The organism is Streptomyces sp. AC602_WCS936 (genome assembly GCF_019049125.1).
Taxonomy (GTDB): Bacteria; Actinomycetota; Actinomycetes; order Streptomycetales; family Streptomycetaceae; genus Streptomyces.
In genome coordinates this window covers 1-57,671 of the sequence record NZ_JAGMUF010000008.1, presented here as the reverse complement: position 1 = coordinate 57,671, position 57,671 = coordinate 1, and the positions used below count along the sequence as shown (strand labels likewise).

Annotated in this window: 43 protein-coding genes (1 of these 43 running past the window's edge); 28 read left to right on the top strand and 15 right to left on the bottom strand. The window is 71.1% G+C overall.

What is annotated here, in order from left to right:
* The 4 genes from KUM03_RS02950 to KUM03_RS02935 form a co-directional block, all read left to right on the top strand.
* A protein-coding gene (locus KUM03_RS02950) for a serine/threonine-protein kinase (protein ID WP_374225250.1) crosses the window boundary here: on the top strand, positions 1-478 show its 3' portion. It extends 626 nt beyond the left edge of the window; only the last 478 of its 1,104 coding nucleotides appear in the window; its start codon lies beyond the left edge, outside the window; it ends in the stop codon at positions 476-478.
* On the top strand, positions 475-2,196 hold the full coding sequence (locus tag KUM03_RS02945; RefSeq protein WP_217245431.1) for a serine/threonine-protein kinase: 1,722 nt from the start codon (positions 475-477) through the stop codon (positions 2,194-2,196). Before KUM03_RS02950 ends, KUM03_RS02945 begins: the two co-directional genes overlap by 4 nt.
* A gap of 149 nt (positions 2,197-2,345) precedes the next feature.
* Positions 2,346-3,959, top strand: a complete 1,614-nt coding sequence (locus tag KUM03_RS02940) for a succinic semialdehyde dehydrogenase (RefSeq protein WP_217245430.1) — start codon at positions 2,346-2,348, stop codon at positions 3,957-3,959.
* Positions 3,960-4,008: 49 nt separating this feature from the next.
* Positions 4,009-5,826 (top strand): GMC family oxidoreductase N-terminal domain-containing protein, encoded by a 1,818-nt coding sequence (locus KUM03_RS02935; protein ID WP_217245429.1) that lies wholly within the window; start codon positions 4,009-4,011, stop codon positions 5,824-5,826.
* A 77-nt stretch (positions 5,827-5,903) separates the two neighbouring features.
* Here KUM03_RS02935 and KUM03_RS02930 read toward each other — a convergent pair whose 3' ends face one another.
* Positions 5,904-7,145 (bottom strand): hypothetical protein, encoded by a 1,242-nt coding sequence (locus tag KUM03_RS02930; protein WP_217245428.1) that lies wholly within the window; start codon positions 7,143-7,145, stop codon positions 5,904-5,906.
* Positions 7,146-7,765: 620 nt separating this feature from the next.
* Entirely contained in the window at positions 7,766-8,053 is a 288-nt protein-coding gene (locus tag KUM03_RS02925) for a chorismate mutase (protein WP_217245427.1), read from the bottom strand.
* Positions 8,054-8,441: 388 nt separating this feature from the next.
* On the opposite strand from KUM03_RS02925, the gene guaA reads away from it, so the two are divergent.
* The gene (gene guaA / locus KUM03_RS02920; RefSeq protein ID WP_217245426.1) at positions 8,442-10,022 is read left to right on the top strand and encodes a glutamine-hydrolyzing GMP synthase; all 1,581 of its coding nucleotides are present in this window, start codon (positions 8,442-8,444) and stop codon (positions 10,020-10,022) included.
* An 11-nt stretch (positions 10,023-10,033) separates the two neighbouring features.
* Here the strand turns inward: guaA and KUM03_RS02915 are convergent, their stop codons facing one another.
* Positions 10,034-10,540: a pyridoxamine 5'-phosphate oxidase family protein gene (locus KUM03_RS02915; RefSeq protein WP_217245425.1), complete on the bottom strand. Its 507-nt coding sequence runs from the start codon at positions 10,538-10,540 to the stop codon at positions 10,034-10,036.
* A gap of 429 nt (positions 10,541-10,969) precedes the next feature.
* On the opposite strand from KUM03_RS02915, the gene KUM03_RS02910 reads away from it, so the two are divergent.
* Entirely contained in the window at positions 10,970-12,265 is a 1,296-nt protein-coding gene (locus tag KUM03_RS02910) for a hypothetical protein (RefSeq protein ID WP_217245424.1), read from the top strand.
* A gap of 74 nt (positions 12,266-12,339) precedes the next feature.
* Here the strand turns inward: KUM03_RS02910 and KUM03_RS02905 are convergent, their stop codons facing one another.
* The 3 genes from KUM03_RS02905 to KUM03_RS02895 form a co-directional block, all read right to left on the bottom strand.
* On the bottom strand, positions 12,340-12,870 hold the full coding sequence (locus KUM03_RS02905; protein ID WP_217245423.1) for a DoxX family protein: 531 nt from the start codon (positions 12,868-12,870) through the stop codon (positions 12,340-12,342).
* Between the two features lie 187 nt (positions 12,871-13,057).
* On the bottom strand, positions 13,058-13,300 hold the full coding sequence (locus KUM03_RS02900; RefSeq protein WP_217245422.1) for a hypothetical protein: 243 nt from the start codon (positions 13,298-13,300) through the stop codon (positions 13,058-13,060).
* Complete coding sequence (locus KUM03_RS02895; protein ID WP_217245421.1) at positions 13,287-14,699, bottom strand: PspC domain-containing protein; 1,413 nt, start codon at positions 14,697-14,699, stop codon at positions 13,287-13,289. Before KUM03_RS02895 ends, KUM03_RS02900 begins: the two co-directional genes overlap by 14 nt.
* A gap of 180 nt (positions 14,700-14,879) precedes the next feature.
* Here KUM03_RS02895 and KUM03_RS02890 point away from each other — a divergent pair, with 180 nt between their 5' ends.
* The 6 genes from KUM03_RS02890 (at position 14,880) to KUM03_RS02865 (ending at position 23,055) form a co-directional block, all read left to right on the top strand.
* Positions 14,880-16,172 (top strand): ATP-binding protein, encoded by a 1,293-nt coding sequence (locus KUM03_RS02890; RefSeq protein WP_217245420.1) that lies wholly within the window; start codon positions 14,880-14,882, stop codon positions 16,170-16,172.
* Complete coding sequence (locus tag KUM03_RS02885) at positions 16,169-16,915, top strand: response regulator transcription factor (protein WP_217245419.1); 747 nt, start codon at positions 16,169-16,171, stop codon at positions 16,913-16,915. Before KUM03_RS02890 ends, KUM03_RS02885 begins: the two co-directional genes overlap by 4 nt.
* A gap of 61 nt (positions 16,916-16,976) precedes the next feature.
* Positions 16,977-18,236, top strand: a complete 1,260-nt coding sequence (locus KUM03_RS02880) for an ATP/GTP-binding protein (RefSeq protein WP_217245418.1) — start codon at positions 16,977-16,979, stop codon at positions 18,234-18,236.
* A complete protein-coding gene (locus KUM03_RS02875) occupies positions 18,236-18,949 on the top strand; it encodes an RloB family protein (RefSeq protein ID WP_217245417.1) in 714 nt (237 codons plus the stop codon). The genes KUM03_RS02880 and KUM03_RS02875 overlap by 1 nt, the downstream gene beginning before the upstream one ends.
* Positions 18,950-19,091: 142 nt before the next feature.
* Positions 19,092-21,851, top strand: a complete 2,760-nt coding sequence (locus KUM03_RS38825) for a class I SAM-dependent DNA methyltransferase (protein WP_217245416.1) — start codon at positions 19,092-19,094, stop codon at positions 21,849-21,851.
* Positions 21,844-23,055 carry a restriction endonuclease subunit S gene (locus KUM03_RS02865; RefSeq protein WP_217245415.1) on the top strand — a complete coding sequence of 404 codons (1,212 nt, stop codon included), beginning with the start codon at positions 21,844-21,846 and terminating at the stop codon, positions 23,053-23,055. Before KUM03_RS38825 ends, KUM03_RS02865 begins: the two co-directional genes overlap by 8 nt.
* Here the strand turns inward: KUM03_RS02865 and KUM03_RS02860 are convergent.
* Positions 22,961-23,500 (bottom strand): ATP-binding protein, encoded by a 540-nt coding sequence (locus tag KUM03_RS02860; RefSeq protein WP_217245414.1) that lies wholly within the window; start codon positions 23,498-23,500, stop codon positions 22,961-22,963. The genes KUM03_RS02865 and KUM03_RS02860 overlap by 95 nt on opposite strands.
* Before the next feature lie 130 nt (positions 23,501-23,630).
* Here KUM03_RS02860 and KUM03_RS02855 point away from each other — a divergent pair, with 130 nt between their 5' ends.
* The 5 genes from KUM03_RS02855 to KUM03_RS02835 all read left to right on the top strand — a co-directional run bounded on the left by KUM03_RS02855 (position 23,631) and on the right by KUM03_RS02835 (position 30,473).
* Positions 23,631-24,449: a helix-turn-helix transcriptional regulator gene (locus KUM03_RS02855; RefSeq protein ID WP_217245413.1), complete on the top strand. Its 819-nt coding sequence runs from the start codon at positions 23,631-23,633 to the stop codon at positions 24,447-24,449.
* On the top strand, positions 24,446-24,694 hold the full coding sequence (locus KUM03_RS02850) for a DUF397 domain-containing protein (RefSeq protein WP_217245412.1): 249 nt from the start codon (positions 24,446-24,448) through the stop codon (positions 24,692-24,694). Before KUM03_RS02855 ends, KUM03_RS02850 begins: the two co-directional genes overlap by 4 nt.
* A 293-nt stretch (positions 24,695-24,987) precedes the next feature.
* The gene (locus KUM03_RS38820) at positions 24,988-25,926 is read left to right on the top strand and encodes a MarR family transcriptional regulator (protein WP_217245411.1); all 939 of its coding nucleotides are present in this window, start codon (positions 24,988-24,990) and stop codon (positions 25,924-25,926) included.
* Positions 25,927-26,016: 90 nt separating this feature from the next.
* Positions 26,017-29,682, top strand: a complete 3,666-nt coding sequence (locus tag KUM03_RS02840; protein ID WP_217245410.1) for a type I restriction endonuclease subunit R — start codon at positions 26,017-26,019, stop codon at positions 29,680-29,682.
* 92 nt (positions 29,683-29,774) lie between these two features.
* Positions 29,775-30,473 (top strand): SprT family zinc-dependent metalloprotease, encoded by a 699-nt coding sequence (locus tag KUM03_RS02835; protein ID WP_308406239.1) that lies wholly within the window; start codon positions 29,775-29,777, stop codon positions 30,471-30,473.
* A gap of 15 nt (positions 30,474-30,488) precedes the next feature.
* On the opposite strand, the gene KUM03_RS02830 is transcribed toward KUM03_RS02835, so the two are convergent.
* Entirely contained in the window at positions 30,489-31,544 is a 1,056-nt protein-coding gene (locus KUM03_RS02830) for a C40 family peptidase (RefSeq protein ID WP_217245409.1), read from the bottom strand.
* A gap of 318 nt (positions 31,545-31,862) precedes the next feature.
* Here KUM03_RS02830 and KUM03_RS02825 point away from each other — a divergent pair, with 318 nt between their 5' ends.
* Positions 31,863-32,216, top strand: a complete 354-nt coding sequence (locus tag KUM03_RS02825; RefSeq protein WP_217245408.1) for a hypothetical protein — start codon at positions 31,863-31,865, stop codon at positions 32,214-32,216.
* Here KUM03_RS02825 and KUM03_RS02820 read toward each other — a convergent pair.
* Together KUM03_RS02820 and KUM03_RS02815 are read right to left on the bottom strand one after the other, a co-directional pair.
* A complete protein-coding gene (locus KUM03_RS02820) occupies positions 32,194-33,225 on the bottom strand; it encodes a tellurite resistance/C4-dicarboxylate transporter family protein (protein WP_217245407.1) in 1,032 nt (343 codons plus the stop codon). The two genes, KUM03_RS02825 and KUM03_RS02820, sit on opposite strands and share 23 nt — an antisense overlap.
* A 27-nt stretch (positions 33,226-33,252) precedes the next feature.
* Positions 33,253-34,458: a C40 family peptidase gene (locus KUM03_RS02815; protein WP_217245406.1), complete on the bottom strand. Its 1,206-nt coding sequence runs from the start codon at positions 34,456-34,458 to the stop codon at positions 33,253-33,255.
* Positions 34,459-34,908: 450 nt separating this feature from the next.
* On the opposite strand from KUM03_RS02815, the gene pcrA reads away from it, so the two are divergent.
* Positions 34,909-37,422, top strand: a complete 2,514-nt coding sequence (pcrA, locus tag KUM03_RS02810) for a DNA helicase PcrA (protein ID WP_217245405.1) — start codon at positions 34,909-34,911, stop codon at positions 37,420-37,422.
* A 75-nt stretch (positions 37,423-37,497) separates the two neighbouring features.
* Here pcrA and KUM03_RS02805 read toward each other — a convergent pair whose 3' ends face one another.
* Both KUM03_RS02805 and KUM03_RS02800 read right to left on the bottom strand, forming a co-directional pair.
* The gene (locus KUM03_RS02805; RefSeq protein ID WP_217245404.1) at positions 37,498-39,087 is read right to left on the bottom strand and encodes a peptidoglycan DD-metalloendopeptidase family protein; all 1,590 of its coding nucleotides are present in this window, start codon (positions 39,085-39,087) and stop codon (positions 37,498-37,500) included.
* Positions 39,088-39,315: 228 nt separating this feature from the next.
* Entirely contained in the window at positions 39,316-40,272 is a 957-nt protein-coding gene (locus KUM03_RS02800) for a triacylglycerol lipase (RefSeq protein ID WP_217245403.1), read from the bottom strand.
* A 432-nt stretch (positions 40,273-40,704) separates the two neighbouring features.
* On the opposite strand from KUM03_RS02800, the gene KUM03_RS02795 reads away from it, so the two are divergent.
* Positions 40,705-41,121: a cobalamin B12-binding domain-containing protein gene (locus KUM03_RS02795; RefSeq protein WP_073724926.1), complete on the top strand. Its 417-nt coding sequence runs from the start codon at positions 40,705-40,707 to the stop codon at positions 41,119-41,121.
* A 350-nt stretch (positions 41,122-41,471) separates the two neighbouring features.
* On the opposite strand, the gene KUM03_RS02790 is transcribed toward KUM03_RS02795, so the two are convergent.
* The gene (locus tag KUM03_RS02790; protein ID WP_254398752.1) at positions 41,472-43,160 is read right to left on the bottom strand and encodes a DUF5691 domain-containing protein; all 1,689 of its coding nucleotides are present in this window, start codon (positions 43,158-43,160) and stop codon (positions 41,472-41,474) included.
* A 48-nt stretch (positions 43,161-43,208) separates the two neighbouring features.
* The gene (locus KUM03_RS02785; RefSeq protein WP_217245402.1) at positions 43,209-44,564 is read right to left on the bottom strand and encodes an SWIM zinc finger family protein; all 1,356 of its coding nucleotides are present in this window, start codon (positions 44,562-44,564) and stop codon (positions 43,209-43,211) included.
* Positions 44,565-44,695: 131 nt separating this feature from the next.
* On the opposite strand from KUM03_RS02785, the gene KUM03_RS02780 reads away from it, so the two are divergent.
* From KUM03_RS02780 to sucD, 7 genes are all read left to right on the top strand, one after another.
* Positions 44,696-45,850, top strand: coding sequence for an AAA family ATPase (locus KUM03_RS02780; protein ID WP_217245401.1), 1,155 nt, complete (start codon positions 44,696-44,698; stop codon positions 45,848-45,850).
* A gap of 207 nt (positions 45,851-46,057) precedes the next feature.
* Entirely contained in the window at positions 46,058-48,754 is a 2,697-nt protein-coding gene (locus KUM03_RS02775; protein ID WP_254398751.1) for a DUF5682 family protein, read from the top strand.
* Positions 48,751-49,920, top strand: a complete 1,170-nt coding sequence (locus tag KUM03_RS02770; RefSeq protein ID WP_217245400.1) for a VWA domain-containing protein — start codon at positions 48,751-48,753, stop codon at positions 49,918-49,920. The genes KUM03_RS02775 and KUM03_RS02770 overlap by 4 nt, the downstream gene beginning before the upstream one ends.
* A gap of 175 nt (positions 49,921-50,095) precedes the next feature.
* On the top strand, positions 50,096-51,031 hold the full coding sequence (locus KUM03_RS02765) for a hypothetical protein (protein ID WP_217245399.1): 936 nt from the start codon (positions 50,096-50,098) through the stop codon (positions 51,029-51,031).
* A 164-nt stretch (positions 51,032-51,195) separates the two neighbouring features.
* Positions 51,196-52,197, top strand: a complete 1,002-nt coding sequence (locus tag KUM03_RS02760; RefSeq protein WP_217245398.1) for a hypothetical protein — start codon at positions 51,196-51,198, stop codon at positions 52,195-52,197.
* 468 nt (positions 52,198-52,665) lie between these two features.
* Positions 52,666-53,847, top strand: a complete 1,182-nt coding sequence (gene sucC / locus KUM03_RS02755) for an ADP-forming succinate--CoA ligase subunit beta (protein WP_217245397.1) — start codon at positions 52,666-52,668, stop codon at positions 53,845-53,847.
* A 28-nt stretch (positions 53,848-53,875) separates the two neighbouring features.
* Positions 53,876-54,760 carry a succinate--CoA ligase subunit alpha gene (sucD, locus tag KUM03_RS02750; protein WP_073724911.1) on the top strand — a complete coding sequence of 295 codons (885 nt, stop codon included), beginning with the start codon at positions 53,876-53,878 and terminating at the stop codon, positions 54,758-54,760.
* A gap of 140 nt (positions 54,761-54,900) precedes the next feature.
* Here sucD and KUM03_RS02745 read toward each other — a convergent pair whose 3' ends face one another.
* Positions 54,901-56,184, bottom strand: a complete 1,284-nt coding sequence (locus KUM03_RS02745) for a helix-turn-helix domain-containing protein (RefSeq protein ID WP_217245396.1) — start codon at positions 56,182-56,184, stop codon at positions 54,901-54,903.
* A 96-nt stretch (positions 56,185-56,280) separates the two neighbouring features.
* Here KUM03_RS02745 and KUM03_RS02740 point away from each other — a divergent pair.
* A partial coding sequence (locus KUM03_RS02740) for a DUF6350 family protein (protein ID WP_217245395.1) occupies positions 56,281-57,671 on the top strand: 1,391 nt, incomplete at its 3' end.

Sequence of the window (57,671 nt, the reverse complement as noted above, 5' to 3'; positions counted from 1 at the left end):
CGCGGTCCTCAGCGGCGCCTCGCCCTTCCACCGGGACTCCCTGGGCGGTGTCCTGCACGCCGTGGTCACCGAGGAGATCCGGCCGCCCGCCGAGGCCGGGCCGCTCCTCCCGGTCGTCCGGGGCCTGCTGGAACGCGATCCCCGGCGGCGTCTGGACGCGGCGGAGGCGGAGCGGATGCTGCGCGCCTTCCTGGCCACGGGCCGTGCTCACCGCCGTGCTGCTGGTGGTCGCGGCGGCCGGCGCGGGCGTCACGGCGGCGGCCCTGCTCGCCGACGGGGACGGCGGCGACGGGGGTGGCGCGCCGACGCGTTCGCCGTCCGCCACCTCGACGACGGAGCCCGCGTCCCCGTCCTCCTCCGGGGCCTCCGCAACACCCTCAAACGGGAGATAAACGGCAGCCGTGCGTCACGGCTCTGTGACCGCCGCGCACGGGTGGTGGATGCGGGCACATCCGGCGCGATATGCATGGACCCATGAGCAGCAACGGGGGGCCGCACAACGGGCCGGACGAGCCCACGAGTTTCGGCCTGCAACCACCGAACCCGCCCGTGGCCGTGCCCCACCCCGGCAATCCGTACGCGGCGCCCACCCAGGTCGTGCCGCCGCCGCCCCGTTCCGCGGGCGCGCCGGAGCCGGGCGCCGGGCGTCTCATCGCCGACCGCTACCGGCTGATCGCCAGACTCGGGCACGGCGGCATGGGCACGGTGTGGCGGGCCAAGGACGAGACCGTGGACCGCGAGGTCGCCGTCAAGGAGCCCCGCGTCCCCGACCATCTTCCCGAACGCGAACGGGCCAACGCCTTCGAGCGAATGCGTCGCGAGGCCCGTGCCGCCGCCCGGCTCGACCATCCCGCAGTCGTCGGCGTGCACGACGTGGCGGTGGTGGACGACCAGCCGTGGATCGTGATGGAGCTGGTGCGGGGCCGCTCGCTGGGCGACGCGTTGCAGGAGGGCACGCTCGGCGCCCGCGAGGCGGCCCGGATCGGCCTGGAGGTGCTCGGCGCGCTGGAGGCCGCGCACGCGGCCGGCGTCCTGCACCGGGACGTGAAGCCGGACAACGTCCTGCTCGGCCGGCACGACCGGGTCGTCCTCACCGACTTCGGCATCGCCCGGATCGAGGGCGAGACCAACCTGACCGACACCGGCGGATTCGTCGGCTCGCCCGAGTACATCGCACCGGAGCGGGTGCTGGGCCGGCGCCCCGGCCCGGCGAGCGACCTGTGGTCGCTGGGCGTGGTGCTGTACGCGGCGACGGAGGGCGTCTCGCCGTTCCGCCGCAGCAACACCCCCGCCACGCTCCAGTCCGTGCTCAACGCCGCGCCCGCGCCGCCCGCCGCCGCGCAGGGACCGCTCGCCGAACTCATCACCGGCCTGCTGGACAAGGACCCGGCACGCCGCCCGGACACCGCCCGCACCCGCGCCCTGCTGGAGGCCGCCGCGAACCCGCCCGAGCCCGCACCCACCCGCGTGGTCCGGGGCGACGGGGCGGACGGCCCGGGCGGTCATGGCGGTCCGGGCGGCCCGGGCGGTCATGGCAGTCCGGGCGGATCGTCCGGCGCCGGGTCCAAGTGGGGCGTGCGGCTGGGCCGCAACGCGTGGATCACCCTGGGCGCGGCGGTCGTCGCGGCGGCCATGGCGTCGTACCTGGTGATCGCGGATCCCTTCGCGGGGCCGCTGCCCAAGGGGTGGAAGACGCACGAACTCGGCGCGCGGACCGGCGTCAGCGTCGGCCTGCCGACGGCGTTCGTGAAGCAGGAGCACGCCGACGACTGGGACGGCACCAACGAGACGTTCGCCGACCCGAGCGGCGCGGTGACCGTCTACGTCGACCGTGACATCAAGGCCGACGACGAGGACGGGAAGATCCCGGACACCGCGGCGGCGCAGGCGTGGGCGGACTGGGACGTGCTCAAGGACGGCGAGTACTCCTGGAACTTCGCCGACGAGCCCGCACCCAGGGGCGAGCCGAGCGAGACCGAGTACCGGGGCGAGAAGGCCGCCGAGAACGTCATCGCGTACACGACGACGGACTCACAGGACCCGCGGGAGCGCGAGTTCCACATCCTGTACTACCGCGCCGCGAACGGCGACATGTACCGGCTGTGGATCGACTACCCCCGCAAGGGCTACTTCGCCGACGAGGGACGCGAGATCGCCCGGACGGTGATCGCCAACTGGGAGGTCGCGGAGCCCTGACGGGAAAAGAGCGATCAGGTGCAACGCTGCCGCGTAACGCCCTGATCAGCGGGTTTGTTGCCAGCGATCACTGGCATTGTGTGAGCACTCGGTGAATCCCGATTACCGACGGGTACACAAAGCCGTCGCGGCGGCATACCCTGCGGCTCATGACGGACGCGCAGGCCCCGGAAATCACCGGCACCAACCCCCTCGCCCCCAGCCCGGCGGGCGCCCGCACCGCTGCCGACGTGGTCACGCCCGAGCTGGTCGCCCAGCTCACCAAGGGCGTGGCCGGTTCCGGCCGCACCGCCAACCACACGCCGTTCACCGGCGAGAAGCTCGCCGACCTGCCCGAGTCGACGCCCGAGGACGTGGCCGGCGCCTTCGAGCGGGCCCGCGCCGCCCAGGCCGTGTGGGAGCGCACACCGGTACGGCAGCGCGCCGCCGTCCTGCTCCGCTTCCACGACCTGGTCCTGGAGCGGCAGGCCGAGGTCCTCGACCTCATCCAGCTGGAGACCGGCAAGGCCCGCCTGCACGCCCACGAGGAGGTCCAGGCCGTCGCCGTCGCCGCCCGGCACTACGGCCGCAAGGCCCCGGCGTACCTGCGCCCCAAGCGGCACACCGGCGCCGTCCCGACCCTCACCAAGGTCACCGAACTGCGCCACCCGCGCGGCGTCGTCGGCCAGATCGCCCCCTGGAACTACCCCCTCGAGCTGTCCGTCGGCGACGCGCTCCCCGCCTTCGTCGCGGGCAACGCGGTCGTCATGAAGCCCGACACCGAGACCTGTCTGACCGCCCTGTGGGCCCGCGACCTGCTCATCGAGGCCGGCCTGCCCGCCGAGGTCTTCCAGGTCGTCCTCGGCGAGGGCCCGGTCGTCGGCCCCGAGCTCGTCAAGCACGCCGACTACGTCTCCTTCACCGGCTCCACCCGCACCGGCCGCGAGGTCGCCCAGAGCGCCGCCGCCCGCCTGGTCGGCGTCTCCCTCGAACTCGGCGGCAAGAACGCCATGCTGGTCCTGGAGGACGCCGACATCGAGAAGGCCGCGGCGGGCGCCGTACGCGCCTGCTTCTCCTCGGCCGGCCAGCTCTGCATCTCCATCGAGCGGCTCTACGTCCACGAGTCGGTCGCCGACGCCTTCCTGGACCGCTTCGCCGCCCGCACCAAGGCGATGCGGCTCGGCACCTCCCTCTCCTACGGCGCCGACATGGGCTCGCTGGTGGGGGAGCGGCAACTGGAGACCGTGAAGGCACACGTGGCGGACGCCGTGGAGCGGGGCGCGAAGCTCGTCGCCGGCGGCGTCGCCCGCCCGGACATCGGCCCGTACTTCTACGAGCCGACCATCCTCGACGGCGTCGCGGCCCCCATGACCGTGTGCACCGAGGAGACCTTCGGCCCGGTCGTCTCCGTCTACCGCTTCAAGACCGAGGAGGAGGCGGTCGAGCAGGCCAACTCCACGCCGTACGGCCTGAACTCCTCGGTCTGGACGAAGGACGCCCGGCGCGGCCGCGAGGCCGCCGCCCGGATGCGCACCGGCACCGTCAACATCAACGAGGGATACGCCCCCGCCTACGGCAGCGCCCAGTCCCCGATGGGCGGCATGAAGGACTCCGGCCTCGGCCGCCGGCACGGCTCCGAGGGCATCCTCAAGTACACCGAGGCCCAGACGGTCGCCCACCAGCGGCTGCTGCCGATGGCCCCGTCGCTCGGTATGGACGACGAGAAGTACGCGGAGTTCATGAGCCGGAGCCTGCGGCTGATGAAGGCGTTCCGCTTCCGCTGATCCACCCGAGCAACCCCCGACCACCGCCCGTTCTCAACGAGGAGAGCACGTGTCGCAGGAGAACTCCGCCCAGACCCGGGACGAGAACGGGTACGACTACGACGTCCTAGTCGTGGGTTCCGGCTTCGGCGGCTCCGTCTCCGCCCTCCGCCTGACGGAGAAGGGATACCGGGTCGGCGTCCTGGAAGCGGGCCGCCGCTTCACCCGCGAGTCGCTGCCGAAGAACTCCTGGGACCTCAAGAACTACCTCTGGGCCCCCAAGCTCGGCATGTTCGGCATCCAGCGCATCCACCTGCTCGGGAATGTCATGGTCCTGGCAGGCGCGGGCGTCGGCGGCGGCTCCCTCAACTACGCCAACACCCTCTACGTACCGCCGAAGCCCTTCTTCGACGACCCCCAGTGGCGGGACATCACCGACTGGCAGGACGAGCTGACGCCGTACTACGACCAGGCCAGGCGCATGCTCGGCGTCCGCCTCAACCCGACCATGACCCCCTCCGACGTGCACCTGAAGGCCGCCGCCCAGCGGATGGGGGTCGGCGACACCTTCCACATGGCGCCGGTCGGCGTCTTCTTCGGCGACGGCGAGGACGCCGACGGCACGGCGAAGGCGAAGCCGGGCGAGCGGGTCCCCGATCCCTACTTCGGCGGCGCGGGGCCCGACCGCAAGGCGTGCAACGAGTGCGGCGAGTGCATGACCGGCTGCCGCCACGGTGCGAAGAACTCCCTCAACGAGAACTACCTGTACCTCGCCGAGAAGGCGGGAGCGGTCGTGCACCCCATGACGTCGGTCGTGTCGGTCACCGAGGACTCGCGCGGCGGTTTCGCCGTGGCCACGCTCCCCACCGACCGGAAGAAGAAGGGCGCGGGCCGCACCTTCACCGCCCGCCGCGTCGTCATAGCCGCCGGCACCTACGGCACCCAGACCCTGCTGCACCGCATGAAGGCGAACGGGCAACTCCCGCACCTCTCCGACAAGCTGGGCGAGCTGACCCGCACCAACTCCGAAGCCCTGGTCGGCGCCCAGACGGACGACCGGCGCTACCGCAAGGCGACCGGCGAACCGCGCGCCGACTTCACGCGCGGCGTCGCCATCACGTCCTCGATCCACCCGGACGCCAGCACCCACATCGAGCCGGTCCGTTACGGCAAGGGCTCCAACTCGATGGGCGGCCTGTCCATCCTCCAGGTCCCCTACGCCGGCCACACCGCCTCCGGCGCCTCCCGTGTCCTGGGCTTCCTGGGCCACGCGGCCAAGCACCCCCTGCTCGTCCTGCGTTCGCTCTCCAACCGCAAGTGGTCGGAGCGCACCATCATCGGCCTGGTGATGCAGTCCCTGGACAACTCCCTGACCACGCACCTGAAACCCACGGGCGTCGGCAAGGGCCTGCTCACCGCCCGCCAGGGCCACGGCTCGCCCAACCCCAAGCAGATCAAGGCCGCCACCGAAGGCGCCGCCGCGCTCGCCGCCGAGATCAACGGCTTCGCCGGCTCCAACGTCGGCGAACTGATGGGCACCCCGCTCACCGCCCACTTCCTGGGCGGCTGCCCCATCGGCGCCTCCCGCGAGAGTGGCGTCATAGACCCGTACCACCGCCTCTACGGCCACCCCGGCATCTCCGTCGTCGACGGCGCCGCGGTCTCCGCGAACCTCGGTGTCAACCCGTCCCTGACCATCACGGCGCAGGCCGAGCGGGCGATGTCGTACTGGCCCAACAAGGGCGAGGAGGACCCGCGCCCGGCGCAGGGCACGGAGTACCGGCGCCTGACGCCCGTCGAGCCCAAGTCCCCGGCGGTCCCGGCGGAGGCCTTCGGCGCACTGCGGCTGCCGTTCCTCGGGATGCCGGCGGTACCGCCGAAGAAGTAGCGGACGACGCAGAACAGAAGGACCTGCGCCCCCCTCCGAGCGCAGGTCCCTCTCGTTCTGTGAAGCCGTGCCGTCGGCTACGCCTCGACACCGGCCTTGCGGCGGCGGACGAGGTACATCGCGCCGCCACCGACGACGACGGCGAGTCCGCCGACGAGACCGATGGTCGGCAGCGCGGAGCTGGAACCGGTGGCGGCGAGGCTGCCGGTGACCGGCTTGGCGCCACCCTGCGGCTTCAGGTCCTTGTCGACGCCCTGCGGACGCAGGTTCTTGTCGATGCCCTTGGGCTTCTCGCCGTTCGGCTTGACGTCGTCGACGTCGTCCGGCAGGTCGCTGTTCGCGGCGAGCACGGTGAAGTCGTAGTACTCACCGTTGCCGTAGCAGGACTGGCCCTCGCCCGCGTACACCGCCTGGCTCATGGAGAACGCCGAGCCCGCCGGGGCGTCGGCGTCGATCCGCACGCGCAGGTCGAGCGTGGCCGTGGAGTTCTTCTCCAGAGTCGGCAGGAGGGCGACGATGCTTCCGGTGAACGTGAACGCGTCCTTGCCCTCGCCGTAGGACTCCTGGTAGGCGCTGGTCCACTTGCCGTCCTGCTTCACCTGCAGCTCGGCCAGGTCCTTCGAGAGCAGGACGTCGGAGTTGACCTCGCCGCTGTACTCGGCGAAGGCGTTGATCCAGACGTCCTTGAGGTTCTTGTCGGAGTCGTTGTCGATGACGAACTCGAAGTTGTGCCAGCCGGAGCCGGCCACGATCTTGTTCGGCAGCCCGGAGACGGAGGCGGTGAGCTTCTCGTCCAGGTCGAACTCGGCACAGTCCTCGAAGGGGTCGAAGACGGCGTCGTCGGCGGGGGGCTCCTCATCGTCGGAGGGCTCGCCGGCGTCGTCCGAGGGCTTGGTGTCGTCCTCCGAGGGCTTGGCGTCGTCCTCGGAAGGCTTGGTGTCGTCCTCGGTGGGCTTGGTGTCGTCCTCGGCCGGAGGCTGCTGGCCGTCGGACGGGTTTTCCTCGCCGGACGGGGTGCCACCCTCCTCGGAGGGCGGGTTCTGGCCCTCGGCCGGGGTGCTCGGGTCGTTCTCGTCGCCCGAGGCCGCGTCCTCCCCGGCGGGCTTCTCCTCGGTGGAGGAGTCGCCGGGGGGCGCGGGGGCGGTGGTGTTCTCGCCGGACGCGGCGTCCTGGCCGGTCTCCGTCGTGGAGCCCTGTTCCTCGGACGAGGTGCTCGTGGACAGCCCGTCGGCCGCGAACGCGGCGGGTGCCGACACGAGGGCGAGCGGTGCCAGGACGGTGGCGGCGGCCGCCGTGACCATGGCGCGGCGAAGCTTCATGAAGACCTCGACAAATTCGGGCGTACTGCTCTGCCGCAGTACGGAGGTTTTGCGGGAGGCCTCCGCGTGTGGGGCGCGGGTGCCCGTGCGTCTCGGTGAAGAGTCGCTGTGTTTGATCAGTGAAGCCTGTGAATGGTTGTCCCGAACTGATGTCTTCTTTATGTGCCCTGTGTCACTCGCCGGGCAGAGTGGCTCCGGGCGAACGCGAAGGGCCCCGCGGCTCTGAAGCCGCGGGGCCCTTCCTCAGCCAGCACCGGCGTCAGGGCTGCGCCGGTGCCTCGGAGCGGCGCCGGGGGGTCGCGCCGCTGGTCTGTCGAGTATGTGGTTGTGAGGGGGAGGGGCGTCCCGGGCCCGGGCATTTCCCGTCGGCCGGCCCCGGGCGTCCCCGGAGCCGACCGTTCTCATGGGTGACCGGGCTGCTGTCCCCTGCCGTCCGGTCACTTCCTGGGGCGAGGTCCCACGACGTACGGCACGATCCGTACGTCTCATCGCCCCAGCGAGCCACGCGTGGTTCTTTCGGGCCCGCCCCTGGCTGGCACGGACACCGGGACCAACGAAGCGTCCCGCGCGGCGGTCACGCGCCGTACGGGTGAGAAGTGGCCCGAACTCAGATGCGACGCTCAGACGCGCCCCCGGCACAGTTCCAGCAGCGTCATCGCCAGCGACGTACCCGGCTTGCCCAGCGCCTCGCTGTAGTGGCCGAGGACCTCCATCTCGCGGGAGAGATTCACGCGCCGGCCGCCGGAGGTGATCCGTGCCTGCTGGATGACGGCGGAGACGGCCATCCGTTCCTGGATCAAACCGATGATCCGGTCGTCGAGCGCGTCGATGCGCTCCCGGGCGCCGGTGATCACGTCGGCGGCCTCTGCGGTGCGGGCGCCGGTCTTGTCTGCGGTGGTGACGGTCACGTCGGGGGCTCCTCGCCGGGAAGGGGTGGTCGGCGGTGCCCAGGGGCGGCAGGACCGGGAAACGACAGGCGCCCCGGGCCTTGTCGGCCCGGGGCGCCTGGGAAGTAGTCGCTCGTCAGTTGCTCAAGCAGCACGACCATGGCAGCCGGTGGGCCGGTTGCCATAGATAAAGCTGAACACCTGGTACTTGCGCATGGCGCCAGTATGCCCTGCGAACGGTCCGTGGCCAACCCGGTTCGCATGGTGATCCGAGGTTGGTCCGAAGGTGATCCGCATCGTGAGACGGGACACCGGGGCTGCGCCGGGCGCCACGGCCGGGACGGGGCGGCCGTCCGCCTCGGTAGAATCGGGAGCACAAGACCCCCGCCCGACCGCCGGAAGGCACCCCGTGTCATCAGCGACTCCCGCTGCCGCCGCCCCCGACACCGTCCTGGTCGTCGACTTCGGCGCGCAGTACGCCCAGCTCATCGCCCGCCGTGTCCGCGAGGCGCGGGTCTACAGCGAGATCGTGCCGAGCTCCATGCCGGTCGAGGAGATGCTCGCCAAGAACCCGGCGGCCGTCATCCTCTCCGGCGGCCCCTCGTCGGTGTACGAGCCGGGCGCCCCCACCCTCGACCGCGCCCTCTTCGACGCGGGCGTCCCCGTCTTCGGCATGTGCTACGGCTTCCAGCTGATGGCGCAGACCCTCGGCGGCACCGTCGACAACTCCGGCGCCCGCGAGTACGGCCGTACGGATCTGCACGTCTCCAAGAACTCCTCCACCCTCTTCGAGGGCACCCCCGCCGAGCAGGCCGTGTGGATGTCCCACGGCGACGCCTGCTCCGCCGCCCCCGAGGGCTTCACCGTCACCGGCTCCACGGACGTCGTCCCGGTCGCCGCCTTCGAGAACGACGAGAAGAAGCTCTACGGCGTCCAGTACCACCCCGAGGTGATGCACTCCACGCACGGACAGCAGGTGCTGGAGCACTTCCTGTACCGCGGCGCGGGCCTCGCCCCCGACTGGACCACGGGCAGCGTGATCGAGGAGCAGGTCGCGGCCATCCGCGAGCAGGTCGGCGACAAGCGCGCCATCTGCGGCCTGTCCGGCGGCGTGGACTCCGCCGTCGCCGCCGCCCTCGTCCAGAAGGCCATCGGCTCCCAGCTCACCTGCGTCTACGTCGACCACGGCCTGATGCGCAAGGGCGAGACCGAGCAGGTCGAGAAGGACTTCGTCGCCGCGACCGGTGTGCAGCTGAAGGTCGTGGACGCCAGCGAGCGGTTCCTGAAGGCGCTGGCCGGGGTCTCCGACCCCGAGGAGAAGCGGAAGATCATCGGCCGCGAGTTCATCCGGGTCTTCGAGCAGGCCCAGGCCGAGATCATCGCCGACCAGGGCCCGGCCGTGGAGTTCCTGGTCCAGGGCACCCTCTACCCGGACGTCGTCGAGTCCGGCGGCGGCACCGGCACCGCCAACATCAAGTCCCACCACAATGTCGGCGGGCTCCCCGAGGACCTCGAGTTCCAGCTCATCGAGCCGCTGCGCCAGCTGTTCAAGGACGAGGTCCGGATGGTCGGCCAGGAGCTGGGCCTGCCGGACGAGATCGTCCAGCGCCAGCCCTTCCCGGGCCCGGGTCTCGGCATCCGCATCGTCGGCGAGGTCACGCGCGAACGCCTCGACCTGCTCCGCGAGGCCGACGCCATCGCCCGCGAGGAGCTGACCGCGGCCGGCCTCGACCGCGACATCTGGCAGTGCCCCGTGGTGCTGCTCGCCGACGTCCGCTCCGTCGGCGTCCAGGGCGACGGCCGAACCTACGGTCACCCGATCGTGCTGCGGCCCGTCTCCTCCGAGGACGCGATGACGGCCGACTGGTCGCGGCTGCCGTACGACGTGCTCTCCAAGATCTCGACCCGCATCACCAACGAGGTCAAGGACGTCAACCGCGTCGTCCTCGACGTGACCTCGAAGCCGCCGGGCACCATCGAGTGGGAGTGACCGAGTGACCCCTATGCGCGCCTGACGGTGCGCGGGGGCCGGCCGGGCTGCCAGACCTGGACGACGAGGGCGTCGTCCGCCACGGAGGTCCGCACGACCTCCGTCAGCTCGGTACGGAAGAGGTGGAACGGCTCCGGCGGTTCCACCTCTTTCACGTACCGGGCCCGCGTCGCGGCGTCCTCGACCTCGATCGCCCGCCCGCCGATCCGTACGTCCCCGCCGCCCATCCCGGTCCCGTCCCCCGGGTTCGCCTGCAACGCGAACCGCGGGTCACGGCGCAGGTCGAGCGCCTTCACCGAGCCCGGCATCATGCCGAGCCACAGCTCACCGGCCAGGAAACGCACCTCCAGGCCGGTCGTGCGCGGCGAGCCGTCCCTGCGCAGAGTGGCGAGCACGTGGTGGGTGTACGCGCCGAAGCGTGCCTCGACGGTGGCGGCGAGCGCGGGTTCGGCGGTGGCGAAGTGCGACCAGTTCACGGTGGAGTCGGGTGCGGTGGCTGGTGCGGTGCTGACAGTCATACGGCGAGTGTGAACCCGAAAGGCGACACCCTGTGTCCGGTATCGCACCCGAATTCGCCGTCTGCCTGCCGTCTGCCTGCCGTCTGCCTGCCGTCTGTCCGTCGTCTGTCCGTCGTCTGTTCGCCGTCGAGCCGTCGTCTGTCCGGCGTCGATCGGCCGCGGGTTCGTCCGGCCGGGTCAACACGGCGGGGCCCCTTGTCACCCGCGCTGGGCAGTGCGGGCCGGGGCGGCGGGCGCGCAGGGGGCTCCGTACGGCACAATTCGCTTTCGTCCCACGGGACTTAGGGCTCCCGCCGCGGCCGGCGCGGTGGCCGCCCGGACCGGTGTCGTGCGGACGGCGTGCGCATGTCGCGTGCGGGTGTCGTTGCTGGGTTCCACCGCGGTTTCCGCGGGGGTCGTCGCAAGGGTCGGGGAAGGCGGGCGTCGGGCGTGGCGGTGCAGGAGGCGAGACGCGGGAGCGGCTCGGGCAAGGGCGCGTACGGGGTTGCGCACGGGGGCGGCTGTACCTGCGGGGACTGCCCGCACGGCGCCCGGGAGGGGCATCGCCGGGCGGTCGCGGCGTTTCTGTCGCGGCGGGACGAGTTCGCGGCCGGGCAAGGGCTGCCGGCCGCGGTGGCCCACTCGGCCTCCGCCTCCCGGCAGTGGGTCTCGGAGGAGCTGACCCAGTCCGCGGAACAAGTCGCCGAACGCGGTCGCGCCGAGGGCGAGGCATGGCTCGCGGGCCTCGGGCGTCGCACGGTGACCGTCGTGTGGGCCGCGGTCGTGCTGCTGCTCCTCGTGCAGGCGCTCACCGCCGTCGGCGGCGGCTGGACGGCCGCCCGGACCGCGGGGCTCTCGGCGGCACTGGTGGTGGCGGGGGCGCTGACGACGGCGTCGTGGTTCCACCGGGCGCGGGGCGGGGCGCTGGCCCCGGTGATCGGTGAGGACAACCGCCTCTCCACGTCCCGCGCCGTGGCGGCGGCCTGGGTGCTGTTCGTCGCCTGCGCCGTGCTCGTCCTGGCCGGACAGCTGGCCCTCGCCTCGGGGCACGCCCGGCGCGACGCGCTGGTCTCCGGGCTCGAACTGGCCCGCGGGGCCGGCGCGGTGACGGTGCTCGCGGTGGTGTGCGGGATCGCCGTCCTCGTACGGCGGGTGGTCGGACTGCGGGTCCTGGGCCAGCGGCTGCAGAAGGTACGGGCGGACCGGCCGCGCGCCTCCGACCTCCTGACGGACGACGCCGGACGCGGCACCTTCGCCGACATCCAGTACGTCGTGATCAGCACGGTCGCCCTCGTCTTCGCGGCGGTACGGCTGGCCCGGCGCCCGGACCAGTTGCCCGACCTGCCGTGGGGTCTGGCGGTCGTGGTGCTGGTGTCGGCCGCGACCTACGTGGCCGGCAAGTACGCGGAGGGCGGGCGCCCCGTGATCCTCTCCGTGGTCCGGGCCCGGGAGGCGGGCGACCTGGACGCGCCGATCCGCACGGGCGACGACATCGAGATCCGTGGTGCCGGTTTCGTACCGCCGGGTGCCCAGCGCGCGGACCGCCTGTCCCGCATGGTCGTCCGCATCGGCGCGGTCAACGTCCACGTACCCCTGGTCCCGGTCACCGGCGGCTTCAGCAACCCCACGGACGACCTGCTGACGGTCCCCGTCCCGGCGGACGTCGAACCGGGCCGGGTGGACGTCCAGGTCGTCACGAGCGCGGGCGTGGAGACCAACCGGTACGCGATCGACGTGACGGACTGACCGACGCGGGAGCGGGAGCGGGCGCGGGTGCGGGTGCGGGCGTGGCGTGGGCGGGCCCCGGGGAGGGCAGGGTCCTACCGGTACCCGCCCGCCCTCCGGTGTCGTCGGGAGCGCAACGCGGCGTCCAGTGACAGCAGCGGGGCGCCCGCCAGTACGAGGGGGATCCAGGCCATGAGATAGGCCAGATCGTTGCCGTAGTAGTAGGGGTCGGAGGCCCAGCTGACGGTCAGCCAGAGGCTGAGCGAGATCAGGGCGCCGCCGAGCGCGGCGAGCCGGGTCAGCAGCCCGAGCAGCGTGCCGATGCCGACGGCCAGCTCGCCCAGGGCGATGGCGTAACCGAACCCGGAGGGGCTCTTCAGGGCCAGGTCGACCAGGCCGGGGATGGCCGAGGAGTCGCGGACCGTCCGCATCATGTCGCCTACGGAGCCGGCGCCGGAGTCCTTCATGAAGGCGCTGTCGGTGAGCTTGTCGAGACCGGCGTAGATGAAGGTGACGCCCAGAAAGATCCGCAGAGGCAGGAGGGCGTAGCGGGTGGCCTGGTCCCGCCAGCCTCCGCCGCCGTCCGGATGTGAGGTGTACGCATCCGTCCGCATACCGTGAGTCATCACTGCCTGCCGCCTCTCGCCCGCGCGTGCCGAGACCCCCTCATCAGTCCATACGTACGACGCCGAGGCACCGCTCAATCCTCCTTCGGCCGGTTTCTTCCTGTCGGTTTCGACAGATTGCCATCCGGTGGGCTGCCGGTGCCGGAGCCGGTCTCGGTGCCGGTCGGGGGAGGCAGGACGGTGGTCGTCAGCCGGGCAGGTCCGCCCGCGGCCCGTCCGCCTTCGCCCGGAGCTTTCCCCTGCGCCGGTGCACGGACTGGGCCAGGACGCCGACCGCTCCAGCTGTGCAGAGGCCGCCCACCACGAGGGGGATCACGACGAACCACGGTGTCTCCCAGAGCCCGCCCGCATCTCCCGCGTAGACGACGCCCGCCAGAGTCAGGAAGAAGCCCGCGACCAGCCGTCCGGGCTGGAACCTATGACGCAGCACGGGTCACCTCCGCCTGTCCGACGCCGACCTGGAGGTCGAGGTCGAGCGTGCCGGCGTTCTTGCCGCTCGCGCTGGGAGGCAGGGTGACCTCCTTGTGCTTGCCCGGTGCAACGTCCACGTCCTTCTTGTCGTCGCCGGGCAACTGGATGTCGCCCACGCCCACCTCGACGCTCAGCCGCACGGTCACGTCCGGCGGCACCACGACCTGTATTCGCCCCATTCCCACGTCGGCCCGGGTGGTCACCGTCTGTCCCTCGGCCAGGTCCAACCGGGACAGGTCCAGGGTGCCGGTGCCGGCCCCGATGTCGTACTGCTCGCGCACGCCGGCCACGGTCGTGGGCTCCCAGGTCCTTCGTACCCAGTCGGTGCCGACGTCCTTGGGCAGGGTGGCGGAGCCGGCCAGCAGACCGGCCGTGATGATCGCGAGGAAGATGGAACCTGCCCCGGTGCGCCCCAGGAAGGAGCTGACCGCGATGCCGACGCCGAAGACGGCGAGCGCGCAGGCCAGGCCGGTCTGCAGGCTGGTGCCGAGCGGCTGCTCGTCCCACGTCAGACGGGTGCCGAGGAATCCGGCGAGCAGCGCGAGGAGGAAGACCCAGCCGCCGATGCCGCGTGGACCCCGTGGCTGCGGGGTGCGAGGGCGCCGGTCGCCCACAGGGGCGCGGTCGCCCGGGACACCGCGGCCGATGTTGACGGCCGCCGCGATGTCACGGTCGTCGGAGTCCGGCGGGCCCCACAGATATCCGGTTCCGCCGACGTGGCTGCCGTCCTTGACTATGGGTTCGCGCCACCAGGAGGGCCAGGTGTACATGACCGGCGGTGCCTGAGCCTCGGGCGGGGCGTCGGCGACGGCCTGGGTGGCCAGGGGGTCGGGGTCGGGAGCGCGCCGGTGGCGGGACCAGTAGCCGGCGCCCGCGAGGACGAGGGACAGCACCACGGCGAAGGTCAGCACCCCGCCGTTGTTCAGCATCGTCAGGAAGACCCCGCAGCCGACCAGGGCGAACAGCACGGCCGCCAGGGCCTGGCCGTCGACGCGGCCGGTCAGCAGCTTGCGCAGCTCGTTCTCTTCCTCGTCGTCGTACGGGACGAAGAGCCAGGCGAAGCCGTAGAAGATGAGGCCGATGCCGCCGGTCGCGGAGAGCACCGCGAGCGTGATCCGGAAGATCACCGGGTCCATGTCGCACTGACGCCCGAGGCCGGCGCACACGCCGCCGAACGTCTTGTGCCGCCGGTCGCGCCGGAACTGGTGGGGCGGCCCGGGGGCGTCGCTGTCAGCTTCGGCACTCGTGGCACCCGTGGCATCCGCGGCGGGCGCGGCATCCTGCGGCCCGGCACCCAGCGGTGGGCGCGGGCCGGGGCCGGGTCCCGGACCCGTCGCGGCGTGCTCGTGATCTGTCATGAGTCCATGGTGACGGGCGCGGCGCCGTGACGGCAGCCGGTTCGACCCTGGTCGGACCCTGATATCGGCCCTGAGCCGGCGCCGGGGGAGCGTTCGAGGGGCCTGCGGTCCGAAGATCAGGGGAGTCTCGGGGGCCGACCCTGATGCTCCGGCTCCCGGGGCCGTGTGACCATCAGTGTCATGCCGGAAGCCGCAGCAGCGCCACTCGTCGAACCGCGGCCGCCGCGCAAGCTCTACCGCAGCAGCGACGGACGCTGGCTCGGCGGGGTGGCGCGGGGGCTCGCCGGACATCTCGGGCTGCCCGTCATCTGGGTGCGGTTCGCCTTCGTCGGCCTGTTCATGGCCGACGGGCTCGGCGCGCTGTTGTACGCGGCCTTCTGGTTCTTCGTGCCGCTGGGCGTCGGCGGCGTCGACTCCCAGAAGCCGCCGTCCCTCGTCACCGCGGAGACCGCGCCGGACGGCCGGCGCAGACTCGTCGCCCGCAAGCCGGACAAGGGCCAGATCGTCGCCCTGCTCCTCATGGTCGTCGTGGCCCTGGTCTTCGTGGGCAATGTCGACCTCGGCGGCGGAGCGAAGGCCTATCTCTGGCCGACCGTGCTCGTCGGTGCCGGTGTCGCCCTCGTCTGGCGCCAGGCGGACAACGCCCGCCGGGCCCGCTGGGCCGAGGTGGGACGCCACCGGCGGACCGTCACCCTGCTGCGCTCCGTGGCCGGCGTCCTGCTGGTGACGGCGGGCGTCACCGGCATCTTCGTCCTCCAGGGGTCCGCCGCCCACCTCGGCTCCGTGCTCCAGGCCGCGCTCGCCGTCCTCGTCGGTATAACGCTCCTCGCCGGCCCCTACCTGGTGCGCATGACCCAGGACCTCTCCGAGGAGCGGCTGATGCGCATCCGCGCGCAGGAGCGGGCCGAGGTCGCCGCCCACGTCCACGACTCGGTGCTGCACACCCTGACCTTGATCCAGCGCAACGCGGAGAACGCGGGGGAGGTGCGCCGCCTGGCCCGAGCCCAGGAGCGGGACCTGCGCGCCTGGCTGTACAAACCGGAGGGCAACGGCAAGGACGAGGACGACGAGCCCACCACCCTCGCCGAGGCCGTCAAGCGCAATGCTGCCGAGGTCGAGGACAAGCACGGCGTCCCCATCGAGGTGGTGGTCGTCGGCGACTGCCCGCTCGACGAGCGGCTCGGGGCACAGATGCAGGCCGGACGCGAGGCCATGGTGAACGCCGCCAAGTACGGTGGCGAGGGCGGTGCCGTTCAGGTCTACGCCGAGGTCGAGGGCAGGACGGTCTTCGTGTCCGTCCGGGACCGCGGTCCCGGCTTCGACCTCGACTCGATACCCGCCGACCGGATGGGTGTCAGAGAATCGATCATCGGCCGTATGGAGCGCAACGGAGGCACGGCGCGGTTGCGCGCGGTGCCGGACGGTGGCACGGAGGTCGAGCTGGAGATGGAGAGGGCGGAGAAGACGTCATGAGCGATCCGACCGAGGCGAACGGAACGGCGGGAGCGGGAGAGGCGGTCGAGCCCGCACAGCCGGCGAACGCGGGCGCGGGGGAGCGTCACGTGCGTGTGGTGCTCGTCGACGACCACCGTATGTTCCGCACCGGCGTACAGGCCGAGATCGGTCAGACCGCGCAGACCGGTGTGGAGGTCGTCGGTGAGGCCGCCGACGTCGACCAGGCCGTCACCGTCATCACCGCCACCCGTCCCGAAGTGGTGCTCCTCGACGTCCACCTCCCCGGTGGTGGCGGCGTCGAAGTACTGCGCCGCTGCACCCCCTTGATGAGCGACACCGAGCGGCCCGTCCGCTTCCTCGCCCTCTCCGTCTCGGACGCGGCGGAGGATGTGATCGGTGTGATCCGCGGCGGTGCCCGGGGCTATGTGACCAAGACGATCACCGGCACGGACCTGGTCGATTCCATTTTCCGCGTGCAGGAGGGCGACGCCGTCTTCTCCCCGCGCCTGGCCGGGTTCGTCCTCGACGCGTTCGCGTCGACCGACGCCCCGCCGGTCGACGAGGACCTCGACCGCCTCACCCAGCGCGAGCGCGAGGTGCTGCGTCTGATCGCCCGCGGCTACGCGTACAAGGAGATCGCCAAGCAGCTGTACATCTCGGTGAAGACGGTCGAGTCCCACGTCTCGGCGGTGCTGCGCAAGCTCCAGCTGTCCAACCGGCACGAGCTGACGCGGTGGGCGACGGCGCGGCGGCTGGTCTGACCGTCCGGTAGGCACGCCTACGATCACATGGATACGCTGTGGCCGACGGGAGGAGGGCCGCATGCTGCTGCGTTTCCGTACGGCGAACGTACGGTCATTGCGTGACGAGCAGGAGCTGTCCTTCGTCGTCCCGCCCGGCGAGGAGTCCGACGCGGCGCGAACGGTCCGGTTGTCCGACGGCAAGCAGTTGGCGATCTATCCGGTGGTAGGAGTCTTCGGCGCCAACGCCTCGGGCAAGTCCAACGTCATCACGGCGCTGAAGAAGATGAGAAGCGCGGTCCTGGACTCCTACGGGCTGTGGACCTCATACACCGGCGTGCCCGAGCGTGAGCCCTTTGCCCTCGACACCGAGTCGGCGGAGACGAGCTCCTTCTACGAGGCAGACTTCGTCCTGGAAGACGGGGTGCGCTGGACGTACGGCTTCGAACTGGGGGACCGGCGAGTCGAGTCGGAGTGGCTTCACGCCTACCCGAAAGGCCGCCGACAAGTATGGCTGGACCGGGACGCCTCGCGTGACAACGTCTACGACTTCCCGGGGGACCGAGTCCAGGACCGGGCACGACTGGCCCGCTCTACTCGCCCCAATGCCCTGCTGCTCAGCCGCGCCGCGAGCGACAACCATCCGCAGCTGTCCCGGGTCTACGACTGGTTCCGCTCCAATCTGTGGGACATCACCCCCGAGACGGAGCTGAAGGACCGAGAGTCCTACACTGCCCAGCAGCTCCTCGACGCCAAGAGCGAGAAGCGCGTGCGGGAACTGCTCCGCGTGGCCGACCTGGGCATCCAGGGCGCCCAGGTGGAGCGCCAGCCAGGCGGAAGGGCCCCCACAGTCAGGCTGCTCCACGGGAACGACCCCGACACCGCGGTGGCTCTGGACTGGACGAAGGAATCCTTCGGCACGCGTTCCTGGTTCGCGCTCATCGGCCCCCTGCTGCTGGCCCTCGACAGGGGTGCCGTGTTGCTCATCGACGAACTCGACGCGAGCCTGCACCCACGGTTCGCATCCGAAGTGGTCAGGTTGTTCCAGGCACAGTGGAGCAACAAGCTGGATGCTCAACTGCTCTTCACGTCACATGACGCGTCCCTCCTGAGGAGCCCCAGAGGCGGTCGCCCGCTCGAGCCGGGGCAGATCTGGCTGACTGAGAAGGACAAACGCGGCGCCACGGAGCTTTACCCGCTGAGCGACTTCGATCCCAAGCCCGAAGAGGATCTCGAGGATTCGTACCTGGCCGGTGCCTACGGAGCTGTGCCCAACGTCGACCAGGGCCAGATCGGACGCATGGTGCTCACGGCACTGGCAGGGGAGGCAGAGCGTTCCTGATGGCGAGGGACAAGGGGCGGGACAACCCGGCACGCGGCAAGAAGAGCAGGAAGCTACGTCGGGAGGTGTACGTCTTCACCGAGGGAGAGGTCACGGAACCGGGGTTCGTCACCTTCGTGACGGAGCACGGCACACGCAGGGACCCCCGTCACGAGATCGTCTGCAAGGTCGAGAACCGCAGCGCCCCGAGTAAACGTCGCAAGCCCCTGCCGCTGGTGCAGGACGCTGCCGCCAAGTGGCACGAGGTCCGTCGCGCGGCCAAGAAGGCCGGCATCAAACCCGGCGACTGGAACTGGCCGCAGGTGTGGTGCCTGTTCGACCGCGACCAGCACGAGGACATCCCAGCCGCCTTCGCCAAGGCAAGGCAGGAGGATCTGCACGTCGCCTACAGCCACCCCTGCTTCGAGCTGTGGCGGCTGCTGCACTACCAGAACTACACGAGCACTTTCGGCGGCGTCTGCGACAGCGCCGCAAACCGGCTCAAGCAGCAGTCCGGCTTCGCACAGACCTATGGCCCCACCCACCGCTCAGTCTCCGCGGAGCAGGCCAAGCAGGTCAGGCCGGGGCAGCTCAGCGGCCGGTACAAGACGGCGCGGCGGTACGCGGAGGGCCTCGCCGAGCGCCACGTGGGACGTGCGGACCAGAACGGCTGGGACCCGTACACGGATGTGTGGCGGTTCGTCGAAGAAGGAATGGACGTCTCAGACTACTGAACGGCCATCCTGGGCCACTCTCAGTCACGTCCTGCGTAGGGTGCAGCCGACCCTCCTGAAGACCGTAGGCTTCCGGTTGCGACATGGCATTGCAAGGCCATGTCGCAACCGGAAACCGATCAGTCACCAGGGAGTGCCGTACGTGGCCAAGCTCACGCTCGCGCAGTTGGAACGCCATCTCTTCGCGGCGGCCGACATCCTGCGCGGCACGATGGACGCCGCCGAGTACCGCGACTTCATCTTCGTCCTGCTCTTCCTCAAGCGGGTCAACGACGAGTTCGAGGCCGCGCGCGAGGCGATCATCAAGGAGCGTCTGGCGGAGGGCGACAGCCAGGAGGAGGCGGAGGACGAGGCCGAGTCGTACGAGTGGTACGACGCCCACGGCGCGATCTTCGTCCCCGAGGCCGCCCGCTGGGAGCGGCTGGCCGGAGCGGTCGACAACGTGGCCTCCGACTACCTCCAGCCCGCCCTGGACGAACTCGAGCGACAGCCCGGCAACAGCGAACTGCGTGGCCTCTTCGCCCACGTCAACTTCAACCGCATCGGAGGTGGCGGCAACGCGCGCAAATCGGCCGCCGAGCTCGCCGACAAGCGTCTCGCCGCCCTGATCGATCACTTCGGCGGCATCCGGCTGCGTGGTGAGGACTTCGAGTTCCCCGACATGATCGGCGCCGCGTACGAGTACCTGATCAAGGACTTCGCGGACACGGCCGGCAGCAAGGGCGGCGAGTTCTACACCCCGCGTGCCGTCGTCCGCATGATGGTGGAACTGGCCCGCCCGCACGGCGACATGCGGGTGTACGACCCGTGTGTCGGCTCGGGCGGCATGCTCATCCATGCCATGGAGTACGTCGACGAGCACGGCGGCGACTCCCGCAACCTCGGCCTCGCCGGCCAGGACGCCAACAGCGGCTCCTGGGTGATGGCCACGATGAACATGCTGTTCCACGGGGCCAAGAAGTTCTCCCTGCGCACCGGCGACACCCTCACCAACCCGCTCCACCCCGAAGCCGACTTCGACCTCGTCCTCAGCAACCCGCCCTTCTCCATGGACTACAAGAAGGACGAGGTCCCGCGCCTGAAGCAGCGCATGCCGCACGGCGAGACGTCCGAACGCGGCAAGGCGGACCTGATGTTCCTCCAGCACATGCTGGACATGGTCAAGCGCCGGTCCGGCACGGTCTTCACCGTCATGCCGCACGGCGTGCTCTTCCGGGGCGGCGAGGAACAGAAGATCCGCGCGAAGCTCCTGATGGAGCACGACCTGATCGAGGCCGTCATCGGCCTCGCCCCGAATCTCTTCTACGGCACCGGAATCCCGGCCTGCGTCCTGGTCCTGCGCCCGCCGAGCCGACGCCGCCCCGACCGCCGGGGCAAGGTGCTCTTCATCAACGCGGACCGCGAGTTCCACGCGGAGCGGGCGCAGAACATCCTCCTCCCCGAGCACATCGAGAAGATTGTCTCCACGTTCCACGCCTGGCAGGACGACGAGGTCTTCGAGGACGTCCCGGGCTTCGCCCGCGCGGTCCCGGCGCAGGAGCTCTCCGACAACGACTTCAACTTCAACATCCGCCGCTACGTCGACAACACCCCGCCGCCGGAGCCGCAGGATGTACGGGCGCACCTGGTGGGCGGGGTGCCGGTGGCGGAGGTCGAGGCGAAGAAGGATCTCCTGGGCGCATACGACATCGAGCTGTCCGACCTGTTCGACGTACGCGCCGACGACCCGGCCTATGTCGACTTCCCCGAGCCGGAACGCCGCCCGGACGCGGCCCGTCTGGCGGAGCTGGCGAGCGGGCGGGAGCGGATGTTGTGGGACGCGTTCGACGCGTGGTGGGAGGCTGAAACAGACCAAATCGCGGCGCTTGAGCCGGTGGCTGGTGACGATCGGACCGAGCAGGAGCGCAAGGCGCAGTTGGCGCGTATGCGGAAGGACCTGATCGGCTCGTTCCAGCAGCGGCTGCTGTCGGTCGGCCTCCTCGACCGGTACGCGCTGGCGGGCGCGGTGGCCGGCTGGTGGCACGACGCGAAGAACGAACTGAAGGCGCTGTCGGTGCGCGGTTTCGCGGGGGTCGTCGACGGCTGGGTGGAGACCGTCCACACCCTGCTCGCCCCCGAACCGGACCCGCGCACGGGCGGCCGACGGGAGCGTACGGCGGCGGAGCGGAGGCAGGCCTACGACCACAAGGTGGTCGCCGCGATCGCGCCGGGGTTCCTGGAGGATCTCGCGTCGGCGGAACGCACACATGCGGACCTGGACGCGAAGGTGAAGGCGGCCCAGGAGGCGGAGGCGGCGCTGGCGGAGGCCCGGCAAGCGGCGCTGGACGGCGAGTCCGACGAGGGGGACGGCGCCGGTATCGACCCTGCGCTCGCGGAAGCTGTCCTGAGCAAGACCGAGATGCGGGACCTGACGAAGCGGCGCACGGACGCCAAGCGGCAGATCGAGGATCTGGAGGACTCGTTCTGGCCGGTGGCCTCGATCCGCACCAAGCGGGAGGCGGAGCGCGAGAGGGCTGCGAAGAAGGCGGCTGCGGGCTCGGGGAGAGGCAAGCGCAAGGCTGTTGCGGCTGCAGAGGAGGCGGCTGGGCAGGGTGCGCTGCTGGAGCTTCCGGTCACTCCGGAACTCGAAGCTACGTCCGAGTCGCCTGAGCCGGGCCTTACCAAGGCCCGCCGGGAGCTGGCTGAGAGGGCCGGGGAACGGGACGTGGTCCTCGACATTCTCCGCGCCGATCTTGCGACGAAGCTCGACGGCCATATGGTGCGGCGACGCCGGGAGTTGGCGGAGAGGTACCGCGTGTGGGAGCAGAAGTACGGAGTCTCGCTACGGGAGATCGAGGAGCGGCGGGAAGCGGCTACAGAGGCGCTGGAGGGGTTCATGAAGGAGCTGGGATACGTTGGCTGACAGTGCTTTTCCTTACGCGAAGCTGTCCGACTTGGCGGAAGTAACGGGTGGCGTCCCGCTGGGACGTACTATCCCCGAGGCAGCAGGTGTGGAGCTGCCGTATCTCCGGGTGGCTAACGTGCAGGACGGCTACATCAGCACGTCGGAATTGAAAACCGTACGCGTCCTTCGGTCGGAGGTGCCGCGATACAGTGTGCTGAAGGGTGATGTGCTCCTCACTGAAGGTGGCGACTTCGACAAACTTGGTCGGGGCGCGGTGTGGGACGGTCGAATTTCTCCCTGTCTGCATCAGAACCACCTTTTCCGAGTGCGTTGCAATACGGCTAAGTTGCTGCCAGAGTATCTTGCTATCTACCTTGCGTCTGGTGAAGGGCGTCGATACTTCCTGAGTATTGCCAAGCAGACGACTAATCTGGCCACTATTAATTCCTCGCAGCTAAGAAAGATGCCTATCCCGAGGCCTCGCTTGGATGAGCAGCGACGAATTATTGAGGTGCTGCATTCGATCAATGAAGGAATCGCGGTCGAGCACGGCATTATGTCCAAGCAGGCACTTATTCAGGAGGGGTTGCTTGCTGACCAGCTGGAACGGCATGCTGAAGAATATCCAGCTCGAAGGCTGATGGAGGTGAGTAAAGGGCCAGGGGAATATGGTAGTAATGCTGCAGCAGTGGAGAGGTCTGACGAGCTTCCCAGGTATGTGCGGATTACCGACATTGATGATAAAGGGTCCCTCTCGAGTGAATTCTCTTCGATGGTCAGTGTCCCGTGGGCTGGCGCCCGAAAGTATCTACTCGCTAAAGGGGACTTGCTGATTGCCCGGACAGGATTTACCACGGGAAAATCTTACCTGTATCAGGCGAGTGATGGGTTGTGTGCCTTTGCGGGCTACTTGGTGCGATTTCGAATCGATCCGAGCCTAATGCTTCCAGAATATGCTTTCTTGTGGACGCGCGGAGGACGCTTCAAGCGTTGGGTTTCGCGTAATGTTCGAGAGGTCGGACAGCGAAATATTAGTGCATCGGAGTATAATGCACACGAACTTCCCGTGCCGCCCCTGCAGGAGCAAGAGCGGTTGGTTCGACTCGGGCAGGCTCTTAGTGAGGAATTTACTGCACGCGATCAGTATGCATCTCAACTGAAGGGGTTGAGGAGAGCGGTACTGCGGGATCTAACGACTGGTTTTGCGCACGTTTCTCTGTGAATTGAGTATCAAGCGCTGCCGCCAGGGAAACCTCGACCCAAACTTCCTTGCCGATGCCGTATGCCCTCCGCTGTGCGCCCCAATCGTCGGCCAGCGCTGTCACCAGAGCGAGGCCTCGGCCTGACTCGTCGTCCAGGCAAGCCTCATTCGGCGCGGGGAGCGTGTCGCTGGCGTCCGTGACCGTGATGCGGAGGCGGTTGTCGGTGAGGACGCAGCGGGCCCAGATTTCGCGGCCGGCCGGGACTTTCGCGTGGCGGTACGCGTTCGTCATCAGCTCGCTCAGGAGGAGTTCTGCCGTGTCCGTTACGTCCGGTGGGAGCGTCCAGGAGGCCGCCTGTTCGCGGAACAGGGTGCGTGCTCGGCCGACGCTGCGGGCGTGACGGGGGAGTCGCCACTCGATGTCCTTCGGGGCGGTCGTAGGATGCGGCGGCCACGGGGTGTGCATGTGCTGTTCATCCCTTGCGTTGGTGATTTCGCGGTTGGCGAGATCACCGTCCCGGCTCGCGCGTAGCCTCGCGAGTAACGGAGTGGGTACAGCGGGTGCTTGTACCCTGCGTGGACCTTCGGGGGTGTTTATGGCGACCGAGGTGAACTCCCAGCCGCCGATCGCTTGGCGGTACTGCGGCAGTCAGATCAAGATGTGGCGTGCGGAGGCCGGTGTCGGCCGGGAAGCCCTGGCCAAGGAGGCCGGCTACGACTACGAGTACGTCAAGTCGATGGAGAACGGCCGTCGTCGGCCCACCATACGGTTCTTGCAGATCGCGGATCAGGTGTGCGGGGCGGGCGGGAAGCTCGTCGCGGCACAGGAGTACCTGAAGCCGGAGCCGTTCCCGGCGCGTTCGCAGGAGTTCATGGCTATCGAGGTCGAGGCAATCAGCTTCTCTTGCTACGAGCCGCTACTCATCCCTGGCCTGCTGCAAACGGAGGCCTATGCGCGTGCACTGATCGGTGATAGTTCGCCTCCGCTGGACGACGAGACGGTTGCCGAGCGAGTGGCAGCCAGGCTTCGTAGGGCCGAGGCGCTCCATCGCAAAGTTGGCGTGATGTATGGGTTCGTGCTCTACGAGGCTGCGCTACGCACCAACGTTGGCGGGAGCGAGGTGATGCGCGAGCAGTTGCGGCACCTCTTGGAGATGAGTGTGCTCCGCAATGTCTCGATCCAGGTCTTGCCGTTCGGCCGCTGTAGCGGTGTTGCGCTGAACGGCAGCATTGTTCTGCTGGAGACACCTGACCACGAGCATTGTGGGTACGTAGAAGCGCCCGAAGTCAGTGTCCTGCACGGTAGTCCCGACAAGGTGAGTGCGCTCACTCAGGCTCATGCGATGATCCGCATGCACTGTCTCGGCGTGGAGGAGTCGGCCACGTTCATCAGAAGGGTGGCGGAGGAGCGATGACTGAAGGCCTGACCTGGTTCAAGTCGAGCCACAGCGACAGCCAGGGCGGCAACTGCCTCGAAGTAGCCCTCGACTGGCGCAAGTCCAGCCACAGTGACTTCGAGGACGCCGCCTGCGTCGAAGTAGCCTCCTGCCCCCACACCATCCACGTCCGAGACTCGAAGCTCGGCACCCAGAGCCCTCAGTTCGCAGTCACCGGAGTCGCCTGGACGGCCTTCGTCTCGTACGCTCGTACCGGCGCTTGAACTTCGAGGGGCGGGGCTCGGGATCCGAGCGGCGTTTGTAAGGAATGGGTGGTTGGGTTCGACCCACCACCCACCCTCCCGGCGGGCAACCGGCTGCCCTGCCAGCCGAGATGACTTTTCGTGATCGGCTTGCGACGCGGCGTCGCCGCCCTCTAGCGTTCGCAGCAACAAACAACCCCGGTCGGGTGCTACCAACACCCGCCGGGGTCTCACCTCAAGATCGCAGACTAAGGACCGATCTCGTGGCTTACGAAGACTCTAACGCCGCCCTGCCCGCACCCGCAGCTCATCCCATGGCCAATCCCGGCTACGGTAAACGCACCGCCCCCGCCGAACCCGGCGCCGCCTTCCGGCCCGTCGACTTTTCGCACCTCCCTGCCCGCGAGGCCTACATCGCCGCCTACGTGCACCGGCTCCCCGAGGGCGCCGCCATGGACGTCAAGAGCCTCGCCAAGGCGCTGCCGCTCTACGGCCAGCAAGCCGTCCGCAGCGCGCTGAACTTTCTCTCCCGCGCAGGGCACCTCCACCGCGTCCGTGGCCTCGCCTCGACCGGCGACGGCGGTACGCGCTGGGTGTTCCGTACCTTCTGGTCCAGTACCGCACGCGACAGTGCCTGGTGGGCACGCCTCTTGGGCGGTGGCTCCGCCCTGGAGGCCACGACACCGGCCGGTGACACGCCCGAGGTCACCCCATCGAGTGAGCCCTCGCCCGCGCCCACCACCCCCGAAACGCACCGCGCCACCGCCTACCAGACCCTCGCCCGCCTCGGCCGCGTCGAACCCCGCCTCGCCCTCTCCGACGCCGACTGCCACGCCCTCACCGACCTGGTCGTGCCCTGGCTCGAACGAGGGGCCAGTCCCGTCTCCCTCATGAAGGCACTCACCGCCGGCCTGCCCGACCCCGTCCATGCACCGCGTGGATTTGTCGCCCGCCGCCTGCGGGACAAGCTGCCGCCCATGCCCACGCCGCAACTGACACCCGATGCTCCCGAACCCCGCCTCCTCGGCCGTCTCATGCCGGAGTGCACCGAGTGCGGCGTGCCGGGCCGCCCGGCCGCCTTCGTCGGCGGCCTGTGCCAGGGCTGTCGTACCGTTTGCCCGGGCCACAGCATGCAAGGCGCCGTACACCCAGCACCGACCTCCGCCGCCACCCTCGCCCGCGAAGCCGTACGCACCGCCCGCGACCATCGAAAACCGGCCAACTACCGTCGGGACAGAGTCCTGCAGCCCTAGCCGTCACCCAAACGTGTGTCCCCCGTGTCCCACCCGTCGCACAATGGGCGAACGGCTGACGACAGCTGCGGGGCGGAGGGCACGGAGCACATGGCACGGCGCACGGCCGAACGGGACGAGACGGAACAGCCGATCATCGACCAGTTGAAGGCGATGGGCTGGCGGCATGCGCACGGGCCCGACCTCAGCCGGCCGGGACCCGAGGGCGACGAGCGGGCGTACGGCGATCTGCTGCTGTTCAAACGGCTGCGGTCCGCCGTGCAGCGGGTCAACCGCCTGCCCGACGGGGGCGGTTCCTGGATGACGGACGCCGACGCCGATGCCGTGGTCGACGATCTCCGGCGCACCGCGCGCAACGTCGCCACCGCCTCCCTCGTCACCGTCAACAGTGAGCTGACCAGCCGCTTGATCAAGGGTACGCAGGTCACCGGGGACCAGGAGCACCACCACGGCGCGACCGTCAACGCGCAGCTCGTCGACTGGGACCTGGAAGGGCTGGACGACGGCGAGATCCTGGACAGGAACGATTTCCTCGTCGTCGACCAGCTCCGTGTCCTGACCCTCGACGGGGCCGAGATCATCCTCGACCTCGTGCTGTTCGTGAACGGCATCCCGCTCGTCGTCGTGGAGTGCAAGAGCCCGGACGTCAAGGACGGGGTCGGTGAGGCCATACGTGACCTGCGCGGCTACGCGGGCGTGCCGCTCGACGACGACCACGACCGGGACCGGAGCGATGTCCGGGGGCAGGTACCGGAGTTCTTCGCTCCCGTGCAATTGCTCGTCGCCGCAGCCGGGGAGCACGCGGCCCTCGGCACGATCACCTCCGACGAGAGCCACTTCGCCGCCTGGCGCAGCGTCACCCCGGACTACAAGGACGACAAGGAACTCGGGCGCGCCTTGCAGCAGGTGCGGCGTGCCGACGGGTTGCGATTGCTGGAGCCCGGCGCCGTGCCCACCGACCTTCACCGCCTGGTCGCCGTCGTGCTGAAACCCCGCAACCTGCTGAACATCGTCCGGCACTACGTCTTCGAGATGTCCGTGAAGGGGAAGTCGGGGGAGCCCTCGGTCACGATCAAGGCCGTATGTCGTCACCAGCAGTACCGCGCCGTCGAGAAGATTGTCCAGAAGCTGCGCACCGGCCGGACCGTGGACGATCCGGCTGCGGAGCGGGACGAACGCGGCGGCGTCATCTGGCATACCCAGGGCTCCGGCAAGAGCCTCACCATGGCCTTCCTCGCCCGCAGGCTGCACACCAGCCGCGATCCGCAGCTCAACCGCTTCACTCTCCTCGTCGTCACCGACCGCAAGCAGCTGGAGCAGCAGCTGGCCGCCGCGGTGCGGATCAGCGGGTCCGACGTACGGGTCGCCGGGTCCCGCTCGGACGTCGAGGGCATGCTGGAACGTGCGGGAAAGCGCGGTGGACGTGCCGTCGTCTTCACGATGATCCAGAAGTATCTCGGGCGTATCCCCGGAGTCGTCGGTACGGGAGAGGGCGAGACCGCCGACGACCGTGACCCCGTGGCCGAGTTCGAGGCCGCGCAGGAGCGCCTCGACGACGGAGTGTCGGCCGAGGAGGCGTCCGATCCGACGCCTGGGGAAGCGGCCGTCGAAGAGGTGCGCCGACGGTTCACCGAGTGCAGCGACGAACCGTACGTCCTCGTCCTCGTCGACGAGGCGCACCGGTCGCACACCTCCGTCCTGCACGCCTGTCTGCGCGACTCCGTACCGAAGGCCGCTCGGGTGGGCTTCACCGGCACGCCCATCATGAAGGGGCGGCTGTCCGACACCGGACGCATCTTCGGGCTGGAGCCGGACGGGAAGTTCCTCGACTCGTACCTCATGGACGAGGCCGAGCGGGACAAGGTCGTCGTGCCCGTGCGGTACGAGGGGCGCACCGGGCCGGCCGAGGTCCGCGACAGCGAGGAACTGAACGCGAAGTTCGAGAACCTGATCGCCGGGCTGCGGGCCGGGCAGCAGCGGAAGATGCGGGACCGGCTGAAGCCGAGCAGCCGCACCGTTGCCGAGTCGGAGCCGGTGATTCGCGCCAAGGCCGTCGACATGCTGGAGCACTACGTCACCGGGCCACTCACAGGTGGATTCAAGGCACAGGTCGCGGCGGTCAGCCGCCAGGCCGCCGTTCTGTACCGGCGCATGCTCAACGACGCCCGCGCCGATCTCCTCGCTCGGGTAGCGGACTTCGAGCCGGAGTCCCTGCGGCACAAGAACCTCGCCGACTACACCTGGGACGATCTGGTGCTGCTGCGGGCCTGGCAGTACCAGGAGATCCTGCGCCGGATGGACTTCGTCCCCGTCATCTCCGCAGGCGGCGAGAAGAAGCGCGGCCAATGGCGTGAGTGGACCGACCCCGTTGCCCAGCAGAAGTACATCGACCGGTTCCTGGAGCCGTTTCCGCAGCTTCCGCCGGACAATCCGTGGGTCACGCACCATGTCCCCGAGAGCGTCCCGGCACCGGCGGACCCCATGGCGCGGAACCCGTGGAGCGGGCTGGTCACCCCCGAGGTCGAGGGGCCTCGGCCGGTTGCGTTCCTCATCGTGAAGTCGATGCTGCTCACCGGCTTCGACGCGCCCATCGAGCAGGTGCTGTATCTGGACCGCCCGATCCAGGACGCCGAACTGCTCCAGGCCATCGCCCGTGTGAACCGCCCCCGGCGGGGCAAGTACGAGGGCCGTGTCGTGGACTACTACGGCGTGCTCAGCGACCTCGCGGTCACCCTGCCCGCCTACAAGGGCGACGGCTCCACGCTCCGGACGGTCCAGAGCCTCGACGAGGTCGAGGTGCCGGAGATGGAGAAGGCTGCGGACGAACTGCGGGACTTCCTCACCGACCTGGGCATCACTGGGCTGGACACCGCCGGTGGCATCGCCCAGGGCATGCTCTCCCTCGGAGACGAGGGCGCGCGGGACGCGTTCGACGCCCGCATGAGCCGGTTCACCGCCGCGCTGGAGCGGGTCCTGCCGCACGAGGCGGCGCTGAAGCTGGTACCCGAGGCGCAGCACTGGACGCTGCTGCAGAAGCGCGTGCGCCGGCACTACCGGGACGCCGAAGGCGGGACCTTCTCCATGCGGGCGTACGGGCGCAAGGTGCGAGCCATGGTCGCGGACCACCTGGAGCTGCCCGAGATTCAGCAGGTGATCGCACCGGTCTCCATCCTCGCCCCGGACTTCGACGAAGTGATCGGTCGCATTCCCGACGTACGGGAATCGGCGGCCGAGCAGGTGCAGGCGCTCCGCTACCACCTGGAGGAGCGGCGCAGGACGGACGATCGGCCCGTGCTGCGCACTCTGTCCCAGGAGCTGGAGGCGATCCTGGCGGAGTTCGAGGGACGCTGGAACGAGATCAAGGTGCGCATCGGTCCCCTGATCGACCGCGCGCGGCAGGCGGAGGAGGTCGACCCGGAGGTTGCCGACCTGACCCCCGCCGAACAGCAGCTCTACACCAAGCTCTCCGACCGGATGACCGAGGACCCGGCCTTCGACCTGCCCGACCCCGCAGTACTGAAGACCATCACGGTCGAACTGGCCGCCGTCATAGAGCGGCATGTGTCGAGTGCCGCGTGGTCGGACAACGAGGCCAGTCTCGATTCGCTGCAGAGCGAACTCTGGCGCCAACTGCGCAAAGCCGGTGTCAAGCCGCGAGAACGCGCCAAGGAGCCTCTGCGCAATCTCTCCCAGGCGTTGACCGGGCACGCCCAGCGGCACGCCGCGGCGTTCCGGGCGGCGGCCCGGGGACAATAGGCGGCGTGCCTGTTACCGCCGATGCGCAAGACCCCTGCCGAACCGTCCTGGAGGACGGTCGGCTGATCACCGTGGGGAACAGGGAGTTCCGCGTGGTGGTCAGTGCCCGGCGCCGACGTCTGGCGCTCACGGTGGAGCGCGACGGCAGTCTCGTCCTGCGGGTTCCGCCGGGGTGCGATGCCGAGCGGGCGGAGGCCTTTCTCCAGGACGGGGAGACATGGCTGGCCGACAAGCTGCGCCTGCGCGCGGAGCACCCGCCCGCCCACCCCGTACGCGCCTTCCGGGACGGCGAGACGTTCAGCTACCTCGGGCGGGCCTACCGCCTCCGAGTCGCGGAGGACGAGGAGCCCGGCGTCCGGCTGGTCGCCGGACGGCTGGTGATCACCGAGCGCCTCGCGCGGGATCCCGTCGTGGCCCGGCGCGCGCTCATCGCCTGGTATCGGACCAGGGGACAGCAGTGGGCACGAGGCAGACTTCAGCCCTGGGCCGCTCGCATGGAGGTCCGGGAGCCGGACATCGTCGTACGCGACGTGGGCAACCGGTGGGGCACCTACCGGCCGGGCGACGGCGCCCAGGGCACCATGGCCCTGCACTGGGCGTTGTTCCAGCTGCCCGCTCACCTGGTCGACTATGTCATCGCCCACGAACTCGCCCACATCAGAGTCTCCGGCCACGGAGCGGACTACTGGGCTCTTCTCCGTCAGGCCATCCCCGAATGTGAGGAGCGCAAGGAGGAGTTGGACGATCTCGGGCGTCGGCTGTGGCTCGGCGGAGTCCATGCGAGGCCCTGACGTCTGTCTCCGCCCTCACGCCACCCGCGCGGCCCCCGCGAACGGCATCTGGTCCACGGGGGCCACGCGCACCGGCGCCGACGGGTTCGGGGCGTGGATCATTTTGCCGTCGCCGACGTAGATGCCGACGTGGCTGATGCCGGAGTAGAAGAAGACCAGGTCGCCGGGGAGCAGTTCCGAGCGGGCGACGCGGCGGCCGGCGTCGATCTGGGCGTAGGTCGTGCGGGGCAGGGAGACGCCCGCGGCGCGGTAGGCGGCCTGGGTGAGACCCGAGCAGTCGAAGGCGTCGGGGCCGGTCGCGCCCCAGACGTAAGGGCTGCCCAGCTTCTGGTAGGCGTAGGCGACGGCCGCCGCCGCGCGGGAGTTGGGCGCCTGGGCCGAGGGGGAGAGGCCGTCCCGGGGGCCGGGCGAGGAGCGGGAGGCACGGTCACCGGTGCCGTCGCCGAGGCGGGCGCGTTCCTCGGCGGTCAGCCGGGACAGCAGGCGGCGGGCCGCCGACAGCTTGCCGTTGATCGTCTCGCGGTGACGTTTCAGCTCCGCCCGACGTGACTTGAGCGACGTGACCTCGACGCGTGCGGCGCCGCGCAGTTGCTGGATCTCCCGGAGTTCCTTGCGCGCCCGGCCCACGGTGGCCTGTTGCCGGCTGCCCGCCCGCTCGGCGAAGGCGGCGCCGTCGAGGTACCGGTCGGGGTCGGCGGAGAGCACGAGTTGCAGCGCCGGGTCGAGGCCACCGCTCCGGTACTGGGCCGCCGCGACCGAGCCGAGGTCCTCGCGCGCCGAGTTCAGCCGGTCCTCCTTGCGGGCCACCTCGTCCCGCAGTTCCTCGAGGCGCTGCTCGGCGGCGTCCGCCTTCTCCTTCGCGCCGTTGTACTTCTCGGTGGCGACCTCCGCCTCCTGGTAGAGCTTGTCCACCTTGACCTTGACCTGAGCCGGTGTCGGCTCCGGGTCGGCGTGGCCGGTGCCGCCGCCCAGGCCGGTCGCGGTGGCCGCACCGGCCAGGGTGATGGTGGCCGCCGTACGGACTCTCCCGCCGCCCGTCTTGCGCTGTCGCGGCCTGCGGTGCGTTCCCACCTGCGATCCACGTCCTTCCGTACGACTCGGCTCGGCTGGGCTTGCCTGGGGGAGGACGCTAGGCGTGACGGTAACGGTCCGGTGACGGGTTGTGCGGAACTGGCGGTACCGGCCCGTCGGGCGACCGTATGTGACCGCGGTCCCGTCCCGCGGCCGTCGCCTTCACGCTGTGTGATGACCGATGTGCCGGATCGGGGGCGGGAGAGGAAGACGAGGTGTTATGGGACGCATATATGCGCCCGAGCGCGACGTGCGGCGCCGCGGTCCGGACGGGCCGGTGTCGGAGCGTGTCCGGCCCCCTGATTAGGCTCCGGCCTCATGGACGTACTCATCCACATTTTCGTCGGTCTGCACATCATCGGCATCGCGTCACTCCTGGGTGGCTTCCTGACCCAGATGAAGGCCATGGGCCAGGGCACGGCCCGTTTCGTTCCCGCGATGCTGCACGGCGCGCTGACGATGCTGGTCACCGGCGTCGTCCTGATCGGCCTCAACCAGGCCGACGACCAGTCCGTCGACAACATCAAGATGGGCGTGAAGCTCGCCGTGCTGATCGTGATCCTCGGTCTGGTCTACGTGAAGCGGGACGACGAGAAGGTGGAGAAGCCGCTGTTCGGCCTGGTGGGCCTGCTGACCGTGGTGAACGTCTTCATCGCCGTACTGTGGACCTGACAGCCGCCGGACCCGCGCCCGCCGACCGCAGCCCGGCCCGGGCCTGGAAGACCGCCCCCGCCGCGACCGCCAGCCACGCGGCGACCGCGACCCACAGCAGCGCCTGACCGGGCGCGTCCAGCCACGGCACGTCGACGACGGCGGCGACGGACAGCGTCGCCGCCGCCGTCATGCCGAGCGGGAAGACGGTCGACCAGCGGCGCACGTCGTAGCGGAACCGCGGCCACGCGATCTCGGCGGCGAGCAGGACGGCGTACCAGGCCAGGTCGAGAGCGAGCAGGAAGACGGTCACGTCGTGCAGCACGGCCTGGTCGTCCGCGTTCCACAGGTACATGCCCGTCCCGGCCGCGGCGAGCAGCTTGGCGCCGGCGAGCGCCGAGATGGCGAGCGCGCCGCCCGCCACCCAGTGGTCCCCGGAGCCCCGGGCCACCTGCCGGAGATCGAAGCGGAACAGCGCGATCAGGTAGAGCACGATGCCCAGCCAGAACGGCACCAGGGACGCGTGCGCCAGCCACGGCGTCGTCGTCGCCGCGGCGAGCGTGGCACCGAGCACGGCGAGCCCCTCCGTGGCCACGCAGCCCAGGAACACCGCCCCGGGCATCCGGCGCCCCCAGTGCTGTACGACGAGGAACAGCAGTCCCGGCCACAGCAGTGCCGCCAGCGCCAGCAGCGCCGCCGCCGTGGGCGTCCAGCCGAGCAGCGAGAAGCGGGTGCCGAGCACGGTCGTCGCGGCGACGGCGGTGAGCGCGCCCGGTGTCCCCGCCCGCGTCACCCACTGCGCACGCTCGACCAGCAGCAGGTAGACGAAGTTCGCCGCCAGGGTCAGCCAGGCGGCGCAGGCCAGGACCAGGGCGGTCCGGGACAGGATCTCGTGGCCGGTGAGGTGCAGACCGACCGACAGGATGCCGGTCGCCATCACCGCGGCACCGGCCGCCGGCGGGCGCTGCGCCCACCAGGCGCGCAGTGGGTAGGGGGAGGCAGGGAAGGTGGGAGAGGCGCCGGATGACATGCACCCGATGCTAGAGAGCCTCGCGGGTCAGGCCGGACGCACCACGCTGTGGATCGACCCCTCGCCGTCGTAGTAGATCGACTCCTCGCGGACGTACGCGCCCGGCTTCGGGGCGTGGATCATCATGCCGTTGCCGATGTAGAGGCCGACGTGGCTGAGGTCGTCGTAGAAGAAGACCAGGTCACCGGGTTGTGCCTGGGAGACGGGGACGGTCGTGCCGGCGTCCACCTGGTCGTAGGTGGTGCGCGGCAGGGTCACGCCCGCGGCCTTCCAGGCGGCCTGGGTCAGGCCCGAGCAGTCGTAGGAGCCGGGGCCGGTGGCGCCCCAGACGTACGGCTTGCCGATCTGGGCGCGGGCGAAGGCGAGTGCCTTCTCCGCCTTGGTGCCGTAGGAGGCGTCGGGTGCGGAGGGTTCGGTCGTGCCGGTCCCTGAGGAGGTGCCGCCGGAACCGCCGGACCCGCTCTCCTGCCGGTCCGCCTGCTCCTGTTCCCGCTGTTCCCGCTGCTGCCGCTCCCGCTCCCGCTCCTGCGCCTGCCGCTTCGCGAGTTCGGCGGCCTTGCGGGCGGCCTCCTCCTGCTTCTTCTTCTCGATCGCCGCGAGCCGGGCCTTCTCCTCGGCGGTCAGCTCCGACAGCAGTTCGCGAGCGGTGGCGAGCTTCTTCTGGACGGTGGCCTTGGCCGTCTTCAGGTCGTTCTGCGAATCGGTGAGCGTCTCGAGGCTCTCGGTGGCCTCCCGGCGCTTCTTCATCGTCTCGGACTGCTGCGTGACGTAGTCGTCGACCGCGTCCTTCTGGCGGCCGGTGAGCCGGCTCATCAGCTGGTTCTGGTCGAAGTAGTCCTGCGGCGAGTCCGCGAGCAGGAAGGTCGCGGTCTGCGGGAGCGCGGCGCCCGTGCGGTACTGGGCGGAGGCGAAGGACCCCAGTTCCTCGCGTGCCTCGTTGAGCTTCTGGGTGCGCTGGGCGACGTCGTCGAGGAGGTTGTTGACGCGCTTGCGCTGCTTGGCGGTCTTCTCCTTGGCCGCGTTGTACTTCTCGGTCGCCGAACCCGCCTGCCGGTAGAGGTCGTCGACCTTCTTCTCGACCTCTTCGAGGCTCGGCCTGCCGTCGTCCGACGGCGTGGCGTCGGCCGTCTGGGACAGCAGGGCCACGGAGGTGAGGGCCGCCGTGGCGAGGGCGGGGGTCCGTATGCCTGCGACGCGCGTACCCGTGGGGCGCGGCTTGCGGTGCGACGCCAAGGAGGCGACTCCTTCCGATGCTCCGCCTACCGGGTTAGCGGTGGGGGTCCCCCCAGGTCTTGCGGGCCCTGGGGGAGGGTTCGGGCGGTTTGGCGCGGAAGGGTTGCCCTACGGCGTGCGCCCCCGCGGGGGCGGTGCGGCCGATTCACCCCAAGGTTCTCGGTTGGGTCCCCGGCTCCGGGCGCCGTGCGGGCACGCCGGACTCGGCGGAGGCCGCGCGGCCCGGCGAGGTTCGCCGGAGGGGGTCGTGCGGCCTGCCCGCACCGTAGCCAACTCGTGTGGCGGCTGTGAAGGTTGGTGGGTGATATGCCCGATACATTTTCGTGACCTTCGGCGGGAGGGTCACTCAGGGTGGGCCGTTCGGTCGCGGGACGTGTCCGGTGCGGGGATCACGGCCATTTTCCGGGGCGGGAACCGGTTGTCGGTGGGGCGCCCTAGACTCGGAGAGCGATGAGCAGCCTCTTTGACGACAGCTTCCTGGCGAGCCTCCAGACCCCCCGCGGTCACGAGGAAGAACCTCCGCCGCCGCCCGAGGACGATCACGGACCGGAGCCGGTTCCGCACGATCTGTTCGGCGGGAAGTTCGACGTGCCTCCGGACCGGGACCAGTACTACCGGGACGGCGCCCCCCGCCCCGCCCTGGACCCGGCCGCGCTCCTGGAGGGGCTGAACGAGAACCAGCGCGCCGCCGTCGTCCACTCCGGCTCCCCGCTGCTCATCGTGGCCGGTGCCGGCTCCGGCAAGACGCGCGTGCTCACCCACCGCATCGCCCACCTGCTGGCCGAGCGCGATGTCCATCCCGGCCAGATCCTCGCGATCACCTTCACCAACAAGGCCGCGGGTGAGATGAAGGAGCGCGTCGAGCAGCTCGTCGGCCCGCGGGCGAACGCGATGTGGGTGATGACGTTCCACAGCGCCTGCGTCCGCATCCTGCGCCGCGAGTCGAAGCGGCTCGGCTTCACGTCGTCCTTCTCGATCTACGACGCCGCCGACTCCAAGCGCCTGATGGCCCTGGTCTGCCGCGACCTCGACCTGGATCCCAAGCGCTTCCCGCCCAAGTCCTTCAGCGCCAAGATCAGCAACCTGAAGAACGAGCTGATCGACGAGGAGGACTTCGCCGCGCAGGCAGCTGGGGGCACCTCCCAGACGGAGTCTGGGGGAGGCTTCGAGAAGACCCTCGCCCAGGCCTACGCCATGTACCAGTCGCGACTGCGCGAGGCCAACGCCCTCGACTTCGACGACCTGATCATGACGACGGTCAACCTGCTGCGCGCCTTCCCGGACGTCGCCGAGCACTACCGCCGCCGCTTCCGGCACGTCCTGGTCGACGAGTACCAGGACACCAACCACGCCCAGTACGCGCTCGTGCGCGAGTTGGTCGGCACCCCCGCCGAGCACCCGGTCGACGTGCCGCCCGAGGCCGAGGTGCCGCCCGCCGAGCTGTGCGTGGTGGGTGACGCCGACCAGTCGATCTACGCCTTCCGCGGCGCCACCATCCGCAACATCCTCCAGTTCGAGGAGGACTACCCGGACGCGACCACGATCCTCCTGGAGCAGAACTACCGCTCCACCCAGACCATCCTCAGCGCCGCCAACGCGGTCATCGAGCGCAACGAGTCCCGCCGTCCCAAGAACCTGTGGACCAACCAGGGCGCCGGCTCGCAGATCACCGGGTACGTCGCCGACACCGAGCACGACGAGGCCCAGTTCGTCGCCGACGAGATAGACCGCCTCACGGACGCGGGCGAGGCCAAGGCCGGCGACGTCGCCGTCTTCTACCGCACCAACGCGCAGTCCCGCGTCTTCGAAGAGGTCTTCATCCGCGTCGGCCTGCCCTACAAGGTCGTCGGCGGTGTCCGCTTCTACGAGCGCAAGGAGGTCCGGGACGTCCTGGCCTACCTGCGGGTGCTGGCCAACCCGGAGGACTCGGTGCCGCTGCGCCGCATCCTCAACGTCCCCAAGCGCGGCATCGGCGACCGCGCCGAAGCGATGATCGACGCCCTCGCCCAGCGCGAGAAGATCAGCTTCCCGCAGGCGCTCAGGCGCGTCGACGAGGCGTACGGCATGGCCGCGCGCTCGGCCAACGCCGTCAGGCGGTTCAACACCCTCATGGAGGACCTCCGCACCGTCGTCGAGTCCGGCGCCGGACCGGCGACCGTGCTGGAGGCGATCCTCGAACGCACTGGGTACCTGGCGGAGTTGCAGGCCTCCACCGACCCGCAGGACGAGACCCGTATCGAGAACCTCCAGGAACTCGCGGCCGTCGCCCTGGAGTTCGAGCAGGAGCAGGGCGAGGGTGAGGAGACCGGTACCCTGGCGGACTTCCTGGAGAAGGTCGCCCTCGTCGCCGACTCCGACCAGATCCCCGACGACGAGGACGGCGACGGCGTCGTCACTCTGATGACCCTGCACACCGCGAAGGGCCTGGAGTTCCCGGTCGTCTTCCTCACCGGCATGGAGGACGGCGTCTTCCCGCACATGCGCGCCCTGGGCCAGGCCAAGGAGCTGGAGGAGGAGCGGCGCCTGGCGTACGTCGGCATCACCCGCGCCCGTGAGCGGCTGTACCTGACCCGGTCCACGCTGCGCAGTGCCTGGGGCCAGCCGTCGTACAACCCGCCCTCGCGCTTCCTGGAGGAGATTCCCACGCCCCACCTGGAGTGGAAGCGGACCGGGGCGAACGGGCCCGCGCCCTCCGCGCCGGTCTCCGCGGTGGCCGCCTCGCTGTCGTCGTCCCGCTCCCGCTCCTCGGCGTCGGGCGCCTCCGGCTTCGCCACCCGCCGGTCCGCCACCGACCAGCCGACGGTGTCGGTGGCTGTGGGCGACCGGGTCACGCACGACCAGTTCGGGCTCGGCACGGTGGTCGGGATCAAGGGCACGGGGAGCAACGCCGAGGCGACGATCGACTTCGGGGACGCCAAGCCGAAGCGGCTGCTGCTGCGGTACGCACCGGTGGAGAAGCTCTGAGGTGTCGTGTTCCGGTTGAGGGTCCGGGCCGCAGGGCTCGGGCCCCGCTCGGCGTGCTGGTGAGACGTTACTCCGCTACGTCGGGTTGAGGCCGTGGCTGCGCAGCCAGGAGAGCGGGTCGATGGCCGAACCGCCCGAGGGACGCACCTCGAAGTGCAGGTGCGGACCGGTCGAGTTGCCCGAGTTGCCGGAGTACGCGATGGCGTCGCCGGCCTTCACCGTCGTACCGGAGGGCACCTGGTAGCTGGAGAGGTGGCAGTACCAGGTCTCCGTGCCGTCCTTCGCGGTCACGATCATCATGTTGCCGTACGCGGAGTTGTACTGCGTGCGGACCGTGCCGTCGGTCGCGGCCATCACCGTCGTGCCGTACGACACGGGGAAGTCGATGCCGCTGTGCACGGACATCCAGTTGATGCCGGCCTGGCCGTAATACGCGCTGAGGCCGTGTTGTTCGACGGGGAGTGCGAACTTCGGGCGCAGCCGCTCCTTGCGGGCCGCCTCCTCCGCCGCCCGCCTCTTCTCGGCGGCCTGCTGGGCCTTGAGGTCGATGCGTTCCTGCGTCCGGCTGGCCCGGTCGGCGAAGTCGTCGGCACCGGCGGCGAGGCTGGTGAGCTGGGTGTCCAGCTTGTTGTTGGCGGCCGACGGCTTGACCGGGGCCGCCTTCCCCTCACCCGCGTCCGCCGCGTCCGCCGCGGACGCCGCGGCCTCCGTGCCGTCGTCGCCGCTCAGGCCGCCGACGGAGGCTGCCGCGATACCCGCGACGCTCATCACGCAGGCCGACGGTACGGCGATGGTCATCAGCGCCGAGCGCTTGGCGGGCTGGCGGCGGCGGGAACGGGCGCCGCTGCGGGAGCCGGCGCGTGGAGCCGGGATGTGGGTGGCCGGGGTGACGACCTCCTCCTGGTCCTCCAGGAGGGCGGTCACGGTGGGGAGTTCGCCGGTGGCAGCCAACTCGTCGTCGCGTGAGTCGGGGTTCGAACCGGTCGAGCCGGTCTCCTGGGAGGCCGGTGTGGCGTCGGGCGCGGCGTTCTCCGGCGTCTCGGGCGTCTCCGGGGCGGTGCCGGCCGAGTTCCACTGCGTGGCGTCGTAGGCGCCGGTGTCGAATGCGCCGGCGTTGAAGGTGCCGGTCGCGAACGAGCCGGTCTCGAAGGTGCCGGTCTCGAAGGTCTGCGTGCCCCAGTCCCACTGCTGGGTCCGGTCGGCGGGGCTGCCGGACTGGTCCGGCTGGTCCCAGGCGCCCGTGTCCCACTGTCCGGTGGCCTCGGCGCTCGCCGCCTGCGGCTGTACGGGAGCGGGCTGCTGGTACTCGGCCGCCCAGGCGGTCGTGTCGTAGGCGCCGGTGTCGTATGCGGCGTGGTGCTGGGCCGTGTAGGCGTCGTAGCCGGGCGTCTGTCCGCTGCCGGTGGACCACTGGGTGGCGTCGTACGAACCGGTGGTGTCGTAGGCGCCGGTGTCCTGGCCCGGGAGGCTGCCGAAGAGGGGGTCCGCGTCGAAGGTCGCAGTGGTGGTGGCGCCGGTGGAAAAACCAGTGGTGCCGTAGTCGCCGTACGTGGTGAGGTCGCCGTACTGGGCCTCCCCTGTGCCGTACGACGCGTACTGCGCCGGGTCGGCGTCGGAAGCCGAGGCCGGGGTGGTCATGGTCCCCGACGGGTGACGGTCGTTCACCAACTTCTCTTTCGCCTCGACAACAGGGGCTGCCAGAGCAGTGCGGCGACTGTACCCGGCGGTATACGGGCACGACAATCTTCGTCAGGTTTCGCGCGCGCAGGAAACGGGCAATCGGCCGTGTTTTGGGGGACGGCGGGCACGAGTTTGGCTTTGTGTTCGGGGCTTGTTCGAATCTGATCGGGTGGTGGCCGCCCGGTTTCGGAGCCTCCTGCCGGCTGAGGCTGGTCAGGCGACCGTCAGGCCGCCGGTGCCTTTGCCCGTCCCCGTGCCCGCCTGCGGCGCGACGGCGTCGAGCGCCTCACGGATGCCGGTGGCCACGGCGGGGTGCACGGGCAGAGCCAGGTGCCCGATGCCGCTCACCCGTACGTTCTGTACGGAAAGATCGGGGTGGTCGAGGCAGGCCGTCTCGAGTGGGTCCATCACCCGGTCCAGGTCGCTCCAGAAGCTGACGAACTGCGTGCGGCAACCGGGTGACGGCCGGGTCAGCTCCTCGATCACCGCGGAACCAGGGCGCATCTGGCGCACGATCGGGTGCGCGTTCGCCAGAGGGACCACCCGGGTGCCGGCGTGCGGGGTGCCGAGCGTGACGAGCGTCCGGACGCGGAGGTCTCCGCCGAGGCGCTGCACGTAGTACCGCGCGATCAGCCCGCCGAGGCTGTGCCCGACGACGTCGACCCGCTCGCTGCCCGACCGCTCGCAGATCTCCTCGATGTGCCGTCCGAGCAACTCGGCCGCGGTGCGGATGTCGCAGGTCAGGGGGGAGTAGTTGAGCGATTCGACCTGGTGCCTGCCGTGCTGGGCCAGACTGCGGCGCAGCAGCAGGAAAACCGACCGGTTGTCGATGAAACCGTGCAGCAGGACGACCGGGGGGCTGGTGGGTGCGGGGAGCCGAGGGGCGGGCGGTGAGGTTTCGGGGTCGCGGGAGTCCGTCGACGGGAGGGAGCAGACGGAGCGGCGTTCCTGGATGATCCCCGAGGGGTAGAGCAGAAGATGCCCGGCGAGGATCGCGACCTCCAGGGCGCTGGCCTTCAGGAGGGTCATGGAGAGTCCGGTCAACCGACCCGGGAGGCCCGTCAGACTCGTCAGCCCTGGTAGTCCCGGCAGACCGGGCAGCCCCGGCAGGCCGGGCAGAAGACGCTGGCAGAGCGGGAGAAGGGGCAGTGCTGCCGTGGTGACCTTCATGGGCCGACCTCCTGTCGGCACGCGCAGGGACGCCTCTGTCCCCCGTGTGCCCTCGTGGAGAGTCGTGACACCAGTGATCGGTGGTGTTTGCGAGGTATGCCTGAATGGGCGTGCCGAAGTGACATTCGGTGCTCGGGTGCTCTTTGAGCCCTGTGGTGTCGGTGATAAGGCGACGAGGCCGGCTGCTGCCCGGTCCTGCCCTCGCTGCGGCTCTCCGTACGCGTGATGCCGCCGCGCCCTGTGAACGGCGCGCGGCGAACGTGTCCCACCGTGTGATTTCCCCCTCTGTATCCACCGCGAAACTGCCGGTTGCGGGATGCTGGCGATAACGTTCGTTCACTTCCCCGGACGACGTGGTGCGGGGTGTCCGCGCCGGCGAGATGTGCGGTACTTGTCGGTACGGATGGATGTAGTCGCTTCATGGAGGCAGTGATGGGTGTGGCAGCCGGTCCGATCCGCGTGGTGGTGGCCAAGCCGGGGCTCGACGGCCACGATCGCGGGGCGAAGGTGATCGCGCGGGCCCTGCGCGACGCCGGTATGGAGGTCATCTACACCGGGCTTCACCAGACACCCGAACAGATCGTGGACACCGCGATCCAGGAGGACGCCGACGCCATCGGGCTGTCCATCCTCTCCGGCGCCCACAACACGCTCTTCGCCGCCGTGATCGAGCTGCTCGAGGAGCGGGACGCGGCGGACATCCTGGTTTTCGGCGGCGGGATCATCCCGGAGGCGGACATCGCCCCGCTGAAGGAGAAGGGCGTCGCGGAGATCTTCACCCCCGGCGCGACGACGGCGTCGATCGTGGACTGGGTACGGACGAACGTGCGGGAGCCGGCGGGGGCGTAGCCGCGCGGTCCGGTGGTGCGGGCTGAGGAGGCCCGACCGTTTGGCCCGACCGTTTGGTCCGACCGTGTGGTGCGGTGGTGCGGTGGTGCGGTGGTGCGGTGGTGCGGTGGTGCGGTCCGCGTGTTGGGGGCCGCGCGCCAATGCCGATGCCGGCGGCTGGGGCGCGCCGAGTGTCGGCCGCCGGGGCGCCCGGACGCCTGGGCGTCAGAACGCCGGAGCGCCGGGGCGTTCGCGGCACTTGCCCCACGTCACGGCGCCGGCGCCAGGGCGGCGTGATCGCCTGGCCGGCGGGCCGCGCGGTGGGCGGACCGGCGTTCGAACCGCGCTTCTCCCCCTCATCCGCCCGTCCGCTACTCCGCCGCCAGCTCCTCGGCCATCGCCGCACGCAACCGCAGTGTCGTCACGAGCCGTTGGAACGCCTCCGCCCAGTACCCACCGGCTCCCGGCGACGCGTCCTCAGGTTCGTCGGGTATCGCCAGCAGGCCGTCTAGGCGGCCCGCCTCCGACGGGTCGAGGCAGCGTTCGGCCAGACCCATGACACCACTGAAACTCCAGGGATAGCTCCCCGCGTCCCGGGCGATGTTGAGCGCGTCGACCACCGCACGTCCGAGCGGCGGGGCCCACGGCACCGCGCACATCCCGAGCAGCTGGAAAGCCTCCGACAGGCCGTGCGTCGCGATGAACCCGGCGACCCACTCGGCACGCTCGCCGGCCCGCAGCGTGCCGAGGAGTTTGGCCCGTTCGGCCAGTGACACCGCACCCGGCCCCCCGGCCTCGGGCGCCGTGGGCGCACCCAACAGTGCCCTCGCCCACGCCCCGTTCCGCTGCCGTACCGCGGCCCGGCACCACGCCGCCTGCAGATCGCTCTGCCAGTCGTCCGCCACCGGCAGGGCGACGATCTCCTCGGGGGTACGTCTGCCGAGCCGGTCCGGCCACGTCCCGAGCGGCGCCGCCTCCACCAACTGACCGAACCACCAGGACCGTTCCCCCCGCCCCGAAGGCGGCTTGAGAATGACGCCGTCCCGCTCCATGGCCGCGTCGCACTCGTGCGGAGCCTCGACGGCGATCGCCGGTGGGTCCAGGGAACGGTCGAGGGACACGCACGTCGCGGCGCGCGCCCCCATGCGCGCGGCGAGCGCCGACTCGGGCAGCGCCGACAGCAGCTCCGCCGCCGTCGCCCGCACGTTGCGGCTGCGGTCGGCCAGCGCCTGCTCGAGGAACGGCTCGTCCGCCGCCTCCAGCCCCGTCCGCAGTGAGTCGAGGAACATCAGCCGGTCCTCGGCCCGCTCCGTCGCCCATGTCGAGGTCAGCAGCGCTCGCGCCGCCACCGGGTCGCGGGCGCGCAGGGACGCCAGCAGGGCCACCCGCTCGGCGAAGAGACCCTCCTCCCACAGTCGCCGTATCCGCTCCGCGGCCTCCGGGCCGGGCAGCGCGGTGCCGCCGCCCGGCGTCGCCCGCAGGGCGAACCGCCAGTCCGGATTCAGCCGGGCCAGCCACAGGGCGCGGGGCCCCGCGAACGCCAGTGCCGCCGGACGCAGGTCCGTGCGCCCCCGTGCCGCGTCCAACAGGGCCGGGACCGACTGGGGCGGTGCCGCGAAACCTCGGGCGTTCGCCGCTGCCAGCCACTGGGGAAGCAGTTCCATCAGGTCGGGGGCGGTGCCTCGACGGCCGCCGCCCGCCGTGCCCGGCCGGTCGGTGAGCAGCATCGTGAGCCGGTGGGCCGCCGCGGCCGGCAGGGTCGGGCGGGGGTCCCGCGGAGCCGGTTCCGGACGCCGGGCCGCAGGGACCGGGCACAGTCCGGCACGCCTTCGGACGGTCTCGGCGGCAGCCGCGTCCAGCAGCGCCGCCGGCGCGCGCGCCCCGGGCTCGCAGCCGCGGGGAGTGCGCCGGCTCGTACCGAGCAGTGCTGCGGTGACCAGGTCCTCCCAAAGACTGGGTGCGGGTGCGGGTGCGGGTGCGGGTTTCGTGGCGGTTGCGGGAGCGGAGGCGGGTGCTTGCACGGGTGTGTCCGCGTCCGCGGTCGCGGGCGTCCTGGTCATGCCGTTCCCTTCCGGTTCCGTGTCGTGGGGCGGGTCAGCAGGGGCGGGTCAGCACAGCGGCACTGCCCGACCGGGCCCGTCCGGCCAGGCGGTCAGCGGCGTGAAACCCCGGTGGCCGCACTGGCCGAACACCTTCACGGGCGCGCCACCGGACAGGGCGACGAGGCGCCACAGCCCCGTACGATCGCCGACGGCCGGGGTGAGCGGCAGCGCCGTGTCCTCGGCGGCGTCCGCCAGTTGCCAGGAGTCGCCGTCCGGCACCGGGACGACACGTTCCAGAGTCACCGGCACCGACTCCAGCCACGGATCGTCACGGAGGGCCTTGCCGTAGCGGGCCACCGCCTGGGACGGCGTGCCACCTTTCGGACGTATCTCAGCGGGTGCGGGCGGCGCGAACTGCTGGCCCAGGGTCGCCCGCTGCCGGCCGGCGCCCGGATACGCCGACAACTCCGCGTCCAGGCTCAGCCCCACGGGCAGCGTCAGCTCCGGGGACCGGCCTGCGGCGCCGTAGGAGAGGAGCAGTGCGACGCGGTCCGTCTCCGTGCCGTACAGCCAGACGCGACGGGTCGTCAGCCGGGCGTCGGCGGTGTCGTACTGAGCGAGGACCAGCCAGTGGTCCCGCACCGGAGGGCCGTCCGCGGTCGACGGCAGACCGACGCGGGTGCGGACCGTCGCCGCGAGATCCTCCGGCAGCCGATCGCGCCGCAGCCAGCCCTGGTCGAGGAGGTGCAGCAGGGCGCACTCCTCCAGCAGCCGGACCGGCCAGCCGGGACCGGACGACGGTATCGACCCCAGTTCACGCACGCGCGAGGCGAGCCCCGGCGCCTGGGCGTCGACCATGCGGGCCGCCGTCTCCTCCCACAGCCCGTACCCCGCCCGTTCCGCTTCGGCCAGGCCACCGCGCAAGACGTCCGCCAGGCGTTGCTCCAACTCCGTCGCGCCCGCGGTGACCCGCTCCGCCCGCTGTGCGGCGCGGCGCCGCGCCGCCGCCGGATCACCGGGCCGAACGGCGGGCCCGGGCGGTCCCGCGGCCGTCCTCTCCGCCGCGTGCGAGCGTCGCCCGGCAACCCACTGCTCCGCCCAGCCCGGCGGCTCGCCCACCGGGACCGCACCGTCTCCGCCCGCCCAGAGCAGCAACAGCCCGAGCGCGTGCTTGCACGGAGACTTGTCGCTCGGGCAACCGCACGTGTACGCGGGCCCGGACACGTCCGCCATGTCGACGACCGTGCGATACGGCCGGCTGCCGCTGCCCTGGCACAGCCCCCACACCGCCCCTTCCTCGGAGCTCCCCACCTCCGACCACGGGCCGGTCGTGGCGAGTCTGCCGCCTGCTCTGCGTGACGCCGCGTCAGGTGCCAGTGCCAGCACCTGGTCCGCGGTCCAGCGCACCCCCTGCTGAGTCATGTCATCGAAGGTAGATCCCACCACTGACAATCGACTTCGAGCTGACGTTTTCGCAGGTCAGAGCGATTGTCAGTGGCGTGGTGCACCGTGGATGGCAGATCGAGCCGGCCGAGCTGGAGGGGGAATCAGCCATGCCTGTGTCCGTAGCACCGACATCCGCGGCACCGACGTCCGTCGACGCGAGCCGGGACGGGGCCGCACCGGAAGCGGAGGTCTTGCGTCCGCACGCCGAGAACGAGTTCGCGGCCGAACTCGACGCGCTGGCGGCGCAGGACGACCGCCCGCGCCCGCCCCGCTGGAAGCTGTCGCCGTGGGCGGTCGCCACCTACCTGCTCGGCGGCACCCTGCCCGACGGCACGGAGATCTCGCCGAAGTACGTGGGCCCGCGCCGCATCGTCGAGGTGGCCGTCAGCACGCTCGCCACCGACCGCGCCCTGCTCCTGCTCGGCGTGCCCGGCACGGCGAAGACCTGGCTGTCCGAGCACCTCGCCGCAGCCGTCAGCGGTGACTCGACCCTGCTGGTGCAGGGCACGGCCGGCACTCCCGAAGAGGCCATCCGCTACGGGTGGAACTACGCGCGGCTCCTCGCCCACGGCCCCAGCCGCGACGCCCTCGTGCCCAGCCCCGTCATGCGCGCCATGGCGGAGGGCATGACCGCCCGGGTCGAGGAACTGACCCGCATCCCGGCCGACGTGCAGGACACGCTCATCACCGTCCTGTCGGAGAAGAACCTGCCGATACCGGAGCTGGGCCAGGAAGTGCAGGCGGTCCGCGGATTCAACCTGATCGCCACCGCCAACGACCGGGACCGCGGGGTCAACGACCTCTCCAGCGCCCTGCGCCGGCGTTTCAACACCGTGGTGCTGCCGCTGCCCGAGACCGCGGAGGCCGAGGTCGAGATCGTCTCGCGCCGTGTCGACCAGATCGGCCGCTCCCTCGACCTGCCGACGGCGCCCGACGGCGTCGACGAGATCCGCCGCGTCGTCACCGTCTTCCGTGAGCTGCGGGACGGGCTGACGGGCGACGGGCGTACGAAGGTGAAGTCGCCCAGCGGCACGTTGTCCACGGCCGAGGCCATCTCCGTCGTCACCAACGGCTTGGCGCTGGCGGCCCACTTCGGTGACGGGGTGCTCCGGCCCGGCGACGTCGCCGCGGGCATCCTGGGCGCCGTCGTCCGTGACCCGGCCGCCGACCGCGTCATCTGGCAGGAGTACCTGGAGACGGTCGTCCGGGAGCGCGACGGGTGGAAGGACTTCTACCGGGCGTGCCGGGAGGTGAGCGCGTGAGCGGCACGCGGACGTGGGCGCCGCCGCGGACGGGCACTCCGGCCCCGGGCACCACAGCGGACGACGAGGACTCGTCCTGGTCCCGCAGGCGAGGGGGACGGTGTGGCGGGCGCTGAGAGCACCAGGAGGGGTCGACCGGGCGGGAACGGGCGTGGCGACGCCGGGAGTGGCGGGGCCTGCGGGGCAGCGGGGGCCGGTAGCGGGCCGTTGCTGCTGGGCGTACGCCATCACGGGCCGGGGTCGGCACGGGCGGTCCGGGCGGCGCTGGAGGCGGCCCGGCCGGGGATCGTGCTGATCGAAGGGCCGCCCGAGGCCGACGCCCTGATCCCGCTGGCCGCGGACGAGGACATGCGTCCCCCGATCGCGCTCCTCGCCCACGCCGTGGACGAACCCGGGCGCTCGGCGTTCTGGCCGTTGGCCGAGTTCTCCCCGGAGTGGGTGGCCGTCCGCTGGGCCCTGGAGCACGACGTACCGGCCCGCTTCATCGACCTGCCGGCAGCGCACACACTGGCGTGGCGGGCGTCCGAGGGCGAGGAGGTCGAGTCCCGAGAGTGCGAGGGGGACGGGTCCGGTGCCGCCTCCCCCGGCCTCCGGGGCGATCCGCTCGCCGTGCTCGCCGAGGCCGCGGGCTACGACGATCCCGAGCTCTGGTGGGAGGACGCCGTCGAACACCGGGACGCGGGCGACGGGGACGTGCTCGCACCGTTCACGGCGCTCGAGGAGGCCATGACGGTGCTGCGGGAGACCGAGGAGGGCGGCGGGCACGACCGGGAGCCGGTGCGGGAGGCGTACATGCGGCTCCAGGTACGGGCGGCACAGCGCGAGTTCGCCCAGGGTGTGGCCGTGGTGTGCGGGGCCTGGCACGTGCCCGCGCTCCGGCGCAAGGCCACCGTCGGCGCCGACCGGGCGCTGCTGAAGGGGCTGCCCAGGACCAAGGTGGACATGACCTGGGTGCCCTGGACCCACCGCAGGCTGTCCCGGTCCAGTGGGTACGGGGCCGGTATCGAGTCGCCGGGCTGGTACGGGCACTTGTTCAGCGCGCCGGACCGGCCCGTGGAGCGGTGGCTGACCAAGGTGGCCGGGCTGCTGCGGGCGGAGGACCGGCTCGTCTCCTCGGCGCACGTCATCGAGGCGGTGCGGCTGGCCGAGACCCTCGCCGTGCTGCGCGGCCGCCCGCTGCCCGGGCTGAGCGAGACGACGGAGGCCGTACGGGCGGTGATGTGCGAGGGCTCGGACGTGCCCCTGGCACTGGTGCACGACCGGCTGGTCGTCGGTGACGTGCTGGGCGAGGTACCCGCCGGGGCGCCCGCGGTGCCGCTGCAGCGTGACCTGGCCCGGCTGCAGCGGCGGCTGCGGCTGAAGCCGGAGGCCTCGGAACGGGAGCTGGAGCTCGACCTGCGCAAGGAGACCGACGCGGGGCGCAGCAGACTGCTGCACCGGCTGCGGCTGCTCGGCATCGGCTGGGGGGAGTCGGCCTCCTCGCGGGGCAGCACGGGTACATTCCGGGAGACGTGGCGGCTGCGGTGGGAGCCGGAGTTGTCGGTGCGGGTCGCCGAGGCCGGAGTGTGGGGCACCACCGTGTTGGCCGCGGCGACCGCCAAGGCGGAGGCGGACGCCGTCACCGCGCGGACCCTCGCCGAGGTCACCGCGCTCGCCGAACGCTGTCTGCTGGCCGAACTGCCGGACGCGCTGGGCCCGGTGATGCGGATACTCGCCGACCGCGCGGCGCTCGACACGGACGTCGGCCATCTCGCCCAGGCCCTGCCGGCCCTCGTCCGTTCACTGCGCTACGGCGATGTGCGCGGCACCGGCACCGGCGCGTTGGCCGAGGTCGCCGCGGGCCTCGCCGAGCGGGTCTTCGTGGGGTTGCCACCGGCCTGCGCCGCGCTGGACGCCGACGCGGCGCAGGAGATGTGCCGGCACGTGGACGCCGTGCACGGCGCGGTGGGACTGCTCGGCGACGCTGCGGCGCCCGGCCACGGCGACCTGCGAGCCCGCTGGCGGGCCGTGCTGCACACCCTGTCCGGCCGGGACACCGTGCCCGGTGTCATCCGCGGGCGGGTCGTCCGGCTCCTGCTGGACGACGGCGAGCTCGCGCCGGACGAGGCGGCGCGGCTCATGGGCCTGGTGCTGTCCCCGGGGACGCGGCCGGCGGACGCCGCGGCGTGGATCGAGGGCTTCTTCGGCGGCGGCCCGGGCGGCGGCATGTTGCTCCTCCACGACGAACGGTTGCTCGCACTGGTCGACGGGTGGCTGACCGGTGTACCGGCGGAGGCGTTCACGGACGTACTGCCGCTGTTGCGGCGTACCTTCTCGGCGTACGAGCCGGCAGTCCGCCGCGGCATCGGCGAGCTGGTCCGGCGTGGCCCGGAAGGCCGGGTGGGGGTGACGGTGACGGACGGCGGCGCACCCGGTTTCGCCCCCGGCCTCGACACCGGGCGTGCCGACGCCGTGCTGCCGGTGGTCCGGTTGCTGCTCGGCCTCGACGGCGCGGGCGAGGGAGAGGCGGCCGACGAGGGGTTCGCGGCCGAGGAGGGGGATGCGGCGGACGAGGCGGACACGGTGGGCGATGCTCGCCCGGCGGGCACAGCGGATCGAGCCGTTCCGGCGGACCGGCCGCGCTCGTCGGACCCGGCGGACAGCGCAGTTGTGTCGGGCCTGCCAGACCGGGCGGGCGCGGTGGAACCGGCGGGCCGGGTGGATCCGGCGGATCGGGTGGGTCCGGCGGGCCGGGCGGATTCAGGGGGTCCGGCGGAATCAGCGGATCGGCCGGAATCAACAAACCCGGCGGATGCAGCGGACCGGGCGGAATCAGCGGACCCGGCGGATGCAGCGGACCGGGTCGGCCCGAGTGCCGTGTCCGGGGGCTGTGATCTCAACGTGCCAGTGGAGGTGGACGCATGACGGCCAAGCCTGTGGACGCCGAGGCGGCACAGGAGCGGCTGCGGCGGTGGCGGCTCGTGCTCGGTGGTGACCAGGCCGACGGCACCGGCCACCCGCTCTCCGGTTCGGACGCCGCGATGGACGGGGCACTCACCGCGCTCTACGGGAAGGGGGCGGAGCCACGGACGGGACGGGAGCGTTCCGGGGGGCTGGGGGCCTCCGCGCCGGCCGTGGCACGCTGGCTCGGGGACATACGGACCTACTTCCCGTCCTCCGTCGTCCAGGTCATGCAGCGGGACGCCATCGACCGGCTCGGCCTCGCCACACTCCTGCTGGAGCCGGAGATGCTCGAGGCCGTGGAGGCCGACGTGCACCTCGTCGGCACCCTGCTGTCCCTCAACAAGGCGATGCCGGAGACGACGAAGGAGACGGCACGTGCCGTCGTCCGAAAGGTCGTCGAGGACCTGGAGAAGCGGCTCGCCGGACGTACCCGGGCCGCCCTCACCGGTGCTCTCGACCGCAGTGCGCGCGTCAGCCGGCCCCGCCACCACGACATCGACTGGAACCGCACGATCGCGGCCAACCTCAAGCACTACCTCCCCGAGCACCGGACGGTCGTGCCGGAGCGGCTCGTCGGCTACGGACGCGCGTCCCGCTCCATGAAGAAGGAGGTCATCCTCTGTGTCGACCAGTCGGGGTCGATGGCGGCGTCCGTCGTGTACGCCTCCGTGTTCGGCGCGGTGCTCGGGTCCATGCGGTCGATCAGCACGCGGCTCGTGGTCTTCGACACGGCGGTGGCCGACCTCACCGAACAGCTCGACGACCCGGTCGACGTGCTGTTCGGCACCCAGCTCGGCGGCGGCACGGACATCAACCGTGCGCTGGCCTACTGCCAGTCACGGATCACCCGGCCCGCGGAGACGGTGGTCGTGCTGATCAGCGACCTGTACGAGGGAGGCATACGGAACGAGATGCTCAAGCGGGTCGCGGCGATGAAGGCGGCCGGCGTGCAGTTCGTGACACTGCTGGCGCTGTCGGACGAAGGGGCGCCCGCGTACGACCGGGAGCACGCGGCGGCACTCGCCGAACTGGGCGCACCGGCCTTCGCCTGCACGCCCGACCTCTTCCCGGAGGTGATGGCCGCGGCCATCGAGAAGCGGGCGCTGCCGATACCGGACGCCGGGTGACGATTTGTCGACCCAGGTGGCCCGATTCCTTCCGGCAAAACGGACATGACTGGCCATCGGTCGGGCCAGGCTTGCGTGACCTACGGAGGTACGTGCGAGGATCGCGCGTCGTATCGACAGTTCGTGTGAATACGACGTGTGAACCGTTCCGCCGCACGGGAGGAATCTCCCCCTCTTGACCTGGTCAGCAGTTCTGCCCGAGGCCGCTTGGCGCATGATGCGCACGGCGGCCGGGCGGCGTGCGCTGCACGTGACGCTGCTGGTGGGCGGGTTGTTCGTGCTGGGGGTGCTCTGCGGAGAGCGGGCACAGGCCGCCGAGGGCGTTCCGTCGCCGAGGGACGTCACCGGACTCGTGAGCGGCCAGGACTCTCCGGTCGCTCAGGCACACGAGGTGCCGGTACCCGACCTCGGTCTTCGTCACATGACCGAGGATGTCGTCCGGCCCGTGGAGGACCGCCTCGTGGAGGACCGGCTCGTGCGGCCGGTCGTCGACGCGGTGGACACGGTGGCGAACGGGCTCGGGTCGGCCGCGCAGGCGGAGGTTCCTCCGTTGGGGGCGCTTACCACCCCGCCCGGCTTGACCACCCCGCCCGGCCTGACCGCCCCATCTGGTCTGGGTGACCTGCCTGATCTGGCCGGCCTGCCCGGTCGGGTGGTGCCCGCCGACCCGCTCCCGCAGACCCTGCCGTCGATCACGGAACCGGTCGCCTCCGACACGGTCGGCCCCGAAGAGGACTCCGCGGCCTCGGCAGCCGCCTCCGACGCCCGGTCCACCGAAGGGGCCGCAGCCTCGGCGACCGCCGCCTACGGTCCGCGGCCCGCCACGCCCGCCGCCTGGTCCGCGGCGCACGGCACCACCGACCGCGCGGTGTCGCCGTCCACCGCGACCACCCCGAGCCCCGCCCCCGCCCGCCAGTCGCCCACCGGTGATCCGGACGGCGCGCTGGGCACGGGGGCCGGTGCCGACCACGGCACGCCCCGCCACGGTGACGCACACGCGGTCACCCCGCATCACGGGATCCCGTTCCGACTCGTGCCCGGCGCCCTTGCGCGCGCCGACGCTGCCGAGACCCGGGACCGGTACCGGGACATTCCGGTCTCTCCCGCCTAGCAGCGGATCCTCCCCTCCCCCCCCGCAGACTCGCCGCGCGGGGCGGAGAGGTCTGCCCGCCGTCCGGACGCTTCTCATCCACGTCTCCGGGCGGACGCCGCCGGCCAGGCATCCGGAATTCGGAAATGTCCCAAGCTCAGCTCTTCGAAGGACCTGACGTACTCATGAACAAGAACATCCGCCGCTCCATAGTCATCACCGCAGGCGTCACCGGCGCCTGGGCACTGGGCTCCGCCGTCGCCAGTGCCGACGAACTGCCCGCCGCCTCCGTGTCCGTCCCCGACGTCGTGACGGACACGACGGCCGACGCCGTCGCCGACGCCCCCTCCATGTCGGACGTCGTCACCTCCGCGTCGGACACCGTCCCGGCCCCCGAGGCCGCCGCCGTCACGACCTCCGTGACGACCCCGGTGACGGACGCGGCCACCGCCGACATCGACTACCTCTTCGGACCTCTCTCCGCCTTCGCCCCGGAACTCGACCAGGCACAGGACGCCGCCCAGGAGACGGCCGGCACGGTCACCCCGCCGGTCGCCGAGCAGGCGGTGAGCGGTGCCGTGCCGGTCGCCGAGGCGATCGTCGGCGACGTCCGGCCGTACGCCACCGGACTGGCCGGTGAGGTCACCGGCGACACCAGGGACGCCGTCCTGCCGCCGGTCGCGAACACCGCCGTGGACGGTGCCGTGCCCGTCGCCGGGCAGGCCGTCCAGGACACAGGCGGGCTGGCCGACGGGGTCGCGGGCGACGTACGCCCGTTCGCGGACGGTGTCGCCGGGACCGTGCCGCCCCTGACCCAGGGCGTGACCGGGCACGCCGGGTCGTTCGCCGGGGGCGTCGAGGGTGCTGTGCGCCCGGTCGTCGACACGGTGTCGGACGCCGTGGCCGACACGGTGCGGCCGGTCGTCGGGGGCGTCGGCGAGAGCGCCACGACGCTGACGTACGGCGTCGCCGGCGAGGCGGTCCCCTTCGCGCAGGACGTCACAGGGCAGGTCGCCCCCTTCACGCAGGACCTGACCGGCACCGTCCGGGACACGCCGCTGACGGGCAACGCCGTCACCGGCGCGGAGAACATCGCCGAGTCGGTCACCCCGGACTACGCCCAGGCCTACGCCCAGGACATCCAGGGCGGCGCCTACGGCGCGCTGGGCAACCCCTACGGGGCCTGACCAACGGGCTTCGCGGAGCGCGCGGCCCGGACGGTCCGGCCGAAAGCCGTCGGCCCCCGTCCGGCCGTAGCTCCGCGGACCGGGCGGGCCGGTCCCCATTGGGGTGGGGACCGGCCGCCCGCACTCCGGACGGCCGCACTCCCGCGGCCGCTCCGGGGCGTTCCACGGGCCTCACCGGGTCAACCCCAACCCGGTGAGGCCCTTCTCTGCGCTTTCTCTGCCTTTTCCGCCCCTCACACCAGGCACCCCGTGCCAGTGAGCGCGGCATCATGTGACAGGCATCACCGCTCAGGTGTGACCCACGATTTAGAGACCCCCCGCAAGCGGCGATAACCTGCGAGACGGACATGCCGCGCGCTCGGACACCGTGTGCGCCTCCCTTGTGACTCACAGCGGACGTCACGTTGCCCTTCGCGGCACGCCCACGCATCCAACGAACCGCGAGATCACTGATAGGGACGGAAGCGCGTGGACCTGTTCGAGTACCAGGCGAGGGACCTCTTCGCCAAGCACGATGTACCGGTGCTGGCCGGTGAAGTCATCGACACGCCTGAGGCGGCGCGCGCGATCACCGAGGGTCTGGGCGGCAAGTCCGTCGTCAAGGCTCAGGTGAAGGTCGGTGGCCGCGGCAAGGCCGGCGGCGTGAAGCTCGCCGCCTCGGCGGACGAGGCCGTCGCCCGCGCGACGGACATCCTCGGCATGGACATCAAGGGCCACACGGTCCACAAGGTGATGATCGCCGAGACCGCCCCCGAGATCGTCGAGGAGTACTACGTCTCCTTCCTCCTCGACCGTGCCAACCGCACCTTCCTCTCCATCGCCTCCGTCGAGGGCGGCGTGGAGATCGAGGAGGTGGCGGCCACCCGTCCGGAGGCCGTCGCCAAGACCCCGATCGACGCGATCGACGGCGTGACGCCCGAGAAGGCGCGCGAGATCGTCGAGGCCGCGAAGTTCCCGGCCGAGGTCGCCGACAAGGTCGCCGACATCCTGGTCAAGCTGTGGGACACCTTCATCAAGGAGGACGCCCTCCTGGTCGAGGTCAACCCGCTGGCCAAGGTCGTCTCCGGCGACGTCATCGCCCTCGACGGCAAGGTGTCGCTCGACGACAACGCCGAGTTCCGCCACCCGGACTTCGAGGAGCTCCACGACAAGGCCGCCGCCAACCCGCTCGAGGCGGCTGCCAAGGAGAAGAACCTCAACTACGTCAAGCTCGACGGCGAGGTCGGCATCATCGGCAACGGCGCGGGTCTCGTCATGAGCACCCTGGACGTCGTCGCGTACGCCGGTGAGAAGCACGGCAACGTGAAGCCCGCCAACTTCCTGGACATCGGTGGCGGTGCCTCCGCCCAGGTCATGGCGAACGGTCTGGAGATCATCCTCGGCGACCCGGACGTCCGCTCCGTGTTCGTCAACGTCTTCGGCGGCATCACCGCCTGCGACGAGGTCGCCAACGGCATCGTCCAGGCGCTGAAGCTCCTCGAGGACCGCGGCGAGAAGGTCGAGAAGCCGCTCGTCGTCCGCCTCGACGGCAACAACGCCGAGCTGGGCCGCAAGATCCTCACCGACGCCAACCACCCGCTGGTCCAGCGCGTCGACACCATGGACGGCGCGGCCGACAAGGCCGCCGAGCTGGCCCACGCCGCCAAGTAAGCACTCAGGACGAGGACACCAACACACCATGGCTATCTGGCTCAACAAGGACAGCAAGGTCATCGTCCAGGGCATGACCGGCGCCACCGGCATGAAGCACACCAAGCTCATGCTCGGCGACGGCACCAACGTCGTGGGCGGCGTGAACCCGCGCAAGGCGGGTCAGTCCGTGGACTTCGACGGCAACGAGGTACCGGTCTTCGGCACCGTCAAGGAGGCCATCGAGAAGACCGGCGCCAACGTCTCCGTCATCTTCGTGCCGGAGAAGTTCACCAAGGACGCCGTCGTCGAGGCCATCGACGCCGAGATCCCGCTGGCCGTCGTGATCACCGAGGGCATCGCCGTGCACGACTCGGCCGCCTTCTGGGCGTACGCGGGCAAGAAGGGCAACAAGACCCGCATCATCGGCCCGAACTGCCCCGGCATCATCACCCCGGGCCAGTCCAACGTCGGCATCATCCCGGGCGACATCACCAAGCCGGGTCGCATCGGCCTGGTCTCGAAGTCCGGCACGCTGACGTACCAGATGATGTACGAGCTGCGCGACATCGGCTTCTCGACCGCCGTCGGCATCGGTGGCGACCCGATCATCGGTACCACGCACATCGACGCGCTCGCCGCGTTCGAGGCCGACCCCGAGACCGACCTGATCGTCATGATCGGCGAGATCGGCGGCGACGCCGAGGAGCGCGCGGCCGACTTCATCAAGGCCAACGTGACCAAGCCGGTCGTCGGCTACGTCGCCGGCTTCACCGCGCCCGAGGGCAAGACCATGGGCCACGCCGGCGCCATCGTCTCCGGTTCGTCCGGCACCGCCCAGGCGAAGAAGGAGGCCCTGGAGGCCGCTGGCGTCAAGGTCGGCAAGACGCCGACCGAGACGGCGAAGCTCGCCCGGGAGATCCTGGCCGGCTGAACACCTTCCGCGCCACGCCACGGCGCGCGGCGCACCACACCGAGTGGGCCCGTCCTCGTCAGAGGGCGGGCCCACTCGGCGTACGGCGGCGTGACGAAAGCCGAACGGCGTCAAGCTGAACGGCGACAAGCCGAACGGTGTCATTCGATCCGGGGCGTCAGCCGTTCCGGGCCGTCCTGCAACTGGTCCCGCAGCTTCTGCCGCAGCTCCAGCTGCTCGTCCGACAGCGGTCCCGGCGCGACCCTGGGCGGCACCCCGCGCACCGTCTCCCCGGGGGACACGGGAGGTTCGTAGTGCGTGGGCGCGGTACGCAGGGTCAGGGCCGTGGTCCCGATGAGGGCGACCGTGAAGGCGATCGCGGCCCGGGTCAGGAAACGCGCCCGGCGTTCACTGCCCGTGCGCACCGCCGTCGGTTCGGCCGCCCGCAGCCGTTCGGCGGACGCCAGCTCGGCCAGCCGCCGGTGCAGCACCTGCGGGTCGGCCAGCTCGGGCAGCCGGCCGGCGAGGGCCTCGCGGGCGCGCATCAGCCGGTTCGCCGCCGCCGGGGTGCTCGCCTCCGTCTCCGCCGCGGTCTCGGGCAGGCCCAGACCCACACCGTCGTACAGCAGGAGCGTGCGGCGGTGCGGCGGGGGAAGCCTGAGCAGGGTGTTCAGCAGAGTGCGGTCGCCGGGGTCGGCGGGGGGCGGCTCCGGGTGCCGGTGGCGCAGCCGGAACCGCTGCCAGGGCGAGAGCGCGTACTCGTACGCCGTCGCCCGGACCCAGCCCACCGGGTCGCGGTCGCGGGCCACCTCGGGCCAGTGCTCCCAGGCGACCTGGAAGGCCCGCTCCACCGACTCGCGCGCCAGTTCGCGCCGACCGGTCAGCAGGTAGGTCTGGCGCACCAGGGACGGGGCGCTGAACCCGTACAGGGCGTCAAAGGCCTGAGCGGGGGTCAGCCGGTCCGGGCCGGGGCGTGCTGACCCGGGCATCGGCTCCGAGTGGGGTTCCGTTTCCGGGCCGCGGTCCGGCTGTTCCTCCGGAACTTGTTCGTCCAGCGGCTTCGCGGGGGGTGCGGGGCTGCCGACCGCTTCCAGGGCAGACCCCAGAACAGGCCCCTGGGCGGCCTCCTCGGCGGGGCTCGGCGCCCCGGCTCCCGCGGCCACGACGACGGGCACCGGTGACTGTTCCGTTTCGGGCTCCGGCTCCGGCGTGAGCGTCGGCTTGGCCCGCCGTGCCGCCGCCTCCTCGGCCAGGGTGTTCAGCAGCTTCGCGTACGCCTCCCGTTTGCGGCCGCGTGGAGTGGTGCGGCCGGACTCCCACGCACGGACCGTCTCGCGGGTGACCCCCACCCGCGCCGCGAGCTGAGCCTGCGTCAGCGAGGCGGACTCGCGCAGGCGTCGGCGTGCCTTGGGAGGAGGGAGCGGGGTTGCGGGGCTCCGTGTCACAGGGCGCCCCTTCGTACGAAAAAGTACATAAACATATATTGAGCGACACAGCGGAGCTTCGCCTGTTACGCCGGGAAAGCGCGTGTCGTTGGGAGCATGGCGGGTGTGATGCAGACGACCGCCCGCCCAGCCCCGCTGTCCCTGCTGCGCACCCGGTGGCGCGACCGGTCGCCCGGTCTGTCCGACGGCCTCCTCGGCGGCGCGGTCGCGGCCGGGCTGGGACTCGCGTCGTGCGCCGTGCTCGTGACGGTGCTTTGGATCAGTTCGCCCTACCCCGACAGCGGGCCCGGCGGCACCCTGCACGTCGCCGCGGCGCTGTGGGTGCTCGCGCACGGGGCCGAACTGGTCCGTGCCGACACGCTCTCGGGTACTCCCGCGCCCGTGGGCGTCACCCCGTTGCTGCTGCTCCTGCTGCCGGTGTGGCTGCTGCATCGCGCGGCCCGGGACGCCACCGACCCCGGGGACGGGGTCGGGGTGGCCGTGGGAGCCGGCGCGAAGGCCGGGGCCGGACGCCTGGGCGCGGGCGGGCGCCTGCGGGACGCCGGGCCACCGCCGGTCTCCGCGCGCAACGCCTGGGCCGGGGTCGTGCTCGGCTACCTCGCCGTCGCCACGCCCGTCGTGCTGTACTCGGCCGACGCTGCGCTGCGGCCGTCCTTGTGGTGGGCGGCGACCTGCCTGCCCCTGGTCACCATGGGCGCGGCGGGCGCGGGAGTGTGGACGGCGTTCGGCCGTCCGGGCGGCCCGGTGGGCCGGGCGCTGCGGGTGCTGCCCCGGAACCTGCGGGAGCTGATCGTGGAGCCGGACGCGCGCCTGGGCGCCGCCACGCGCGCCGCGGGCGCCGGTGCGGCGGTGCTCGTCGGGGGCGGAGCGCTGCTGCTCGCCGTGTCGCTGGTGTGGCACGGGGGCGCCGCGCAGGAGGCGTTCCTGCGGCTGACCGAGGGGTGGTCGGGCCGCTTCGCCGTGCTGCTGCTCTGCCTGACCCTGGTGCCGAACGCGGCGGTGTGGGCGGCGGCGTACGCCCTCGGCCCGGGTTTCGTGCTCGGCACCGGTCATGTCGTGGGCCCGCTCGCCTCCGCGCCGACGCCGTTGCTGCCGCCGTTCCCGTTGCTGGCGGCGGTGCCGGACGCGGGGCCGGGCACGCCGCTGCACTGGGCGGCCGGGGTGGTGCCGTTGGTGGCGGGGGTGGTGGTGGGGTGGTTCACGGCGCGGGCGGCCACGGCGGGTGTGGGCCGGGAGGCGGCGCCGGGGGGTGACGAGGTCGCTGTGGTGTGGTCCTGGCGCCGAACCATTGGCGCCGCCGTCCTGGCCGCCGTGCTGTGCGCGGTGCTCGTCGCGCTGCTGGCCGCGTTGGCGGGCGGTCCGCTCGGGAGTGCCGCGCTTGCCCGGTTCGGGCCGGTGTGGTGGCAGGTCGGGGGCGCGGCGCTGGGGTGGATCGCGGTGGTGGCGGTGCCGGTGGCGGTGGTGGCGCGGGGGGCGCGGGTGTGGCG

Bases quoted from the DNA above. Each gene is read 5' to 3' on its own strand.
- KUM03_RS02945 (WP_217245431.1), top strand. From the start codon at position 475: ATGAGCAGCAACGGGGGGCCGCACAACGGGCCGGACGAGCCCACGAGT.
- KUM03_RS02940 (WP_217245430.1), top strand. From the start codon at position 2,346: ATGACGGACGCGCAGGCCCCGGAAATCACCGGCACCAACCCCCTCGCC.
- KUM03_RS02930 (WP_217245428.1), bottom strand. From the start codon at position 7,145: ATGAAGCTTCGCCGCGCCATGGTCACGGCGGCCGCCGCCACCGTCCTG.
- KUM03_RS02915 (WP_217245425.1), bottom strand. From the start codon at position 10,540: ATGACTGTCAGCACCGCACCAGCCACCGCACCCGACTCCACCGTGAAC.
- KUM03_RS02905 (WP_217245423.1), bottom strand. From the start codon at position 12,870: ATGACTCACGGTATGCGGACGGATGCGTACACCTCACATCCGGACGGC.
- KUM03_RS02895 (WP_217245421.1), bottom strand. From the start codon at position 14,699: ATGACAGATCACGAGCACGCCGCGACGGGTCCGGGACCCGGCCCCGGC.
- KUM03_RS02890 (WP_217245420.1), top strand. From the start codon at position 14,880: ATGCCGGAAGCCGCAGCAGCGCCACTCGTCGAACCGCGGCCGCCGCGC.
- KUM03_RS02885 (WP_217245419.1), top strand. From the start codon at position 16,169: ATGAGCGATCCGACCGAGGCGAACGGAACGGCGGGAGCGGGAGAGGCG.
- KUM03_RS02880 (WP_217245418.1), top strand. From the start codon at position 16,977: ATGCTGCTGCGTTTCCGTACGGCGAACGTACGGTCATTGCGTGACGAG.
- KUM03_RS02875 (WP_217245417.1), top strand. From the start codon at position 18,236: ATGGCGAGGGACAAGGGGCGGGACAACCCGGCACGCGGCAAGAAGAGC.
- KUM03_RS02860 (WP_217245414.1), bottom strand. From the start codon at position 23,500: ATGCACACCCCGTGGCCGCCGCATCCTACGACCGCCCCGAAGGACATC.
- KUM03_RS02855 (WP_217245413.1), top strand. From the start codon at position 23,631: ATGGCGACCGAGGTGAACTCCCAGCCGCCGATCGCTTGGCGGTACTGC.
- KUM03_RS02850 (WP_217245412.1), top strand. From the start codon at position 24,446: ATGACTGAAGGCCTGACCTGGTTCAAGTCGAGCCACAGCGACAGCCAG.
- KUM03_RS38820 (WP_217245411.1), top strand. From the start codon at position 24,988: ATGGCCAATCCCGGCTACGGTAAACGCACCGCCCCCGCCGAACCCGGC.
- KUM03_RS02840 (WP_217245410.1), top strand. From the start codon at position 26,017: ATGGCACGGCGCACGGCCGAACGGGACGAGACGGAACAGCCGATCATC.
- KUM03_RS02825 (WP_217245408.1), top strand. From the start codon at position 31,863: ATGGACGTACTCATCCACATTTTCGTCGGTCTGCACATCATCGGCATC.
- KUM03_RS02820 (WP_217245407.1), bottom strand. From the start codon at position 33,225: ATGTCATCCGGCGCCTCTCCCACCTTCCCTGCCTCCCCCTACCCACTG.
- pcrA (WP_217245405.1), top strand. From the start codon at position 34,909: ATGAGCAGCCTCTTTGACGACAGCTTCCTGGCGAGCCTCCAGACCCCC.
- KUM03_RS02800 (WP_217245403.1), bottom strand. From the start codon at position 40,272: ATGAAGGTCACCACGGCAGCACTGCCCCTTCTCCCGCTCTGCCAGCGT.
- KUM03_RS02795 (WP_073724926.1), top strand. From the start codon at position 40,705: ATGGGTGTGGCAGCCGGTCCGATCCGCGTGGTGGTGGCCAAGCCGGGG.
- KUM03_RS02790 (WP_254398752.1), bottom strand. From the start codon at position 43,160: ATGACCAGGACGCCCGCGACCGCGGACGCGGACACACCCGTGCAAGCA.
- KUM03_RS02785 (WP_217245402.1), bottom strand. From the start codon at position 44,564: ATGACTCAGCAGGGGGTGCGCTGGACCGCGGACCAGGTGCTGGCACTG.
- KUM03_RS02780 (WP_217245401.1), top strand. From the start codon at position 44,696: ATGCCTGTGTCCGTAGCACCGACATCCGCGGCACCGACGTCCGTCGAC.
- KUM03_RS02770 (WP_217245400.1), top strand. From the start codon at position 48,751: ATGACGGCCAAGCCTGTGGACGCCGAGGCGGCACAGGAGCGGCTGCGG.
- KUM03_RS02760 (WP_217245398.1), top strand. From the start codon at position 51,196: ATGAACAAGAACATCCGCCGCTCCATAGTCATCACCGCAGGCGTCACC.
- sucD (WP_073724911.1), top strand. From the start codon at position 53,876: ATGGCTATCTGGCTCAACAAGGACAGCAAGGTCATCGTCCAGGGCATG.